Origin of the sequence: Citrobacter sp. Cpa228 (assembly GCF_030333085.1) — a bacterium.
Lineage (GTDB): Bacteria > Pseudomonadota > Gammaproteobacteria > Enterobacterales > Enterobacteriaceae > Citrobacter > Citrobacter pasteurii.
On sequence record NZ_JAOWGQ010000056.1, the window covers coordinates 230,686 to 285,027 of the forward strand.

The 54,342-nt window shown below is 50.0% G+C and carries 68 protein-coding genes and 2 pseudogenes (2 of these 70 cut by a window edge); 18 read left to right on the forward strand and 52 right to left on the reverse strand.

Annotation, left to right across the window (positions count from 1 at the left end; all coding sequences use genetic code 11):
• The 15 genes and pseudogenes from OGX91_RS22930 to OGX91_RS23000 all read right to left on the reverse strand — a co-directional run.
• Window positions 1-44: pseudogene (locus OGX91_RS22930) on the reverse strand (phage tail assembly protein T); its annotated part reaches 274 nt to the left of the window's first position; the annotation flags it as partial.
• A complete protein-coding gene (gpG, locus tag OGX91_RS22935; protein ID WP_286627394.1) occupies window positions 41-472 on the reverse strand; it encodes a phage tail assembly chaperone G in 432 nt (143 codons plus the stop codon). The gene gpG and the pseudogene OGX91_RS22930, both read right to left, overlap by 4 nt.
• A gap of 10 nt (window positions 473-482) precedes the next feature.
• The gene (locus tag OGX91_RS22940) at window positions 483-1,226 is read right to left on the reverse strand and encodes a phage tail protein (RefSeq protein WP_286627395.1); all 744 of its coding nucleotides are present in this window, start codon (window positions 1,224-1,226) and stop codon (window positions 483-485) included.
• Between the two features lie 7 nt (window positions 1,227-1,233).
• Entirely contained in the window at window positions 1,234-1,632 is a 399-nt protein-coding gene (locus OGX91_RS22945; protein ID WP_286627396.1) for a phage minor tail U family protein, read from the reverse strand.
• A complete protein-coding gene (locus OGX91_RS22950; protein WP_155021181.1) occupies window positions 1,629-2,213 on the reverse strand; it encodes a phage tail protein in 585 nt (194 codons plus the stop codon). The genes OGX91_RS22945 and OGX91_RS22950 overlap by 4 nt, the downstream gene beginning before the upstream one ends.
• A 9-nt stretch (window positions 2,214-2,222) precedes the next feature.
• Window positions 2,223-2,576, reverse strand: coding sequence for a head-tail joining protein (locus OGX91_RS22955; RefSeq protein WP_286627397.1), 354 nt, complete (start codon window positions 2,574-2,576; stop codon window positions 2,223-2,225).
• Window positions 2,577-2,587: 11 nt separating this feature from the next.
• Window positions 2,588-2,992, reverse strand: coding sequence for a DNA-packaging protein FI (gene gpFI, locus OGX91_RS22960; RefSeq protein ID WP_286627398.1), 405 nt, complete (start codon window positions 2,990-2,992; stop codon window positions 2,588-2,590).
• A 45-nt stretch (window positions 2,993-3,037) separates the two neighbouring features.
• Complete coding sequence (locus tag OGX91_RS22965) at window positions 3,038-4,063, reverse strand: major capsid protein (RefSeq protein WP_200048608.1); 1,026 nt, start codon at window positions 4,061-4,063, stop codon at window positions 3,038-3,040.
• A 67-nt stretch (window positions 4,064-4,130) separates the two neighbouring features.
• Entirely contained in the window at window positions 4,131-4,463 is a 333-nt protein-coding gene (locus OGX91_RS22970) for a head decoration protein (RefSeq protein ID WP_155021185.1), read from the reverse strand.
• A gap of 9 nt (window positions 4,464-4,472) precedes the next feature.
• Window positions 4,473-5,801, reverse strand: coding sequence for a S49 family peptidase (locus tag OGX91_RS22975; RefSeq protein WP_286627399.1), 1,329 nt, complete (start codon window positions 5,799-5,801; stop codon window positions 4,473-4,475).
• On the reverse strand, window positions 5,782-7,374 hold the full coding sequence (locus tag OGX91_RS22980) for a phage portal protein (RefSeq protein WP_286627400.1): 1,593 nt from the start codon (window positions 7,372-7,374) through the stop codon (window positions 5,782-5,784). Before OGX91_RS22980 ends, OGX91_RS22975 begins: the two co-directional genes overlap by 20 nt.
• On the reverse strand, window positions 7,371-7,577 hold the full coding sequence (locus OGX91_RS22985; RefSeq protein WP_003034782.1) for a phage head-tail joining protein: 207 nt from the start codon (window positions 7,575-7,577) through the stop codon (window positions 7,371-7,373). The genes OGX91_RS22980 and OGX91_RS22985 overlap by 4 nt, the downstream gene beginning before the upstream one ends.
• On the reverse strand, window positions 7,577-9,499 hold the full coding sequence (locus OGX91_RS22990) for a phage terminase large subunit family protein (protein ID WP_286627401.1): 1,923 nt from the start codon (window positions 9,497-9,499) through the stop codon (window positions 7,577-7,579). Before OGX91_RS22990 ends, OGX91_RS22985 begins: the two co-directional genes overlap by 1 nt.
• On the reverse strand, window positions 9,474-10,019 hold the full coding sequence (locus tag OGX91_RS22995; protein WP_000453624.1) for a terminase small subunit: 546 nt from the start codon (window positions 10,017-10,019) through the stop codon (window positions 9,474-9,476). Before OGX91_RS22995 ends, OGX91_RS22990 begins: the two co-directional genes overlap by 26 nt.
• Before the next feature lie 247 nt (window positions 10,020-10,266).
• Entirely contained in the window at window positions 10,267-10,626 is a 360-nt protein-coding gene (locus OGX91_RS23000; protein WP_286627402.1) for a hypothetical protein, read from the reverse strand.
• Between the two features lie 244 nt (window positions 10,627-10,870).
• On the opposite strand from OGX91_RS23000, the gene OGX91_RS23005 reads away from it, so the two are divergent.
• Window positions 10,871-11,305 carry a hypothetical protein gene (locus tag OGX91_RS23005; protein ID WP_286627404.1) on the forward strand — a complete coding sequence of 145 codons (435 nt, stop codon included), beginning with the start codon at window positions 10,871-10,873 and terminating at the stop codon, window positions 11,303-11,305.
• Window positions 11,306-11,347: 42 nt separating this feature from the next.
• On the opposite strand, the gene OGX91_RS23010 is transcribed toward OGX91_RS23005, so the two are convergent.
• The 10 genes from OGX91_RS23010 to OGX91_RS23055 all read right to left on the reverse strand — a co-directional run bounded on the left by OGX91_RS23010 (window position 11,348) and on the right by OGX91_RS23055 (window position 16,501).
• Complete coding sequence (locus tag OGX91_RS23010; RefSeq protein WP_286627405.1) at window positions 11,348-11,641, reverse strand: hypothetical protein; 294 nt, start codon at window positions 11,639-11,641, stop codon at window positions 11,348-11,350.
• A 30-nt stretch (window positions 11,642-11,671) separates the two neighbouring features.
• On the reverse strand, window positions 11,672-12,190 hold the full coding sequence (locus tag OGX91_RS23015) for a DUF2514 domain-containing protein (RefSeq protein ID WP_286627437.1): 519 nt from the start codon (window positions 12,188-12,190) through the stop codon (window positions 11,672-11,674).
• 100 nt (window positions 12,191-12,290) lie between these two features.
• Window positions 12,291-12,830: a lysozyme gene (locus OGX91_RS23020; RefSeq protein ID WP_286627406.1), complete on the reverse strand. Its 540-nt coding sequence runs from the start codon at window positions 12,828-12,830 to the stop codon at window positions 12,291-12,293.
• 2 nt (window positions 12,831-12,832) lie between these two features.
• Entirely contained in the window at window positions 12,833-13,147 is a 315-nt protein-coding gene (locus tag OGX91_RS23025) for a hypothetical protein (protein WP_124021129.1), read from the reverse strand.
• A 383-nt stretch (window positions 13,148-13,530) separates the two neighbouring features.
• Window positions 13,531-14,136, reverse strand: a complete 606-nt coding sequence (locus tag OGX91_RS23030; protein ID WP_286627407.1) for a hypothetical protein — start codon at window positions 14,134-14,136, stop codon at window positions 13,531-13,533.
• The gene (locus tag OGX91_RS23035; protein WP_286627408.1) at window positions 14,133-14,492 is read right to left on the reverse strand and encodes a RusA family crossover junction endodeoxyribonuclease; all 360 of its coding nucleotides are present in this window, start codon (window positions 14,490-14,492) and stop codon (window positions 14,133-14,135) included. The genes OGX91_RS23030 and OGX91_RS23035 overlap by 4 nt, the downstream gene beginning before the upstream one ends.
• Window positions 14,485-14,793, reverse strand: a complete 309-nt coding sequence (locus tag OGX91_RS23040) for a Ref family recombination enhancement nuclease (protein WP_286627409.1) — start codon at window positions 14,791-14,793, stop codon at window positions 14,485-14,487. Before OGX91_RS23040 ends, OGX91_RS23035 begins: the two co-directional genes overlap by 8 nt.
• A gap of 145 nt (window positions 14,794-14,938) precedes the next feature.
• On the reverse strand, window positions 14,939-15,121 hold the full coding sequence (locus tag OGX91_RS23045) for a hypothetical protein (RefSeq protein WP_286627410.1): 183 nt from the start codon (window positions 15,119-15,121) through the stop codon (window positions 14,939-14,941).
• 124 nt (window positions 15,122-15,245) lie between these two features.
• On the reverse strand, window positions 15,246-15,482 hold the full coding sequence (locus OGX91_RS23050; RefSeq protein ID WP_046671203.1) for a DinI family protein: 237 nt from the start codon (window positions 15,480-15,482) through the stop codon (window positions 15,246-15,248).
• Between the two features lie 323 nt (window positions 15,483-15,805).
• Window positions 15,806-16,501, reverse strand: a complete 696-nt coding sequence (locus OGX91_RS23055) for a DJ-1/PfpI family protein (protein ID WP_137346184.1) — start codon at window positions 16,499-16,501, stop codon at window positions 15,806-15,808.
• 432 nt (window positions 16,502-16,933) lie between these two features.
• Here OGX91_RS23055 and OGX91_RS23060 point away from each other — a divergent pair, with 432 nt between their 5' ends.
• On the forward strand, window positions 16,934-17,719 hold the full coding sequence (locus tag OGX91_RS23060; RefSeq protein ID WP_123924672.1) for a hypothetical protein: 786 nt from the start codon (window positions 16,934-16,936) through the stop codon (window positions 17,717-17,719).
• Between the two features lie 729 nt (window positions 17,720-18,448).
• On the opposite strand, the gene OGX91_RS23065 is transcribed toward OGX91_RS23060, so the two are convergent.
• The 12 genes and pseudogenes from OGX91_RS23065 to OGX91_RS23115 form a co-directional block, all read right to left on the reverse strand.
• Window positions 18,449-18,853 (reverse strand): hypothetical protein, encoded by a 405-nt coding sequence (locus tag OGX91_RS23065; RefSeq protein WP_286627411.1) that lies wholly within the window; start codon window positions 18,851-18,853, stop codon window positions 18,449-18,451.
• A gap of 245 nt (window positions 18,854-19,098) precedes the next feature.
• A complete protein-coding gene (locus tag OGX91_RS23070; protein ID WP_286627412.1) occupies window positions 19,099-19,260 on the reverse strand; it encodes a hypothetical protein in 162 nt (53 codons plus the stop codon).
• 158 nt (window positions 19,261-19,418) lie between these two features.
• Entirely contained in the window at window positions 19,419-21,653 is a 2,235-nt protein-coding gene (locus OGX91_RS23075; RefSeq protein ID WP_286627413.1) for a S8 family serine peptidase, read from the reverse strand.
• Window positions 21,654-21,657: 4 nt separating this feature from the next.
• A complete protein-coding gene (locus OGX91_RS23080) occupies window positions 21,658-22,764 on the reverse strand; it encodes an AAA family ATPase (protein WP_286627414.1) in 1,107 nt (368 codons plus the stop codon).
• A gap of 201 nt (window positions 22,765-22,965) precedes the next feature.
• Window positions 22,966-23,149, reverse strand: a pseudogene (locus OGX91_RS24255) (hypothetical protein); the annotation flags it as partial.
• Window positions 23,146-23,370, reverse strand: coding sequence for a hypothetical protein (locus tag OGX91_RS23085; protein ID WP_286627415.1), 225 nt, complete (start codon window positions 23,368-23,370; stop codon window positions 23,146-23,148). The gene OGX91_RS23085 and the pseudogene OGX91_RS24255, both read right to left, overlap by 4 nt.
• Complete coding sequence (locus OGX91_RS23090; RefSeq protein WP_286627416.1) at window positions 23,367-24,029, reverse strand: hypothetical protein; 663 nt, start codon at window positions 24,027-24,029, stop codon at window positions 23,367-23,369. Before OGX91_RS23090 ends, OGX91_RS23085 begins: the two co-directional genes overlap by 4 nt.
• A gap of 13 nt (window positions 24,030-24,042) precedes the next feature.
• A complete protein-coding gene (locus OGX91_RS23095) occupies window positions 24,043-24,498 on the reverse strand; it encodes a replication protein P (protein WP_199963312.1) in 456 nt (151 codons plus the stop codon).
• The gene (locus tag OGX91_RS23100) at window positions 24,482-25,516 is read right to left on the reverse strand and encodes a DnaT-like ssDNA-binding domain-containing protein (RefSeq protein ID WP_286627417.1); all 1,035 of its coding nucleotides are present in this window, start codon (window positions 25,514-25,516) and stop codon (window positions 24,482-24,484) included. The genes OGX91_RS23095 and OGX91_RS23100 overlap by 17 nt, the downstream gene beginning before the upstream one ends.
• On the reverse strand, window positions 25,513-25,755 hold the full coding sequence (locus OGX91_RS23105) for a DUF4222 domain-containing protein (RefSeq protein ID WP_137346196.1): 243 nt from the start codon (window positions 25,753-25,755) through the stop codon (window positions 25,513-25,515). Before OGX91_RS23105 ends, OGX91_RS23100 begins: the two co-directional genes overlap by 4 nt.
• 12 nt (window positions 25,756-25,767) lie before the next feature.
• Entirely contained in the window at window positions 25,768-26,244 is a 477-nt protein-coding gene (locus tag OGX91_RS23110; protein WP_137346197.1) for a toxin YdaT family protein, read from the reverse strand.
• Window positions 26,244-26,483, reverse strand: coding sequence for a Cro/CI family transcriptional regulator (locus OGX91_RS23115; protein WP_137346198.1), 240 nt, complete (start codon window positions 26,481-26,483; stop codon window positions 26,244-26,246). The genes OGX91_RS23110 and OGX91_RS23115 overlap by 1 nt, the downstream gene beginning before the upstream one ends.
• Window positions 26,484-26,561: 78 nt before the next feature.
• Here OGX91_RS23115 and OGX91_RS23120 point away from each other — a divergent pair, with 78 nt between their 5' ends.
• Window positions 26,562-26,969, forward strand: a complete 408-nt coding sequence (locus OGX91_RS23120) for a helix-turn-helix domain-containing protein (RefSeq protein ID WP_137346199.1) — start codon at window positions 26,562-26,564, stop codon at window positions 26,967-26,969.
• Between the two features lie 281 nt (window positions 26,970-27,250).
• Here the strand turns inward: OGX91_RS23120 and OGX91_RS23125 are convergent, their stop codons facing one another.
• Window positions 27,251-27,514, reverse strand: coding sequence for a hypothetical protein (locus OGX91_RS23125; RefSeq protein ID WP_071891820.1), 264 nt, complete (start codon window positions 27,512-27,514; stop codon window positions 27,251-27,253).
• 722 nt (window positions 27,515-28,236) lie between these two features.
• On the opposite strand from OGX91_RS23125, the gene OGX91_RS23130 reads away from it, so the two are divergent.
• The 7 genes from OGX91_RS23130 to OGX91_RS23160 all read left to right on the forward strand — a co-directional run bounded on the left by OGX91_RS23130 (window position 28,237) and on the right by OGX91_RS23160 (window position 32,626).
• Window positions 28,237-28,431, forward strand: coding sequence for a hypothetical protein (locus OGX91_RS23130; RefSeq protein WP_137346200.1), 195 nt, complete (start codon window positions 28,237-28,239; stop codon window positions 28,429-28,431).
• A complete protein-coding gene (locus tag OGX91_RS23135) occupies window positions 28,424-28,609 on the forward strand; it encodes a hypothetical protein (protein WP_044711810.1) in 186 nt (61 codons plus the stop codon). The genes OGX91_RS23130 and OGX91_RS23135 overlap by 8 nt, the downstream gene beginning before the upstream one ends.
• 333 nt (window positions 28,610-28,942) lie before the next feature.
• Window positions 28,943-30,733, forward strand: a complete 1,791-nt coding sequence (locus OGX91_RS23140; RefSeq protein WP_286627418.1) for a RecE-related exodeoxyribonuclease — start codon at window positions 28,943-28,945, stop codon at window positions 30,731-30,733.
• Window positions 30,730-31,032: a DUF7740 domain-containing protein gene (locus tag OGX91_RS23145; RefSeq protein ID WP_046671218.1), complete on the forward strand. Its 303-nt coding sequence runs from the start codon at window positions 30,730-30,732 to the stop codon at window positions 31,030-31,032. Before OGX91_RS23140 ends, OGX91_RS23145 begins: the two co-directional genes overlap by 4 nt.
• A complete protein-coding gene (locus OGX91_RS23150; RefSeq protein ID WP_286627419.1) occupies window positions 31,010-31,252 on the forward strand; it encodes a DUF4060 family protein in 243 nt (80 codons plus the stop codon). Before OGX91_RS23145 ends, OGX91_RS23150 begins: the two co-directional genes overlap by 23 nt.
• Before the next feature lie 56 nt (window positions 31,253-31,308).
• Entirely contained in the window at window positions 31,309-31,569 is a 261-nt protein-coding gene (locus tag OGX91_RS23155) for an excisionase (RefSeq protein ID WP_080953256.1), read from the forward strand.
• Window positions 31,547-32,626, forward strand: coding sequence for a tyrosine-type recombinase/integrase (locus OGX91_RS23160; protein WP_286627420.1), 1,080 nt, complete (start codon window positions 31,547-31,549; stop codon window positions 32,624-32,626). Before OGX91_RS23155 ends, OGX91_RS23160 begins: the two co-directional genes overlap by 23 nt.
• A 391-nt stretch (window positions 32,627-33,017) precedes the next feature.
• Here OGX91_RS23160 and OGX91_RS23165 read toward each other — a convergent pair whose 3' ends face one another.
• From OGX91_RS23165 to yobA, 3 genes are read right to left on the reverse strand one after another with little or no spacing between them, the layout of a single operon-like run.
• Entirely contained in the window at window positions 33,018-33,356 is a 339-nt protein-coding gene (locus tag OGX91_RS23165; protein ID WP_040232386.1) for a YebY family protein, read from the reverse strand.
• Window positions 33,357-33,372: 16 nt separating this feature from the next.
• Entirely contained in the window at window positions 33,373-34,245 is an 873-nt protein-coding gene (copD, locus tag OGX91_RS23170) for a copper homeostasis membrane protein CopD (protein ID WP_149692489.1), read from the reverse strand.
• A 3-nt stretch (window positions 34,246-34,248) separates the two neighbouring features.
• The gene (gene yobA / locus OGX91_RS23175) at window positions 34,249-34,623 is read right to left on the reverse strand and encodes a CopC domain-containing protein YobA (protein ID WP_286627421.1); all 375 of its coding nucleotides are present in this window, start codon (window positions 34,621-34,623) and stop codon (window positions 34,249-34,251) included.
• A gap of 142 nt (window positions 34,624-34,765) precedes the next feature.
• On the opposite strand from yobA, the gene OGX91_RS23180 reads away from it, so the two are divergent.
• The 3 genes from OGX91_RS23180 (at window position 34,766) to exoX (ending at window position 36,445) form a co-directional block, all read left to right on the forward strand.
• Window positions 34,766-34,996 (forward strand): DNA polymerase III subunit theta, encoded by a 231-nt coding sequence (locus OGX91_RS23180; RefSeq protein WP_005120732.1) that lies wholly within the window; start codon window positions 34,766-34,768, stop codon window positions 34,994-34,996.
• A 106-nt stretch (window positions 34,997-35,102) separates the two neighbouring features.
• Entirely contained in the window at window positions 35,103-35,759 is a 657-nt protein-coding gene (locus OGX91_RS23185) for a carbon-nitrogen hydrolase family protein (RefSeq protein WP_005120730.1), read from the forward strand.
• A gap of 23 nt (window positions 35,760-35,782) precedes the next feature.
• The gene (gene exoX, locus OGX91_RS23190) at window positions 35,783-36,445 is read left to right on the forward strand and encodes an exodeoxyribonuclease X (protein WP_005120729.1); all 663 of its coding nucleotides are present in this window, start codon (window positions 35,783-35,785) and stop codon (window positions 36,443-36,445) included.
• Here exoX and ptrB read toward each other — a convergent pair.
• From ptrB to yebG, 4 genes are all read right to left on the reverse strand, one after another.
• Window positions 36,427-38,502, reverse strand: a complete 2,076-nt coding sequence (ptrB, locus tag OGX91_RS23195) for an oligopeptidase B (RefSeq protein WP_188092848.1) — start codon at window positions 38,500-38,502, stop codon at window positions 36,427-36,429. The two genes, exoX and ptrB, sit on opposite strands and share 19 nt — an antisense overlap.
• A gap of 86 nt (window positions 38,503-38,588) precedes the next feature.
• On the reverse strand, window positions 38,589-39,248 hold the full coding sequence (locus OGX91_RS23200; protein ID WP_005120724.1) for a tellurite resistance TerB family protein: 660 nt from the start codon (window positions 39,246-39,248) through the stop codon (window positions 38,589-38,591).
• Between the two features lie 91 nt (window positions 39,249-39,339).
• The gene (gene yebF, locus OGX91_RS23205) at window positions 39,340-39,696 is read right to left on the reverse strand and encodes a protein YebF (protein WP_149692486.1); all 357 of its coding nucleotides are present in this window, start codon (window positions 39,694-39,696) and stop codon (window positions 39,340-39,342) included.
• A gap of 120 nt (window positions 39,697-39,816) precedes the next feature.
• Window positions 39,817-40,107, reverse strand: coding sequence for a DNA damage-inducible protein YebG (gene yebG, locus OGX91_RS23210; RefSeq protein WP_040232394.1), 291 nt, complete (start codon window positions 40,105-40,107; stop codon window positions 39,817-39,819).
• 132 nt (window positions 40,108-40,239) lie between these two features.
• Between yebG and purT the strand changes: the two genes are divergently transcribed.
• Window positions 40,240-41,418, forward strand: coding sequence for a formate-dependent phosphoribosylglycinamide formyltransferase (purT, locus tag OGX91_RS23215; RefSeq protein WP_286627422.1), 1,179 nt, complete (start codon window positions 40,240-40,242; stop codon window positions 41,416-41,418).
• Window positions 41,419-41,520: 102 nt separating this feature from the next.
• Here purT and kdgA read toward each other — a convergent pair whose 3' ends face one another.
• The 3 genes from kdgA to zwf all read right to left on the reverse strand — a co-directional run bounded on the left by kdgA (window position 41,521) and on the right by zwf (window position 45,717).
• Window positions 41,521-42,162, reverse strand: a complete 642-nt coding sequence (gene kdgA / locus OGX91_RS23220) for a bifunctional 4-hydroxy-2-oxoglutarate aldolase/2-dehydro-3-deoxy-phosphogluconate aldolase (RefSeq protein ID WP_005120716.1) — start codon at window positions 42,160-42,162, stop codon at window positions 41,521-41,523.
• A 34-nt stretch (window positions 42,163-42,196) separates the two neighbouring features.
• Window positions 42,197-44,008, reverse strand: a complete 1,812-nt coding sequence (gene edd, locus OGX91_RS23225) for a phosphogluconate dehydratase (protein WP_005120714.1) — start codon at window positions 44,006-44,008, stop codon at window positions 42,197-42,199.
• Window positions 44,009-44,241: 233 nt separating this feature from the next.
• On the reverse strand, window positions 44,242-45,717 hold the full coding sequence (zwf, locus tag OGX91_RS23230) for a glucose-6-phosphate dehydrogenase (RefSeq protein WP_137381576.1): 1,476 nt from the start codon (window positions 45,715-45,717) through the stop codon (window positions 44,242-44,244).
• 535 nt (window positions 45,718-46,252) lie between these two features.
• Between zwf and OGX91_RS23235 the strand changes: the two genes are divergently transcribed.
• Together OGX91_RS23235 and pyk are read left to right on the forward strand one after the other, a co-directional pair.
• The gene (locus OGX91_RS23235) at window positions 46,253-47,122 is read left to right on the forward strand and encodes a MurR/RpiR family transcriptional regulator (protein ID WP_005120711.1); all 870 of its coding nucleotides are present in this window, start codon (window positions 46,253-46,255) and stop codon (window positions 47,120-47,122) included.
• 119 nt (window positions 47,123-47,241) lie between these two features.
• Entirely contained in the window at window positions 47,242-48,684 is a 1,443-nt protein-coding gene (gene pyk, locus OGX91_RS23240) for a pyruvate kinase (RefSeq protein ID WP_005120709.1), read from the forward strand.
• A gap of 86 nt (window positions 48,685-48,770) precedes the next feature.
• On the opposite strand, the gene lpxM is transcribed toward pyk, so the two are convergent.
• The 3 genes from lpxM to znuA all read right to left on the reverse strand — a co-directional run bounded on the left by lpxM (window position 48,771) and on the right by znuA (window position 52,143).
• Window positions 48,771-49,742: a lauroyl-Kdo(2)-lipid IV(A) myristoyltransferase gene (gene lpxM, locus OGX91_RS23245; RefSeq protein ID WP_286627425.1), complete on the reverse strand. Its 972-nt coding sequence runs from the start codon at window positions 49,740-49,742 to the stop codon at window positions 48,771-48,773.
• A 121-nt stretch (window positions 49,743-49,863) separates the two neighbouring features.
• The gene (gene mepM / locus OGX91_RS23250; RefSeq protein ID WP_005120706.1) at window positions 49,864-51,183 is read right to left on the reverse strand and encodes a murein DD-endopeptidase MepM; all 1,320 of its coding nucleotides are present in this window, start codon (window positions 51,181-51,183) and stop codon (window positions 49,864-49,866) included.
• Window positions 51,184-51,198: 15 nt separating this feature from the next.
• Window positions 51,199-52,143: a zinc ABC transporter substrate-binding protein ZnuA gene (gene znuA, locus OGX91_RS23255; RefSeq protein WP_005120703.1), complete on the reverse strand. Its 945-nt coding sequence runs from the start codon at window positions 52,141-52,143 to the stop codon at window positions 51,199-51,201.
• Between the two features lie 78 nt (window positions 52,144-52,221).
• On the opposite strand from znuA, the gene znuC reads away from it, so the two are divergent.
• Both znuC and znuB read left to right on the forward strand, forming a co-directional pair.
• Window positions 52,222-52,977 (forward strand): zinc ABC transporter ATP-binding protein ZnuC, encoded by a 756-nt coding sequence (znuC, locus tag OGX91_RS23260; RefSeq protein ID WP_040232396.1) that lies wholly within the window; start codon window positions 52,222-52,224, stop codon window positions 52,975-52,977.
• Window positions 52,974-53,759, forward strand: a complete 786-nt coding sequence (znuB, locus tag OGX91_RS23265) for a zinc ABC transporter permease subunit ZnuB (RefSeq protein ID WP_286627426.1) — start codon at window positions 52,974-52,976, stop codon at window positions 53,757-53,759. Before znuC ends, znuB begins: the two co-directional genes overlap by 4 nt.
• Window positions 53,760-53,850: 91 nt before the next feature.
• Here the strand turns inward: znuB and ruvB are convergent, their stop codons facing one another.
• Window positions 53,851-54,342, reverse strand: partial view of a Holliday junction branch migration DNA helicase RuvB gene (ruvB, locus tag OGX91_RS23270; RefSeq protein ID WP_005120696.1) — the end only. The gene runs 519 nt beyond the window's last position; only the last 492 of its 1,011 coding nucleotides appear in the window; its start codon lies off the right edge, out of view; it ends in the stop codon at window positions 53,851-53,853.

The following is a 54,342-nucleotide window of genomic DNA, read 5'->3' on the forward strand; positions in this document are numbered from 1 at the left end:
TCGGGTCGCCCGAACTCGCGCGCCAGATTCAGGACAAATTTCAGCTCGCTGGCAAGGGCTTTTCCGCCGTAACGCCTTCTGTACCTTCAGCCTCTGATGGGGCATCCGGATCGACAGAGTTGTCATCCTCAACCGGAACAAGCATGCCGGAGAGCAACTTAACGTGCATTTCAGCCTTGCCGATCGCTTCTGGCGGCCAGCCTTTGAGAACCTGCTGGTAAAGTGCGTCTTCGTCAGGACCTGCGGGATCGTTATGCCAGAGAGAAAGTGCGATCACGCGCGCACCGCAGCGGATGTTTGAACCCACCAGGCGGGCAGTCATTTCCTGATCGCTGATGATGTCGCTTGCATGACCGAGTGTCTTTTCTTCCGCTGCCAGAAATTCAAGGTACTCAATACGCTGAAGCGCTGACAGCTCATTCAGCGTGGTGGATTCACCAAGATAGTTAAATGGTTCTTTTTTGAGGAACATAGCCCCCTCCTCAGGAAACGTTGACAGTGACTTTGCAGACTGCAACAAAATTGCCGTCGCTGGTCATAACAATAATGTCAGCGGTGCCGGCCGCCACACCCGTTACGGTGATCATGCTGCCGCTTACAGATACGGTCGCTTTGGTCCCATCAGATGTGGCAACCCGGAACGAAGGATCCGATGCACTGGCTGGATTAACCGTCACATTAAGCGTGGTGGTCGCCGCAACAACGACGCTTGCCGTGGATTTATCCAGCGTGACGCCTGTAACCGCAATGGGCGCAGAACCACTTTCTTCAGCCAGTTCTGGCTTGCCGGTATTGGTGATTTTCGCTGTGCGGGTAATAACCTCTTTTGCCGGGATAGCTTTACCCAGGCTGCTACACCAGCCGCGGAAAACGTCGACGGTACCATTCGGATATTTAATCTTGTACGCCCGGACGGAACCATCGTTAAACCAGGTGACCAGTTCTTTCTGTCCCTGCTCTCCCGGCTTCCAGGCAAGCGTAAGTGATGTATCACCTGCCGATTTTGCGCCCTGAGCGGTCGCGTTCCAGTCGGCGTCCTCATCATCAAGGTAGGTGTCGTCATACGATTCGGCGGTCATTTCACCCGGCGTCAGCTCTTTAATTTTCGCCAGGCGGTTCCAGTCGATATCCGAGAGTGGATTTGCGAAAGCGTTACCCGTTCCGGTGTACAGCCAGAGTGTGGTACCGGCGCCTTTTACGGGAGCCAGAGGATTTGGTGTTGGCATAGTGGCCTCACATTTCGTAAGTGATTGAATATTTCATATCGGCGGAACTCCACAGCCCCATGGCATCATCGCGCTGGTAATCAAACCCCTGCGGAACCATGACAGTGACCAGTGCGTCCAGGCCGGGAACGTCAGCGAGAGCGGGATAGATATGGCTTTCCATCCATTCATCCAGCTCCGAATCCGGCACCTGCGAGGGAAGAAACACTTCAATATGCAGCGTCGCCGCCCACATATCGGCATCCAGCTCCTCTCCGGTGCATTCGGCATCAGTCAGATAAACTGCTACGGCAGGAAAGTCGTTTTCTTCGATAGCTGCCGGACGACCGTCAAAAAAAACGGCACCTATTTCGATTTTTTCCTCAAGAACATTAATGATGTTCTGGCGAATCAGAGTGTGTTTCATCGCGTCAGGTGTAGCCTCAGTTGTTGTTTCAGGGCGTAGCCAAGCTGTTTCGGCATTTCCTCTTCAAGCATGCGTTTCTTTTCTGCTTCAAAGGCAGTGGTGAGCGGCGCGGCCAGAGGAATTTTGACTACATCGATGGGGTAACGGCTTTTGCCTGCAATACGTTTCATGACATGCCAGCGACCGTTGGCCAGACGCTGAAGAAAGGCATCACGAAACACATAACGACCAATTTTCAGCACGCTGCTTTTACGCACGAGAGGGCCTCTGCGATTGGTCGCCCTGACCTGTGCAGCGCCAAGTTTGATCGCCGGCAGGTTGCCCCGGTTGACCTTGATCCGCGCAGCAGAGTGCCCGGTTGCAGAAGCTTTATTGACTCTCACCCTCTGCCTGACCAGTTTTAATGGGATACCCGTAATGTGGTTATCGCCGGCTACCGTTTCCTTTGCCACCCTTCGGGTGGCAACCGATACGCCGTTGGCCGCAACACGGTTTACGGCCCACGCGCTGGCATTGGGAACCATATTTCTATCCAGACTGTCGAGGTTAGCAATCGCCTGTTCAAGGCCTTTAATCGACATAAATGCTCCTTAACGACGCCGCGTTCCGTTTGGAGGAGAACCACTTCCCAGCCAGACATAGCAGGAGCCACAGTCATCCGGACCTACACGATCCACCCAAAAATCCCGTCCGTTTACCGTCAGGGTATCCAGACGTTCCAGCTGGCCGACATCTGTCGTTTTCACAAATAAAGAAGGTCTGGAGCCCTCAATCCGGATACCGGCTTCGGCATATCCAATATTTTCTGGATCATCGAATACGCCGTTGAGCGTCACGCCGGATAATGCACCGGAAGTCACCTTCGCTTCAGCGCCCATTACCCCGCGAATAACGCCATCCGCCTGCGACATCGCTTCATCAAAGAGATTATCGAAATCAGCCACATGGCCCCCTGCTAGTGCTCGCGGACCAGTCCGAGTGCAACCAGGCTGTCCGCATCCGCTTTTGTCACGCGGATCACGGTCCCCGCCTCCACAATAGATACCCGTTCATCGCGGGTTGCGTGCAGCGCCTCAATGTGCAGCGTGGCCAGCGTTTCGACGGCCATCAGCGCGTCATCTGTTCTACCGCTTAACACAGTATCCACTGGCGGCATGGGTTCTACGGTGCCGGGTGATGCACTACCATCACTCACGCCACCATTTTCAACACTATGAGTATCCGTGCCGTCATTCAGCTCTTCCTCCAGCTCTGCAATGCGCATAGAGAGCTCCTGAATGGTGCCACTGGTATTCACTTCCCGACCAAGCTGCACGCCAAGCTCATTAAGCCGCGCAATCAACTTTTCTTTTTCTGTCATAAGAACAACTCCGGAACAGGGCCCCGCAGGGCCACAGAATGGACATCAGGCGAGTTTGACAGACACGAACGCATCCGGGTCAGCCAGCAGCATCAGTGGTGCAGACTGAATCATGGTGAACTCACGCGCCGGATCGCCTGTCTGTACCCAGTTTTTCGGATAGCGCGCGGAGGCGTTAATGCCTTCACGCTGGGCATCAACATCCTGAATACAGCCGTAGGTGCGCAAACCGCGCGCCTGGGTATTACCCAGTACCATGCTCAAATCCGGCAGGTAGTTCTTTTTGGTGTCATCTTCAATGTATTGCCCGGAATAGACGACAATGGCCACATCACCATACATTCCCTTATAGGAGACCGCTTCACCCAGATCCTTCAGCGCCGTTTCCAGTTCAGAGTTAGAACCCCGGCGGGTGTCGAGCTTCTCTTTTACCGCTTTGAATGAACGGAATAACGCCCAGCCCTTCGGATCAAAGACGATGATATTGACCACGCCGCTGGCGTTCAGCGCATAGGTTTCAATATCGTCAGTGGGGTCATAAGTTTCTTTGTCGCGGGTGCTCCATGCCGCAGCACCTGCCTGGATGATGTTGTTTCCGGCACTGCGTCCCATATCCACTTCAACCGGCTCAAACGCTTCGCCGGTCATGGTGTATTTACCGTTGAGGACAGCAGCCACCGCCTGCTTCTCCTCCACCTGGGCAATCGCCAGCTCTTCATCCTTCATGTTCTGCAGGATAATGCGACGGCGGCGGTAGGCCGGGTCAGCCAGATTTTGAGGGTCTTCATCCGGCAGGCGGCGCAGCGTCATCTGCGGGTTTACCTCGTGCTTGGGCTTGACGTAACCCGGCGTAAACTCTGACGTTGCGCCGCCACGTGAGCGGATAACCTTGCCGGAAATAACAGGCGAGACGTACAGCGCCATGTTGACCATGCCCGGGATTTGCGACAGATACACCTTCTCGGTGCTGAAGGGATAGCTTTCGCGGAAGAAGATGCGCAGGAAAAGCGGATCGAATTTGAATTTCTTCTCATTGACCGCCAGCAGTTGGGCCGTTGTGTAAATTGACATAGTTGTTTCCCGTAAAAAAAGCCGCGATGGCGGCTTCTGTGGATGATGGTTACTGTTAAGTCAGGTGTCAGACGATGCTGATGGCTGTACCCGTGAACGCATTGCGTTTGATGTGTTCATCCGTCACCGTATCCGGCCAGAGGACATCTTCAATACGGAAAGAGCCGGACTTATAGAATGCCAGCTCTGTGTTGCTCTGGTCGGCTGATACCGCCAGAACGCCACAGGCAGATCCCGCATGCTGGCCATCCCAGACGGTCAGCTTGCCGGAAGTGGCATCCAGCATCAGGGGCGTCATCGCCGGTACTGCTTTCGTCAGTTCACCCGGTGCATAACCGGTATGCGCCGGATCACTGTTCCCGAAGGGCTGGTTGTGCGTAAATTGTTCAGTGTTAGACATGTTGACCTCTTAAACAGGCGTATTTAACAAATCGTCACCCGCTTCAGCAGAAGCGCTACCTGCCGTTACGGTGCCGGGTGCGGTTTCCATCAGACGATCCAGCGCGGTATCCGTACGCGCCAGAGCACTCTGAGGAGCTGCAGCAAGGATGCGCTGGGCACTTTCCACCGTCATCCCCGGCGTTTCTGCCAGCGCGCGCGCCTGTGATTCACGCCCTTTCGCCTCTTCGCAGTTCAGGATCCCCATAATGCGACCATTTTCGGCTGCGACCGCTGCTGCCACCTGGCTGCTGATATCAACAGTTGCGTCAGCTGCAGGGTCAGTAACGACCACAGCAGGCGCGTCAACGGTCTGGTCAGCAGTAGCTGCTGGTTGAGTGGTATCTGCGGATGCAGTAGTACCTTTCATGCTTCCTCCTCGGGAAATCATCGTTCGTTTGTTAATTGCATCGCGCATAACGTTCAGCGCATCCATGTTGTTGACCAGTTGCTCTGCCAGGCCGTTCTCCACGGACTCCTGGCCTGAAAACACAGCCGCTTCAGTATCAAGAACGGCCTGAACCGACATGCCGGTATAACCCGCTACCTTTTCAGCGAACATCTGCCGGGTGGCGTCAATACGCGCCTGAAAATCTGCGCGTACCTCTTTCGGTAATTTCTCGTAGGGGTTCCCATCCACCTTGTGATCGCCGCTGTAAATCAACGTGACCTCGACACCGCTGGTTTTAAGGGCGGCGCCGTAATTGCTGTGGGCCATCATGACCCCGATAGATCCTGTTCTGGCCGTTTGCGTCACAAGCCGGCGTGATGCCGCACTGGCTATCAGCTGCCCAGCGCTGCAGTTCATATCGTTGGCTAACGCCCAGATGGGTTTGATATCCCGCATACGGGCGATGATGTCGGCACAATCAAAGGCACCCGCCACCATTCCACCGGGCGTATCCATATCCAGAAGAATGCCGTTAACGCCCGGATCGCTGATTGCCTGCTGGAGGCGGGCGATGATGCCGTTGTATCCCGTCATCCCTGAGTACGGCTGGAGTGAGCGGGTTTTACTGACCAGCGTCCCGGAAACAGGCAGCACCGCGATACCATTAGTGACCTGGTAGCTTCGCGCCGGCTTTGGCCCCATTTCCTCATCATCACCAAAGAGCGCCAGCGGTTCAGTCATCTGCTCTGCGCCAGGCGTAACGCCCGACACGGTGTCGGTCAGACGGGTGATACCTAACTGACCAGCGAGCGCGCAAAAGAAAACCCGCGCATAGGCGGGTTCAAGTAAAAGCGGCTCATTGAAAGCCATACTGGCAATGTGCGGGAGATTACGCAGCTCGGGCGTCATCGTTCCCCTCCTCATTCGTTTTTTTCAGTCCAGACTCAAAGGCCGAAGCCGCCCACGCTGGTGGTTTAAGTCCCGCAGCGCGGCGCTCCATCGTTTCGCGAACCTGCTGGGCAAAGATTTCCTGATAGTCTTCCCCGCGTTTGGCGCATTCCTTCTCATAGGTGCTCAGCCCCGCCTCAATGAGCATGACGGCCTCCTGCACCTCTTTCAGACCGTCAATGGCCATTCTCCCGGAGCCGATCCAGTCAGCATTTCCCCAGGCGCTTCTCGCCTCCTGAAAACTGAACCGGGCTTTAGACGGTAATGTCACCACGCGGCGAACAATGGCCTCTTCCAGCCAGCATAAAAACATCTGACAGGCCTGGCGGGAGGCAACAAATTTGCGGCGCCCCATAAAGTACGCCCAGGACTCGTTAGCACTGGCGCGTGCGGTGGAATAACTCATCTGCGAATAGTTGCGTGAGAGTTGCTCATACGACACCCCCAGACCCGCTGCAATGTAGCGCAGCAGAGATTGTTCAAATGTCGAATAGCCGTTGTCAGTGTCCTGCGCTGACTGAAGATTCAGGGAGTCGCCCGGCATCAGGTGTGGCACCTTCGCGCCGCCAAGACGAACCGGTGCCGCGGTATAGTAGGAAGCCATTTCCCCCAGCCAGCCGGTCATCTTGCTTTGCTGCTCCTTACTGTCAGAACCGAGAATAAAGTCCATTGCGGTTTGCGTATCCAGCCCACTTTCTATCGTGGCGGCATACATCGCCTTAACAATCGCGCTCTGGAGCTGCGTATTCTGCAGTGTATCGAGCATTTTCATTTGCTCCATGACGCTGTAAAACACGTTGGCGCCGCGAGTCTGCCCATCCTCCAGGGGTTCAAATACGTGGATAAAGGACGGTCGCCCGCCAGGCAGTTCACGCGGGATGTAGGTCCACTTCTGCGCCATCCACCCCGGATAGCCATCCTCGCTGACGTAATATCCCAGCGCGGCGCCACTGTCATTTATTCGGACACCCGCCCGACAGTTTCGTGTGTCTCCTGCGTTATTGGGGTTGCTGATGCGTTTTGGGCTCACCATCTTGAACTGCGTACGGAAAAGACGCGTGGAATCACTGTCCCAGGTGGCCTGTGCGCATAGCTCACCGTTAAACGCATGCATGGATACACCCTCACGGATCATCATGGTGAATGTACGCTTACGCTCCGCATCAATGCAGCAGCAATCGTCCTCCGCAAACTCTTTCCAGGCCGCCTCAACTTCACGGGAGAACGCCCGGGCCTCTTCCTCTCCAATGCCCAGAAAACGCCAGCTGGGCCGATAACTGAGCCGGAAAAATGACCCGACAATGTGGTCCTGATGGAGCTGTACCGCGTTTGCCGCATAGCCGTTATTGCGGACCAGATCGTCAGCGCGTGCGTTACCACGGGAAAAATTAGGCAATAACGCAGCATCTGCGCTTTCACTCGGTGGATTCCAGGCGCGGAGCTGACCGCCAAAACCACCAGCACCGCCGTGATATCCGGCATAATCCCGCAGAGCGGTTTTACCGTCCGGTCCTAACAAAGCAGGTGTTTTCATGCGTAAAATCCTGCCGGTCCCCGGCGTCGTGGAGTGGTACCAACCTGTGATTCAAGTTCGGCAATGTATTTTTTCAGGTCACTGACAGAAGTCGCGGTGAACTCAACCCGCCGGCCGTCTTTTTGCACCGTTGCCACCCGCTTTCCCATCATGAGATCGTGCAACGCAGCGCGGGCGGCATCCAGATCAGTCTGTGTCGCCATTATTCATCTCCAGATAATGCCCTGGCATAATCAGCCAGGGTTTTGTTATTGGTCCGGCTCCCCTCTTCCTCAAGCAGGCTCGCGAGCAGTGAATCAAGATTCAGTTGCCATCGCGAAATACTGATCCGCAGGGCCGCCAGCGCATACACGAAGCAGTCCAGCGCCTCATTTCGTCGTTTTTTGCTGTCCCAGACAATTTTCTTACGTCCGTCCACCCATTTTTCAACCTGCTCCTCAGCAGTAAGCTGCTGTGCCTCGGCCAGATCGTAAATTTCGGGGTTATTGGGAAAATGCACGGCACCGGCAAGAGCCTCACTCCCTTCCGGCTGAAGTGTGAAGCGGTTATAAATCTGCTCTTTTGCGGTATCAGTCCCCACTTCAGTCAGATAAACACCGTTCTTGTTGCGCTTTCGCGGCATATTCGCCACTGGCTTACCATAAACCGAAGCCCCTTTAATCGGGATCACACGGAACAGACCATGCTTTTTAGAGCGGTTGTAGACAATGGTGGGGTCAATACCGCCAATATCCCAGCAGATACGGGATACCGACATTTCTATGCCATTCTTTCGGAAGTAGGTTCTGTTAATCGCCTCATCCACCCTGACGAGGGTCGCTTCATCATCATGACGGCCCATAATAATCTGCCGGTCAATCAGCCAGCTTTCCTCACCGGGTCCCCATCCCCAGACGCGCATTTCATAACGATCCAACTGGGAATCGATCCCGGCAGTCAGATAAGCGACACGTTCCGGTACGGATGCCCCGAAGAACTCTTTGCGTTCCGCCATAAGCTCCGCGTCAGGGCGTTCACCAATTTTAGGTTCCCATGTTTCGCCCAGCGTCGTGTTCACGAAGGTTTTACGCTTTCCGGTATCCCCTTTCGTTTTTATCCAGTCTTTGACTATCTGCACCCAGGTGGTAAACGGGCTGTATGCCGTCCAGATGTGAAACGTCACGCTGTCAGGCGGGTCGATTTCGGTGCCTGTTGATGAAAACCAGGATAAACCATCACGCGTCCAGATCCCGGTGGTGTCGCAGATGTAACGAGCTTCACTGAAATCCAGCTCCTGCTGCTTAATGACGCAGGCATTATGTTCACACAGGTAAAAGACGCTGGAGGGTTCGCCCGGCGTCCATTTGAACCCGAACGGGGTCTCTTTGTCGCCAAACTTAAGGTACTGCTCTTCACAACAGTGCGGACAGGCAACATGAAAACGCATGAAATGCCCGGACTCGCTGGCAGCACGCTCAATCTGGCAGGTTCCTTTAGTTTTCGGCGTTGAGCCACGAATAGATTTGGGCCAGACAGAGCCCTCAATACGTTTGTCACCCAGGAACGTCGGGGAACCCTCTTTCTCAATATCTTCATCGAATGCCGCCAGTTCATCGTAACCGGCGACATCGACCGATTTCTCACGATAGTTTTTCGCCGCTTTACCACCCAGACACCAGAACCCACGCCCGTTGGAGAAGCGTTTCATACTGAGCGTATTGTCCCGGTGCTTTTTGCCATACCAGGGGGCCAGCGCCAGAAGTGACGGAATATCGCGGATCGTCGGCTCAACATGCGACTTCATGAAGTTTTCGGCGTCACCATCAGTGGGCAGCCAGATAAGGGAATTTCGCTGCTTGTGCTGAATAAAATACGCATAAACACCCAACAACATTTTTGAATAGCCAACACGGGCAGACTTAACAACGTTAACTTCACGTATGTAATCGTTACCCATCGCATTCATAATCGCGCGCTGAAACGGCAAAGTTTCCCAGCGCCCTTCCTGGTAGGCCGACTCTTTGGGGAGATAGTAATTATCGTCTGCCCATTCAACCGCCGTTTGCGGCTCAGGCCGGTACAGCGAAAGTAGCCCCGCGCGCGCAGAGTGCTGCAGCCCCTTAACCTGACTGTTCGATATATTCACTCAGCAACCCCGGTATTATTTCATCCAGCGCAGCTGCTTTGTTCATGGCCTTAATGATGTCCTTCTTCAGGAAATCAATATGTCGGTTTTCCAGCTCCGGGAAGCGCCGCTGAACCGACAGAGGAACTCCATCAAGAATGCTGGCTACTTCTCCGGCCATCCGCGACAGCACGAACGTGCAGAATGCGGTTTCCACCACCTCAGCGGAATCTTTTGCATTTTTTAGTTCCTGGGCGTCTGCCTGCGCCCGGGTGAGGCGGTGACGCTCATAGTCAATCGTACCTGGCTGGAGGTCGGATTCCGATGCAAGACGAAGGTCTTCCACCTCCTTGCGTAATTTCTCATTCTCAATCGCCGCGTCGCGTGCGGAATACCATTCGATAGCCGCGGAAGATTCATAGAGGACCTCATTACCTTTTCCGCCGCCACGTGCTACAGGCATTCCCTGATCCTGCCAGTTCTGAATGGTTCGCACGCTGACACCAAATATTTCAGAAAGACGCTTTTTGTTGACCTCCATAGCTCACTCCATGCACAAAAACAGAGAAAGGAAACGCCCTCTGGGGATTTAGCCGTTTTTAAGGCTTATCATTTCCTTTCTTTTTAGTGGGTGTTTGCAGTTAAAACAATGTATTAGCGAGAAGAAGAACGGAAACGACTAAAACCAGAAAATTTTCATAAATAGCGAGAATCTGCGAGGTCGCCGCCCCGTAACAGGCCGGAACGCCGGAAAGAACCTACGAATGATAATTATTATCAGTTGCATCCTATCGGTTGAATCTTTGCCAAATAATTCCACCAGCCAGGCATTCATTGTGAATAGCTTTGCGGATTGTTTTAGCCAGTTCATCCATTGCTTTCTGGTCTGCCGCCACCTGCCTTGCAACATCCAGCGCAGCACAGTCAGCAGCATTTTTCAGCATGTTTTCGAGCAGAGATTCGAGATTGGTATCAATGCCGTAATTATTTTTAAACTCAGGGGCTTTAATAGTTACTGTGCTCTGAACCGGCTTATCTCGATTGATACCGATGTTCATGGTGTATGACACAGAAGCTTCACCACCAGCATTATATTGCTCGAATCCCTGTAGGGAAGCTGAAGCATTTTCGAGATCCTGCTCGCTCAAGTCATGTTCTCGGAGCCGGATTTTATCGTCTGTAGTTTCCTGGCGACCCAGTTGCACACCAGCAGGAACTACGGTAGAAGGTTTTGACCCATCGTCTACAACGACCACAAGCGCGCTTAAAATTGTGATCTGGAATGTATATTACCCCATCGATCATTACTTCCATATTTACTCCAATGTTATAACAGAGGTCGCTTGTGTCATAAAAATATGAAACTTTTATTTAAACTACGGAGATACGAAAATGAACTACATTCAGAGCACCTTTGCAAAGAAACTCAAAGAAAACAAACCATTATTACTTAAAAAAAGTAAAAGCATAAAACAAGAAATAATAAACCATAGTAAGCATGATTTATTAGATGGATTCATTAGCATCACGCAGGACGATGATGATAGCCTTGCAATTAGTTTCGCAGATCTTAAGCTTGAAATTACAAGTCAAGATAAATTTGCGTTTAGTGACGACAAACAAGTTGGCCTTCAAACATGTTTTTATCATGAAGATGAATACATTTTTTCAATGAAAATTATGCATACAGGTCACGTTAAATTCGTCAATGAATTTAGCGATGTGTTTCCAGTGCTTGAACATGACGACACGCAAATCCCTCTAATATTGATACATGGTATACTTTCAACAGCACATCAAAAAGGTATTATTCTCCTGATTGATTAATGAGGATGTAGCAGGCACTCAGTGAATGCCTGCTGTAATGCCTTACTCTTCAACCACCGCATCTTCCGGCAACTCAACACAACCAAAGACAGACATACCCAGTGAACGGTCATCCTCCACCGCTACCAGTTGTGATTCAGAAAACCAACGCTCAGTCGCACATTTGTTGGCGGCCTGGTAGTAAATAAAGTACTGGTTCTCACCTGTCACATGCTGGGAGCGGGCCTGTACCTCGCCAAACTCATCACTGATACGCAGGTTCACCAGCTGGCCCAGGCAGAATTTAAAATCTTTTGCCACCGGCAGAATCGAGTCACAGCTTTGTTCTTGTTTCATTCTTCACTCTCTTATCGTTAAAAAGCCCCGCTATTGCGAGGCTATAGGCTTGTTGTTTGACTCTCTCACCGAGTCGTAAATCCGCTCACACGTCATTCCTGCCCTGTAGCTTTCATCAGATCGTTCAGCATAATATCGAGCTTCTTCCGCAAGACTTCCGAGCATGTCGGCGAGCATTGCTGTGTCGGCTCCAGCTGTTTTGCTTCTGACGGTAGCGGCAAGATCTGCGGTGTGCTTTGCGGCGTCCAGGCGGGCGGCAAGTTTTGTTGCTTCGGTGCGCAGTTGGCTAACAGTGGCAGGCAAGCCAGCAGCAGTGGCAGCAGCTTTTGCCGCTTGTTGTTGTGCATCTTTCACAGCCTCTTCACGGGCAATAATACGCCCTTGTTCAATCATGCGGGCAGCGGTCTGCGCGTTCGCTGTTTGCGATGATTCAACGCTGTCACGTTCCGCCCACTTTTTTTCCCACCCGCGACTGCTCCATACACTGCCGGCGATGAATGCGACGGATACCAGAAGCGCGGCGATAATGATCTGAGAGCGAAAACTCATAGCAATATCACTCCCACAAACAAGAACCATCCCCAACCAGTCATACCCTTGCATGCGAGTATTCCGGCGACAATGAAGCAGATTGCAGATGGTAAATATTTCACTGGTCTAACCCCCAGCACGTCAGCGCGCTTTCCTGGTCTCGCCTTTCTACCTGCCCATAGCAGCCATTTTTCTGGCCTTTGGTCAGACGACAATCGCGGCCACCGTCTTTTATCCACCAGCGAATCGCTTCGCATGCGCCTTTACGATCACCAGCATTGATTCGCTTGTAGAACGTGGACGGGAAGCATTTACCTGGACCAATGTTGTAAGGGCAGAAAGAAGCGATACCCGCTTTCTGCGGTTCGGTCAGTGGTACTTTGATATTTCGGTCAACCCACGCAAGCGCCTTATCGCGTTCTATGGCGTTTACCCTGGCGCATTTTTCAGCAGACAACTTCATGCCCTGTACTACCGGCTTACCATCGACCATCGTGGCGCCACGGCAAATCGTCCAAAGTCCGCCGCCGTCGCGATAGGCCGTCAGACTGTTACCTTCTTTCTCATCGAGAAACTGGTCGAGAATCACTGACGCTGGCGCACCGGCAAGCACCAGACCCAGAACGGCGGCGCTTATCTTTGTTTTTATCGAGGCCATAGTTATTTTGCTACCTCACCAGAGATGCGTTTCATTGCCTCTGTCACGACCTCAGCCGCCGCTGGGCGATCACGACTTGGTTTAACGGCTACATCAGCAAGGTACTTAGCTAATAACTGCGTCCTTTTTTTTTCTTCATCAAGCCGTTCACGTTCTTCTTTCCTCTTCGCGTAGTAGGTCTTAATGGTGAAATAAGCCGAGATCAGAGCGCCAAGGATAAATACATAATCTTGCAAACTCAGAACAGAAAAAAAACCAAGCAGGCCTGACCACCAGTACGGCATGTTATGTCCATCGGTTGGGTTCATACGTTGCATATCCGCACCTCCGTGATCGGGGCGCTGTTTGTGATGAAAGGGTCAGGCTTCACGGGCTGGATTTATCAACAAAGCACGCAGTGAGTGATACCCGTGAGCCTGAAATGAAAAAGCCCCGCAGAATTGCGAGGCTTTATATTTTGGAAAGATTAGATCGACGATATGACAGGGGTACTGTGCCGTAGCACGTTCGCGAATACCCCTGTCGTATCGCCGGAAAGCAAAAACCCCGCGCTGGCGGGGTTCTCGTTATATTCAAATTGTTCGCTTTTCGTCGCTGCCATCGTGGCACAGCTCTGCCAAGCATGAATGGATTATCTAACTTTCTGGGTAGTTTTCAACACCAGACACAAAAAACAGCACAAAAAAGCAAAAAAAACACGTTATTCCTCGTTTTCCAAAAGAGCCTTCGCTGACAGGAACACCTTTGCCCTGAAAATCTGTAAACACCACTTCACTCGCTCTCTTGCCTTTTCTTGTGTCAGCCAGGGAGCAATCACCTGCAGTTCCCGGGTTATGTCTGAGATTTTTTTTCGGGTGGTGTAATACTGAAGGCCAACAACATAAACCGGATCGTTAATATCCAGCGCCTGCAGCACGCATTGCTCAACAAAATCGACATCGTCATTATGCAGGGCTTCATCAATTACACTGGCTGGTGGCTGCGGCCAGAGAATGCTATGTGCCCTGTTCATTGCCTGCTGTCCACGGAAACCCTCTTCACGAGCCTGATTCAATGCTGTGGTGAAGCGCTCCAGTGCCTTTTCTGACCAGTTCCGTCCCTTAAGCACATTCCAGCACGCATGGCCTCGCGGCATACGGGGGGCAGTTTTTCCTCCCACACCCTCACCCCATGTAGTGAGCAGGGATTTAATCCATCCGGACTGGATCCCCGTCAGGAGAATGCATTTACCCAGCCAGCTTTTACGCGGCGCAGCTGCTGCTTTTTCAAATGCTGACTGCTGTAATCTGCGTTGGCGTGGCGTCATGCTTTTAGCTCCTCAATAATTATTCTCCCGGTTTCTCCCCATAATTTTGATACCCGTGCATCCCATATATGAGCATCATTTTCGTAAATGGCGTCCATCAGGGCTTTCATCATATTGTCAAAATCAGGTTTAGCCTGGTGTGGTTTACCGTTGAACTCAGCGCGTTTCTTTTTACTCCAGCTCGCTGGCATCGGAAGAATGAAGGTGACATGCGAACCGCTTTCCGGCAGATCAACACCCTGCAGACGAACTTCATCACAGAAAGCCCGGTAACGCAGAACCTCGGGGCGTTTTCTCCATTTATCAGCACGGGTCATTCTGGGCTTACCAACAGGCGTGATTTTATAATCAGGCATGAGTCGATTCCCCCAGTTCGTAGAAAACCTGCACGAGCAATTCGGTTTCAGTACCGAATTTATTTTCCCAGGACTGCCGCCCGGCATGAATGGCCACTCCATGACCGCCGGTACGATGATGGGTATGACAGAGAGGAATTACGTGAAAATTATCTGCACGAACAGACATCCCGGTACCGGAACTACAATGATGGATCTCAGCGGGAGTATCTCCCAGCCCTTCATTGCGGCAGACAATACGATTCAAATCGGCAACGCGAGATAAGTAGAGCTTTTCAGCTTTATTCTTTGATCTGCTCATGCTGCATCACCAGCACAAACAGCGACACAGCTCACGAAGGAACGGTGTGAATGGGGTAATTCAGTTTTATGCGCCATCGCGTTTTCCCGGTTGGCGCAGTGTTACTCAGTGGGCTGTTCAGACCCGTTTTCGAGTATAACCCAACTTATCCTGCATCTGAAACAGGAAGACCAGCTTTCTTTCTGGCCTCTTCCAGTTCCCGCAAAGACGTAACAAATTCATCTTTACGTAAAGCGAATCCCCTCACCACACTCCCCTTCACGAAATAAATCAGAACCGGGCCAGTGTGCTCCGGCAACCCTGGGATTAAATCATCCGGAATTTGCATGAGATGCCCCTTGCAAAGATTCCCACACCTGAATCAACCTGAATTACCTGGCAATAATCGTGCGAGGCGATGCGGAAACTCGATTTAAAAAATGGCAGCAGGAGCTACCAGCTAAGGGGGGGGGTTAGTTAACAAACCACTCGTCTGCACTTTCCCAGGTATCCTGGAGGATTGATTCAATTTTCTTTTTGTCGTCCTTGTCACCGCCAAAAACACTTAACCCATCTGACCCGGCACGGCGGATGGTGAGCCTGCAATTGTCATAGTGATCGTTCAGGCGCTTAAGCAATTCTTTCTCCAGTGCTGGTACCGCGCCTTTAGGAAGTTCTTTCATGCGATCAATGGTTAATTCAACTTTCATAATGGTCTCCATTGCATATACTGTGTTTTTATACAGTATACCTATGCACGAAAATGATCAACGAGTTAAGAGCACAAATTGTTAAATTTCTGTCAGTAGTAAAAAAAGAAAACCCGCCGTAGCGGGTTGAATTAGCACTGTTTTATTCTTTCTGCGGCACAATCCCGTAAGATTCGCCCTCACTAACGCCTCATCAATGATCAACTGTGTGACCATGAGGTAAAGTGTTAACCAACTTTCATTCGCCTTTTTCAATCAGCAAAAGGCTGGTTAGTGCCAGGAGCGGACGTTGATAGTGTGAAGAGAGAATTTCCGCTATGCACTTATTTCTGAAATCTGGCTGCTGCTTTTAAAGTAGCTTGCAGTCTCTTTTCAATTAATGGTGCAGCCTGTTCTTTTACTTTTTTTAACTGCTCTTCAGAAGCTGTGCGGGGGGAGCCACATGTGAAGGGAGGCGCGGGGTCATATTCCATATGCAGCTGAATATTCTGAGCGATATCACTTCCATACATTTCTGACACGACGTTGAGAGCAAAATCTATACCTGAAGTCACGCCTGCGCCGGTTATACGGTTGCGGTCACGAACTACGCGTTCATTTATCGGTTCCGCACCTAATAATGCGAGCTGCTCTAGAGATGCCCAGTGTGTTGTTGCTTTATAACCCTCCAGAAGCCCTGCCGCGCCCAGAACAAGCGACCCAGTACAGACCGAAGTCACCAACTTTGCTTGTTTACTTTGAGTGCGGATAAATGAGAGGACTTCTTCGTCATCCATCAGATTTATTTGACCAGGCCCACCAGGCACACAAATTACATCCAGTTCGGGGCATGTTTCGAATGTGGTTGTGGGCTGTATAGCCATACCACGCTCAGAAACAACCAGATCCAAGCTTTTCCAGATGAGATGAACTTTTGTGTTTGGCGCTCTTACGAATACTTCATAAGGGCCGGTAAGGTCAAGCTGAGTTAGAGACGGAAAAAGGAGCAGCCCAATTGATGTGCATTCAGAATCAGTCATAAAGAAAACCTTCTTATTTGGAGGAATATAATGACTATTCTCTCATGAAAGGCAACTGCATTGTTTGATGGATAGACGTGCGTTTTTTCAACTAACCCACTTCCCCGCTGATTAACACGCAGCAAGTTAGCTATGTCAATGGCGATCTAATTGTGAACATCCGCTCTTCGCTCACAGCGGACCTGACAACCAGTAGATTGCTCCGTTCTGTGCCAGAAGCGGACCTTATGGATGCTGTCATATGAAATACGCTTGTAATCTGACTCCAGACTCACTGATTGTCTCAACGCCAGACAATGTGTGATTGTCCCTACCAAAAGAAGTGGGAGAACATACTACCTGCTAATGTTTGCACACAGAATGCCGTTTTATTTTGCAATGCCCCAATTTCAGGTGGCAAGGATCCGTTTCGGAATGCAAAAGGAAAAATTAATGCACATTAAAATGGGTAATTCTCAAAATCCAATTACGACCTATACCTCCGCCTCATCAACGACGGGGCAAAAAACTGAATCATCGACAACCGCTAAATCGACATCGTTAACTTCCGCCACGCAGACCACCTTTTCAAGCCTGGCGAGCCTGCTCAGCGATGCGGCAACCCGGGCAGAAATACGTGATGCATCCAGCAGTCGCAGCCAGTTGCAAAGCATGGCTGAGTCGCTGTTAACGGTGATTGATGGCCCGGTTTATACCCAGAATAAGGCGAAACACGATCAGGAAATCCCTGATACGCAAAGCACTGAACTTCTGCAACTGGCGAGCAAAGCGACAGATTTTCTCAACGGCAAAACCACCAATCCGTTTGCAGGCATGCAGCGCGAACAGCTCGCGCTGATTGCCTATGATGATGGCAGTGCATTTACCGTCAATGAGCGACGCGCGGCCTTACAAGAGATCGGCAGTCAGGAAGATAAATGGACGCAACAATTTATCAGTAGTGCGCAAAAAGAGATCAGCGCTTCCGGCAGCTACAAAAAATCTTATAGTGCGCTGCTGAGTCACTATCGTGAGCTGCCGGCTATTGAACAAGCGCAATACTCTGAAGGTCTGGAACAACAACTGGTAAGCAAGGTGGCTAAATCCACAAGTGACAGTACCGGCGAAAATACGGTCTTTACCGACGCCTTGCTGACGTTGCAAAAACAGCAAATTTCCTCCATGCGGATGCAAATCTCCTCCCTGAGCCTGTTTTCGCTGGCTGCGAATAAACGTTAATCACCACGGCCAGGACGGCGCGCTGAAGGACCGTGTCAGTTTGTCCAGAGCCAGCGCAGGTTTATTGCCGTTATACTATCTGTTAAAGCTAAGTTCAGATGTCCGCATTGTGCCAGGAGCGGACATCCGGGGCATTTATTATCTTACCTTCGCCAAGATTGCTCTGAGCAGCTCGATAGTTCTCCAGATGTCATCCTGTGTATCTCCATCCCAATCAGGAACAGTGGCCAACTCAGCTTTGAGCTGCTTTATGAGGATATGTGCGTCTGCAATTTCATCCTTTCGACATTTTGATGCAATACGAGGTATCGCAGTCGAAGATAGTTTGGATTGAGGCGGAGGGTTGGTATATTCGGCTGCAATTAATTTTTGTAATTTTCGCATATGATCAATATACCCGGAGGAGTGGTTAGGATAACAAAAGTTATGCTACATGGTAATTATTCCTGAAAAGGAAGCCAAGAAAATAGTTGCCCCATTAATCTTCCGCTTCTCGCTCACTGCGGACCTCGATCTTCGGACTGGTCCGCTCAGCGCCAGGAGCGAATATTGCTTACATCAGACTGTATTAATCAATAGGAATCAGGTCAGGATCATTAATTGATGTCTGGTGTCAGAGTTTCTTATCACTTGGCCTGATTGCCTCAAGCTATAGAGACACTATTGATGTTAATGCATAATACCCTTTTTTGATATGACTCATTCAGATCTGTAAGACAAACTGTACCATTATCCTTTTTTCACTCTGCCCACAATCAGGTCTTTGATGGAAACACCGTCATCTTTTGCTCGATGATATAGTAAATAAAATGTTTCCTCATCAATCCTGATGACGAAAGTGCGTTTGATTATCCTGTCGTAAAGGTATGCGCCTGCTAATATAAGCAAGAAAGTAAGAGAAGCGATTAATAATGCACTAGTTCCTCTATCAATATAGGTAGCAAAGAGAATACCCACAGGAGCAAGGAATAGCATAATATGAACCACTAGAAAAAAAGCTGCAGAGCCAAGCCCACTATTCTTGAACTCATTTCGGGTTTTAATCATTACAGCTTTAGATACAAGAAAAAAAGGGATCAGAACTAACCCGACTCCCATATATTTCAGATAATCCAACGCAGTTAGAGCGATCATTAACTATTCCTGACGGGGACTCGAGATCGTTGAATGCTGGGGTGAAGTTACTATAAAGGAAGCACCGGAAGATGTCTATGGAGGGTGGAGTGAACAACTGCGAACTTCCGCTCCTCTCTCATAGCGGATCAAAATCAAATTCTAAAACGACGTTGCTAAGTGGGAGTCCATAGTGAATGACGGGACGCTCCGGGCAGCGCCATAATAAATCAGCGCCCGCTAGAGGTAGACGTTGTTTCATGGTGCTATGAACGCTCTTGCCAGACAATCCAAGCAACAGCCACTTCCCATGAAATATATCCGTTATTGCCATGTTTCGCCCTGCGAAGATCAACCGTATCACCAAACCTTTCAATGATGAATTTTTCAAATTCTATGCGTTTCTCTTCGTCGTCCGTTAAATCCATGTTCTCCCCAGCAGCATCTTACTAATCGCTCTTATTGCATAAAAAATAGCATATCCGTTAGAGAGTGAAAAACCCGCCGAAGCGGGTTAATGTACCGATGGGATTTTAGTAACCAATTTCCACAAAGCGTTTCCGGATCCTCAACAATCCTCAATCTTTTAGACATGACTATCGAGATCGATATCTTGTTCGATAGTTGCAACTTCAACCTTGTTGTGTAGGCGTTGTTTCATTGAGTTATATATTGACGGATTGTCATTATAACTTTTGAAAGTTAAAACAAATGCCACATCTTGCTCATCTAACTCATGATGTGTCGAGTATCCAAACTGATATAGGTCTCGAGTAAAAATTCTTGCGTATAATCTTATTTTGTCACTATCTACAGCAACACCACTAAAAGTTTTTGCATGATGCCTTACAGGGCTCCATTTTGCTAACTCTAGACGAGAATCGACTTCTTTTTGAGTTGACTCTTTCATTGTCCCAAGGAGATTTTTTGCTTTAGATTCAGCATTTACATGTTGAAGAGCACACTGTAATCTTGTTGAAAAATAGTTATCTCCCGCAAATTCAGATACTAAAGGTTTTAAAATTGCAGTTAATGTTATCTCTCCTTTAATTTTTCCGTCTACAATCATTTCTGGCGGTAAAGGAATATCATTCCAATAATAGGAGCTTCCAGCTTTTAACTTTGAATTCCAAGCCAGGGTTACAGAGCCATCTTCGCATAACCATGGCATTGATTTACTTTTATGCCAAGGGGTACCCCATCCTATTCTTAAGTCGTGCTCAGTACCTTCTGATTTATTTATGAGTAATGCTTTTACTAAATCTGGTGTTGCTTTTTTAATATTTTTAAACGTGTGTGCCGCTATATTTGAAATCAGCGGTGCACTAAAACTAGTCCCGGTAGCAATATCTCCACCAATCATTCTAAGTTTCGAAAACCACGAAAGCTCCGGTTTTTTCATTCCTCCAGGGGCAGGTCCACGTAAACTTTCAGAGCATGCAGAATCGACACCACCAGCTTTATTAGCTTGTCTACCTGATATTGTTAAAGCAGCTTCGCAATCAGCAGGCGGGCAAAGCTTTGAAGAATTATCACTACTAACATTACCTATTGAGATAACTGGCAATATTGAAAACTCACGAGCGATTGTATTAATCTCATGCCCCAAATAGCTTATCTCCTCAATATTATCAGTTGGGCTAACTTCGTTAAAGGATAAATTCCATACTGATGAGATACCTTTTGTTTTTTCAGCAACCTCTCTGAGGTAGTTTACAAACTGTTCTGTTGTTGGCTGAGATAGAGTGCCTTGTTTGTTAATCGCCTGCACACTCACAAATTTACACTCCAACTGCGGAAGTGCCAAGTTATTATTCCAAGCACTTCCCTGACACACAATTGAAGTAACACGATTACCATGTTTTAAATCTGCTGACCTGATGTCCACAAGAGGTTTAATATTAATGACATTTAAAGGTACGTATGATTGGGCGGAGCAGCCACCGTCAATGATAACTACTACAGGAGCACTATCTTTATTAATCATTTTAGGAGATGGCTCAGCCCCATCCCCTGGAGGTAATGATTTTGTCGTAATAGGTTTTACAGGCTCTATCCTATATATCGCACCAGAACAAACTAATCTCTTGAAATCTTGCTTTGATTGTATAACTGTTGTAAATGACAAGTGTCCACTTGCCAAATAGTGACTCAGTTTTTTCGAAAAAGAACGATTTTGATTGTTGTTCTTGTCATTTGAGAAAATATTATCGAAGTTTGATTCACCAAATGTTAAAATACCGTCATCTACTAATAATTCCAATTCTTCAGCAACTGAAACTCGAGCTTTGGAATCATGGAACGGCAATGCCCAAACATTAAATTGTTTGCCTGTGCTAGTATCTTCACCAAAAACTTCTTCTTCATTTTTATTCCTAAGCACCTCATTTTTATCAAACCCTTTTATACTTTTAAGCCTAGATATATCGACTTTAATCTTATCGGTATTCGCGGAGGTTATTCTTTTAATAATATCTGGAATTTTATCTTTGGATGTTTCCACAAGGAAACCATTGTAAGCGGGGGTTACTATTCTTGTCGCTGCGTTGGTTTCAAAGAGGTCATTTGGTGTCCATGATGGTGCCAAGGAGTCATCGAACATTTTAACAAGCAGATGGATTTTACCAGAATGGTCTACTAAATCTTTATCTTTCTGAATAGACCTTAAATTCTCAGATAATATTTTTTGTTGAGAATCCAATCTTGACCATTCGATTCCCCCCGCACTTTTCCCTCCCCCAGTAACAGCTTTTGGGGTCGGTTCAGCCAAGAATGAAAGGATTGGGTTTAATGTTCTTTTTCTGCTATTACCATCTGCCATAGTATTACTCCTTTAAATGGCTAGAAATTGTTTGCCTGCTTAAACTCAGCAGATCTGCAATTTCAGTTTTTGAAAATAATCTTGTTTCTGACAATAAATTTATAAGCTTTTTCTTTTTAACCAATTCCATATCATTGCTGCATGGCATTACTGAATTATTAAAATCACTATCAACTACAGATAAAATAATTGACGGCAGACTTAGTTCCGTATCATTTAGAATAGCTTGTCTTCTTGCAGCTATTGAAATAGTTTCAATATCTGCCCCACTCATTCCTTCCGAAATTGCGGCTAACGCTCTTAACTCCTTACTTTTACCATTATCCTGAAAAAGAAAATGATCCCACAACACCTCCCTCAAGTCTTGTGATGGTAAATCTAAACGTATTTTAAATGGAAAACGTCGCCATATAGCAGGATCAAGTAGTTCAGCATGATTTGTTGCTGCAATCACTACTGAATTATCATCAAGAGAATCTAATCCTTGTATTAATGTGTTAACAACTCTCTTGAGTTCCCCTATCTCATGCTTATCATCCCTCACTTTAGCAACAGCATCTACTTCATCAAGTAAAAGTATACCGTTACGTGACGGTACAAATTCAAATATTTGCCGTAAATTCTTAGCCGTATCACCTAATAAAGAAGAAATAACTGAATCTAATCTTACGACATAAAGAGGCCTGTTAAGCTGAGATGCAATATGCCCCGCAATCAATGTTTTCCCTGTTCCTGGAGGACCAGAAAGTAACAAACCCAGTTTACCTGTTAGACCATTTTCAATTAACTTATCTTGTTGTTTTACACTCTCAATAAAAGTAGTAAAAGTATTTCTTTCACTTTCCCCTAATAAAAGAGGGGTCACCGGCCATTGATGTTCCTCAAGTAGAGGCATTCTAGACTTAGGATCTACTGGCAAGCTATCGCTATATCCGGAACTGCGCAGAGGAACGCCCTTACGACGAAGCACCGATTTTATCTTCTTTGCCCCATCCATATCCTCGACACTGATAGCCCTCGCAATGCGATTACTTACGCTTCGCACTTCAGAATAGTTTGCATCCAGAGATGCCTCAATGAGAGCCACAATATCTTCTACTAACACTTTCATACCTTCTCAGATTGACACATGACAACTAAAATCAAAATTTCGCGCCTAAAACAACTGTAAATGTCATCCATAACGGTTAATGTGTCAAGGATTCTATGATAAATGTTAAGCACACACACTATTTGTACGCATACACTTTTAAAGTGCGTGAAATTTGTTCACATGGACCGGAGACACTCATTTTCGGCATTTAACCCTCTGAAAATATGCCATCGCATTACCCTCCGCCATACGTTCGACCATGCAATCAGCGGTGGTCAGGGTGCATACGCGGATGTAACTGCGATGGTGGTGCTTACCAGTACGAACTATATTTCGAGTCGCAACGACCTTTAAATTCGATAGCCCAGCGACGGATGCAACGTGCGTTAAGTGATTTGCTCATTTCGATGCTCCCCGATTAACTTTTTCGACCAGTTCAATCCACTGTGGCGCCAGCTTTTTTTCTGCCTGCACGCGGCTACCGGCTGGACCATCCAAATTCACGCGGTAATGGTCATACGGACATTTCAATCCACCCCATACCCATCCCATATGGTTTGGCTTTAGCGCGTATTCGGGCATATTTCCGCAGGTCGGACAGCGTGGTAACTCAGACTGTTTCATTGCGCCAACTCCTGCATCAGCGCGCCGTGTTTGCGAATGCTGCGAACGGCTTCACGAAGTTTTTCCAGGTTAGCCAGCTTCGCTTTTGTGCGCCGAATTTCACTTGAGATACCGCGTACCGTTGGGATCAGCAGATCATCAGGACGGCTGACGAAAGCGGGGATTTCCTCAACAATTTCAGTGACAGATTTTTCTGGTACCAGTGGTGTTGATGTTTCCGGTTCCCGTGGTGCAGAGTTTTTGTTTTTCACTGACGCAGTGGCCGGCACCGAATAAACAAACTTGCTGCCTACTTTTTCGCGGATGATCCGCCCTTTTGTCATGTGGTGAGTCAGCATTGGCGCCACACGTTTTGACTCAATACCTGCCAGTGTTGCCAGCTCAAGGGATGTCTGTGGCCCATGTTCCGCCAGTAATGCGATGACGTCGCTGACTGATACACTTACCGGCGCTTTGCTGAAAGAACTGATCGCTTTTGGCTGTGATTTAACTTCCCCGGTGGCAACTTCCCAGTACCCGTTAGCCTGAACAACCTCGTTACGCTCTTCGTGCTCACGCAGCATCCCGATCACTGCCGCCGGCTCAATTTTCATGCGCGCCGCAATTTCACGGGCAGTCGCTTTTTCCATCGCTTTCAGTACGTCTAAAATGGTTTCCATAAAATTCTCCAGGTTAAATTAAGCCAGCCGCTTTACGGCGTTTGTATTCTTCAAGCAGCTGCTGTGCGGGTGTCGGTCCTGCCGGATGGCGCGGCGCCGCAATCTGTTTTCTTACCGGGGGGATCTTCCCGCCCTCTTCTAGATGCTTTTCCCATCTCGCCAACTGGTCTGCCGCCAGCCTTTCCAGTTCTGGTTGGGTCATCTGCCGCTCAACACCGGTGCGGCGCAGTTCAGTGCAAATCTGGTACAGGACCGGGTTACATTTGCGCTCGATGAAATATTCCTCAGTGCTGCTGTAGCGGTACGATTCGTTGCGCCAGCGCTTGTATTCCGCCATTACGTCCGCCGTCTTAAGCCCCAGCCTGCTGCCGCCGCAGTCAGCCACAATGGTCACGAACTCAGCCAGGTCAGGCGGCCATGAGTTGCCCGCAGCGCAGCGCGCCACCAGCGCATTACAGACGCTCGTCATCCGGTCGCTGGTCAAATTCCCAATCTGAGCAATCCATAGGTCCGACGGGGCCGAGCCGTTTTTGGTCTCCCATCGGTTGGAATAGATTTCCATCATGAGCTCCCAAAACGTCCACGCCTTCTCCTCGACCGCGGAGTTGTGCAGCGCGTGCTGCGCGTGCTCGCTGTACAGCTGCGTTTGCTGTGGAGTTTGGATCCAGTCCTGCATGTGAGTTACCTCGCGGTTTAGTGGGTTTGGCCTGTTGCAGGTGGCGGGCAAACTTTTGCTCCCACTGCGTCTGGGTGAAAACTTTCTGCTCAGAAATCCAGTAATCCGTAAAACTGGCCAGTGCGGCTTTCAGCTCTTTTGCTGCAAGGTCGGCAGGGATCGGGAAATTCCAGTACGCAGCACGCTGGCGAAAATCTGCCGATGGCGCCCATTCCGTTGTCATCGGGAATTTTCCAAATGACTGTGCTGCGGGGTATGCGATTCCCGGTTGTCCAGGGTATTCCGGTACCGGGTTGTTGTTAACTGGTTCGACCTCTGACCCTCGCGCGTTATGTGTGGGGTTTAAGTCTTTAGATTCCTCTGGGGGATTCCGTATCCCGTTTTTGGGATCGTTTGACGGAAAAAACGGGATCGTTTCACCGCTTTTAATACACCCGTTTTTGGGTTCGTTTGGTTTAACAGCCCCGTTTTTGGGTTTCTTTAAAGCATCCCGTTTTTGGTAATGTTCCCGTTTTTGGGTTCGTTCTGCGTCTTCGATGCTCTCTTCAATTCCCACTAACTTGTAGACTGGGATTTGCTTTGTACGTCCGCGGCGCTCTCCGGTATCCTGGATAAAACCGTTTTCCACCAAATGCTGCAGGCTGGCCTGGACGGTTTTTTTATCCAGTTCTGTAGCCTCGGCCAGCGCCGCAATTGATGGGTATGTCGTAAAGTCTGCGCCGCACATGTCCGCCATCCAGGTCAGAACTAACTTGGCAGACGATCGACCCGTTTTAGCTTTCTTAGCCCAGCGCATGGCATCAAGACTCATTGCTGCACCTTCTTAAATTTCAAATCAAACTCTCTGCGGCTGGTCTCGCAGATGTCCTGATAGCCTTCGTATCGGTACATAACCCGAAGATGAGAAACTCTCATTACCGTCACCATGCGTCCGCGTTCGTTGCGGTATTTCATCCCCGGAATCAGTTCAGCGCTGCGATCGACTGTCTCCGCCGGTACTTTGTGCTTCATCGCATTTTTCATGCGGTCTACTAATTCCTGGGCAAGCATGGGAGCCTCCTGTTACGCCGCGCGCGGACCAATATGGTTAAACTGGATGCTGACGCCGGGGATGAGATCGGCCAGTGCCTGAATTGCTTCTGCCGTTTCTTTGCGGATTACCTGCATTGGCTTACCAGTCAGCACTGCACTGGTCGCCTCGATGCACTCGCGGTTAGCAATGGCCACCAGGTTATGTAAGTCATGCTGACCAGCCAGCTCTGCATCCATCGCAGCTTTGATTGCTGGCGCCAGCGCAGCTGCCTGGCCACGATAGTTCGGCGTGTCATTTCGAAATGCCCGCTGGATGATCTGCGTGTTGTTGTGCAGGCGGCGCGCATACTCTGACGGGTCCACGATATCTGCCAGGCTATCCAGCAAATCACCGTAGTGATGCGAGGTAATCAGTGGGACAATCTTTTTCCAGCCCCCTTTCCTGCCATCCTTCATCGCCCACTCTTCCAGCTCGATGGCCAGCAATTTAATCTCGTTGATTTTCATCAATCAGATTCCTTCTTGGTCGTGCAGGTATTCTGTTTACCAAGGCGTTTGGCCTGGCGGTAACGGTCATAAACGTCTTTGTCGTAGATGAGTGCGCCATTTGAGGCATCAGCGAGACGCTGAGCACAGCGCTCGGGAACAAGTTCTTTCCACTGGCTGACAGCGGAAGGGTCGATACCAGCAATAGCCGCAATACGGGAGCGGGTTCCAAAGTGTTTAATTGCTGCGGACTTCAACATTCTTATCTCCAATCCTGAGTTTTCTCAATGATAGTCACGCAAGGAAACTCAGGTCAAGAAATATTAAGATAACTAAATATGAGTGAGATGACGTTAGGCCAAAGAATTCGACAGAGACGCAAGCAGATCGGCTTGAGCCAAAACAAGCTGAGTAAAGCTGCAGGGGTTTCTGATTCCTCAATTTCGCTGTGGGAAAGTGACACTACTGCCCCGCGTGGCGAGAACCTGCACAAGCTAGCAGAAATTCTGCAATGCTCGCCTACATGGATCTTATTCGGTGATGAGGATAAATCTCCTGAACCACCTCTGCCGCCAGGAACTCAATCACAGATGACTGAAGAAGAGCTTGAGTTGTTACAACTTTACCGCTCTCTTCCTGAATCGGAGCAGCAGGCTCAGATTCAAAGCCTTCGGGCGCGCGTGGATAATTTCAATCGGTTATTTAACGAGCTGCTCGAAGCAAGGAAACGCACCAACCAATCGTAGTTCAAGCTGCACTTTGATTTAAAAAATAATTTCTCTTCATTTTCATAATGTTGAGATTCTTTTCGCTTCTTTTCATGAGTTTTCTCAATATTTTTATTGACCAATCACAATGAGAAAACTAAATTAACGTCATCAAGTAACCACACGCAGTGATTACTCAGAATCAAAATGTTCCGCTTACCCTGGCGATACAGGGCCAAAAACAAAAAAGCGCCCTACTGGACGCTTTGCTCTTTAATAATCTGGACATTCTGATCATAGGTAGCTGAGTTAACCAATATTCAGGCGGTACATGGCTCTCCAGTAACTCTTTGAACAAACTGACAAAGAACAATTTTTCCTTCTTCAATTGAATCAAAAAGTTCTGAATGATAAACGCCATCAGTTCGCTTACGAAAAAGATACTCAAATTCTGGTTTGACGCTTCTAGATGTCAGGCGTTTCAAAGTATCCATATCGCAGCGGAATTTGAATTGCTTGCCAGACCTTTGAAGCATGTGCACACCCGTGGATGTATTACCTTTATTTCGAATAAGTGAAACCATGGTCGATGTGCCTTTGCAATTGAATTGGCTGATGATTGACCATCTGATCAATCTACCTCGGATGTCCAGATTATCGCATTCCTGACTGTTGGGGAATAGCAGGATCCACCGCGCCTGATGTGGTTAAAAGCAGGCTAAAGCAATAACAAGTAGTCCCCTGTTCTGGCGGCCCGGTGTTTTCCCGTGTATTTCCGGTAACCGCCAGCCTTTTTCAGGGAATATCAGCCGGTCATGGTAAGTATCTCGCAGGATCCTTACCGGGACTGGAAGAGTTACCACTTGGAGACGGTCCTTTTAAATGTCCTGGACAGTGGCGCTTTGGTAGCGATAACAACCACTCCAGTTGATCCTGGGAGTTATCAGGTCAGTGAGATGCCAGCACTCTCGACGGCAGTGACGGCGGGAAGTAGACCGCTGACGGATCGGAAAGACGAGCAAGCCCAGACGATATCTGAGTGGCTTTAAAAACAGATGGGAGTCGGTGGAGTCCCGGCAAATGGGTTTCATGTACCGAATGAACACATGATGACGCGGGGAAAGAACCGTGACAGGAGGGAAGTAGACCCCGCGAACACAACATGCAAGCGCACTCCTTCACTTACCAGTTATGGGTGACAGGTGTGAAACAGGCGGAGTGCGCTTGCAGATGTGATTAATTGCTGTGTGTGCCGCGTGGTCTTTGCCCATCTCCCACGATGGGCACCTTTTTTACCGGAGGGTTTATGAAAAATTCACAGCCAGTTATACCGGACGGGGATCCTGATGTGGAAAGCTCAGTAAGTAATTTTATTTATCAGTTAAGCGTTCCTGCGTTTCGCGACCGCCTTACAGCTGAACTTGAGGCACTGTACGAACAACAGAAGGCAGCTCTCGATCACACGGAATCTTTACTCAGGATGGTGCGTGCCAATGGTTAAATTTACCAGCGAAGATATTGCCCAGCGTACAGCTGAAGCTGAATATAAAAAAGCTGTGGCTGATATAACCGGCGTTCAAAAATATAAAGATGAGGCAGTGCTGGATATGTGTTTCATCAAAGTAATGACCAAAATAGTTAACGACCAGAGGGTTAATATTAGCGAATTTTTACGCTGAACTTTTATTTACCCCCTTCAATAACTTCAAACAATTAAGAGAGTTTTTATTTATGCCTTAACTGGCAGGGCTAACTATATCCATCAATGATGACCCTGTCATAGCCACCCATGCAGGGAGGGTAAGTGACACTTGAGTGCTGTCCGTATTGTAAAAAATGGAGTTCTGATGATTCCATGTATAAATCAACAAAAAGAATTCATAAGAGAGTAGTGACTGCTTATTTCTGTAGCCTTGAGCATGCTATCTCCTACAAACAAATTCATGAACCACGGCGCTGTAATTTAAGCAGAAGCAATGCACGCCATTCACATAAACATTATTGAGGTTATTATGACAACTGGATTAAAAAAATTTGGCGGGAGATTCGAACCGAAAAAAAGTGCACTTGAAAAAGACAGTACACTTCCAGTTTATGTTGCTTTTAAACAAGCGAAAAATAAAACAATTGCAAAGACATTACTGCATGCTGATTTTATACAGTTCGCGCCAGATTATGCTGATGATTATTTCGCCCCCAAGGTCTGGGAAACAGAAGAAGGTATGTTCTGCACTGTTGAGGGACAGTTCTATACCGACCTCTTCACTGGTGAAATTGTCTGGAATGCGGAGAAAGGTGAACCAGAGCGCGTCATAGTTGAGCCAGAGCTTGCTGGCGGTAATGAACAACTCAATGCTGACGCGACAGAAGAAAAAATGAAACCGGTGAAAGAACTGGATGTGCTGGCCCGCTCATACTGCCTCGCGGTGTTTGGCGCCATTGATGAAATCACTCCTTCTCAGTATGGCCAGTTAATCGACATGCTGAATGATGATGAATTTAGCCCTTTACGCGAACAGGCAGAGGGTCTTGCCAAAGAACCCCGCATTCTTGCCATGCTTCCTGAAAAACAGACCGAATGCCTGGCCTGGGTGCGTCAGAGGGCGCGCGACAATGCTAAATGGCCAGACTATAAAAACCTGTTTACCCAATGGGCTGATACCCCGCCCGATAAACGCGAGCCAGCAAAGCGCGATGAGAAAAAACTAAGCATGAGCGAGCTTGCTACCAGGCTGCGCTATCGCACTGCCATGGGCAAATTATCCCGCTCCATGGATTTCGACATCTGCAGCCCTCCAGTTGGCATTGAAATGCGCATCAATACCATGCTGTGCAGTGAAGACGTCGAGATTGATGACTGGTGTGCACCATTTTCACGTACCCCGGGTATTCATGATTATCACCCGGCGTCCATCGTGGCCATCATCAAAACCGCTGATGAAAAACTTCATATTTATCCTGGCGAACTGCGCAAATACATCGATAACAGCATTGCTGGTTTTGACTGTGTTAACCCACCTCAAGTGGTCATGGATATCGCCTGCGGCCGTACGTCTGCCCCGCTTCCACAAAAAAATGATGGAGCAAAATCTGATGATCAAACCGAACAAACTTTACAGAACGAAACTGAAATACCAGCAGACTGCCCGTCTCACGCTGCGGAACTCAACAGGGAACTGGATGCAGCATTTGCCAATAGCGCCTCAAATGAGGGCGAAAAAACGGAAGTGACCGAGCAGGAAGATAACCGACTTCCAATGGATGCCCGAGAAATTGAGATTGCCCACGCGCTGAACGACCTGCTTTCGGGATGTACTGACATTATGGGCAAGGAAGAGGCGGAAGGCGTTGTGGCATGCACCGGTCACATTATCGCTGACGTTCTTCCTCTGCTGATCATCGATATCTCCACCACTGAATTTTGCCTGTCCCCTAATTTCAACGATGACGAAATTCACGATGTCGCCACGACAATTCTTGATGGCTGGTCTGATGATGCTGCCTTGCGTCAGAAAATCGCCCTCGATGCGATCGTGGAATATCGCCGCCCGGAACCGCCAAAAGCCGTGGTGCTGAATCCCCCCGTTGTTACCACTAAGCCGAAAAAGGAACCCGAGCCGGTACAGGCCAATGAATCGGCGTTCCTTGTGTCAGAACCCGCCCTAACCTACCGCCAGCAACTGACGCTTGCAGCCCTGCAGGGGATGTGTGCAAACCCGGCATACCGAGGCGATTTTGACGAATTGCCGCACATGGCTGCAGCGCTTGCCGCCGGGGTGATAAGTGCGGAGGAAGGCCAGTGAGCATAGCCAAAGAAGCGATCGCCGTTAGCCGATTCAGTGAGTTTCCGGACACGCTTGTTACTCTCGAGTTATGTCGCGTTTTTGCCCAGAGAGAAAAACGCCGCGTCGGCGAATCATTGCGGGCATGTGCCCGCATATTGCAGAAAAAGGCTCAACATGAACGCTTGCGTGAAACTCTGGAAACGATGGGCAAAAGCCAGTTCCCGGAAACACAAATAGCCCGCATCCGCGATTGTATCCGCCGGATGGAAACGGTCCTTGATCGGAGTATGCCGCGTGCGCCTGATAAATCGCAGTAAAAATGATCCTGTTTTCGGACAAGCATGTTCAACTGCCTTAAAGGCGCATGTTGAAAAGTTCGGTGAACATGGCAAGCAATACACTCAGACCATGTACACCGTACTTATTAACGGAAAAAAAGTAACTGTCGAGGTTATCACCCGCCGACGCAGTTATGTAGCAACTGCAATGACCAGTGTTCGACACCTGCGAAGGCTTCCCGGCATTGCTGATTTTTGACAATCAACCTGCGCTGGCTGTTGCGTGTATCGTAATGGCTGGCTATCGAGGTGAAAGTGAAACTTGTATCACTCGAGCGCTGGGCGGAACTCAGATATGAGGTACCGCCACCAATAGGAACGCTAAGGAAATGGGCGCGAAACGGGAATATATACCCGGCACCAGAAAAGGAAGGCACCCAGTATCGCGTCAGGCCGGATGCGGTTTTTATCCGACCAAATAAATATTGTAAAACGATCAACACAAACCAAAGCAGACACCCGTTAAAAGGGCGATTAGTGGAGAGGATTATCGATGGCGAGGCCGGACAAGTATGACGCTAATTTGCCTAAGAATCTGACCTATCGCAAAGCCAGGAAGTCATATTCCTGGCGCAATCCTGTCGACGGCAAAGAGATATCTCTGGGTAAGATATCCCGCAGGGAAGCGATCGCCCAGGCTATCGAAGCAAATCACTACATCGATAAAAATTACACTCCAATCGCCCTGCTCGAACAACTGAAAGGTACTAAGGAATACACCATGGCCAACTGGCTAGATCGGTACGAAATTATTCTGCAGCGACGCAAGCTGGCGACCAATACTTACAAAGTTCGCGCCGGGCAGTTGGCGACCATTAGAGAATACTTTGGAGTAATGATACTGGCCAGCATCACCACTCGCGATGTGGCTGAGTTTATTGAGCGCTGGACGGAGTGCGGCAAAACAACGATGGCAGGAACCATGAGATCGGTACTGTCTGATGTTTTCCGTGAAGCCGTAGTGGAAGGGCGTGTTGATTCCAATCCAGTGGATCCCACTCGGGCACCGAAAATTAAAGTGCTGCGCGAGCGTCTGGAATATGAAATGTTTATGGCCGTTCGCGCTGGCGCAGAGCGCATGCCTGCATGGTTTGGTCTGGCGATGGATCTCGCCCTGGTCACCGGTCAGCGACGTGAGGACGTCGCCCGGATGCGCTTCAGTGACATTAAAGATGACCGGCTGTACATCGAACAACAAAAAACCGGGTCTTGCCTGGCTATCCCACTTTCACTGACGTTGAAAGCATCCGGCCTGAGGCTGTCGACCGTCATCGATCGCTGCCGGCTTGTCAGTCGATGCGATTTCTTTATAAGCCCCGGGATCAGAAAAAACAGCGAAGACGGAAGCATAAACCTGGATAGTCTGACAAAAGGTTTTGTGAAAGCGAGAAATTTTTCTGGTTTAAAGTTTTCAGAAAATCCACCTTCATTTCATGAAATTCGGAGTCTGGCGGGAAGGATGTATGAGAAGGAATTCGGGAAGGATTTTGCGCAAAAGCTACTTGGGCACAAGTCAGAAAAAATGACTGAGAAGTATCTTGATACGAGAAAAAAAGAGTATGTGCTGATCTAGCTTTTCTTCGTAAATGAATTGTGAATGTTAAAAATGGTGTGGTATAACGAATAAAGACCGAATATTTGAATTCGGACAAATTTCGGACATTTTCGGACATGGAGTCCTAAGTAACTGAAATTAAAGCCCGATAAAAAGAGACCGAATACGATTCCTGTATTCGGTCCAGGGAAATGGCTCTTGGGAGAGAGCCGTGCGCTAAAAGTTGGCATTAATGCAGGCTAAGTTACCCTGCCATTTAAGAATAGATGACAGCGCCAGGTTTTCCAGTCCGCGACTAAAGTGGTCTGAAAAAAAGGGGGATTGTCACTCGCTGCAATGTAAAAACCGCAAGTTCTCCTGTGAGATCCTTGCGGTTTTTTATTGGAAATCAGAGCGCTACATCTGACAATTAACAGAGTTTTTCTGCACGCTCGATAAACGGAGCAAGGCTCATTTTTTCGCCAGGTTTAGCTGGATCGTCAATCTGGATAATATCGATCGGTTTTGCCGTGGTTTTACCGCTCTCAACCTGCTGCCTGGCAACATCATTCAGCGGGTATTGCACCAGCGTGCTGGGGTTGATGACATACAGCGCGTTGCCCGGACGGCAGGTCAGCATCACCTCTTCACGATTAAACGCCCATTTATCTTTGCCAACCTCAAAACGACTGACGGTAATAACCTGCGGCGCAGCCAGTGCCGCTCCCGAACTTGCCAGTAGCAATAAAGAGATAATGATTTTTTTCATACGTTTTGCCAGTCCATCAGAACGGTTCGAGGGTTGCAAACAGGCTGACAATTGCCAGCACAACAGCGCCTATCCCCCATTCCAGCTTCGTCATCCAAATAAAATAGAGGGTCATGCAGCGGTTATCCTGCTGCATACGTGGAACAAGAACATACCGATTCGCCAGCGCAATCGCCACCATTAGCATGACCAGGCCACATTTTAACAGCAGCAGTCTCCCATAAGCCGCATGCCAGGGAACAGAAAAACCGACAATAAACAGCGCATTCATAATGCCGGTAAGCACCACGCCAATCACAAAAAAATGCCCATAGCGGGAGAAGCGCATCATGGTACTGATGGCTTGATCGCGCCAGCGTCCTTGCGCCATTCTCATACAGTAGAGCACCGGCAGCAAGCCGCCAAACCAGGCTGCAGCGCATATCAGATGCAGCGCATGGTTAATCTGATGGAATGTGCCAGTTACGCCATCGTGCAATGTCGCATGCCCAACGCCCGCCAGCAGAATAAACTGCGCAATCGTCAGCATTAGCAGTCGTCGCGGCATACTGCGCGGTACGATAATAGTCACCGCCAGTGTGACCAGCGCAAGGATAATTTGCCACAGCCAGACGCCCCCGAATTGTGTTTGCAGGACAGCTCCCCAAACGGTGATGGAGAGGACATCCTGCCAACCCGCGCCCATTAATCCCCCCTGAACCGCCAGCATCAGCATCGCGCTGATAAAGCTCCACGCCGCGGCGTGGCGTTGCAGATGCAAGAAACGACGCATCATCAAACGACGGAGCGAAACAGGAGCCAGCCATGCGCCATAGAGCGCACAGCCAAACACCAGCATCAGCGTGGTAAAATGGATAAAACGCAGTGCAACCCAGGTAAACGCCAGCATTGGTTATTTCACACTAAAGCTATATTGTCCTTTCGTCTTGTGGCCATCCACTGACACAACGTGCCAATCGACCGTGTATTTTCCTGTTTCCAGTGACTGAACGAGCGGAATAATCAGTTGCGTTTTATCCTGCTCATTACGCGTTGCCTTGCCCGTTTTGATCTGCTCTTTGTTTGGACCTGTCAGCGTTGCACCGCTAAATCCCGGTTCCACGCCTTCAGAGAAATTCAGCGTCAACGCCTGAGGAGATGTCATTACCTCAGCATTAGCCGCCGGATTTTGTTTTGTCAGGTGAGCATGCGCCAGGGCGGCGGGCGTTGCCAGCACGCTGGCGAGTACGATGAGAGCGCTGCGAAGCATAGGTGCAGATGAAGCCATATCAACTATTCCTTTTTGTTATGTCTAATCTATAGAGAATAACCTTCTACAATGATCGAGTCGAGAATCATCATTTCAGGCTTGCCATTAATGCGCACTCTTAGTAACTTTTGCGCGCCAATGGAGAGATGAGGAAAAACGTATGAATATTAATCTGGCCAAACTTGAGCAAGCCGAAATGGATAAAGTTAACGTCGATCTGGCTGCAGCAGGCGTCGCATTTAAAGAGCGCTACAACATGCCTGTCGTTGCTGAAGTTGTCGAGCGTGAACAGCCTGCACATTTACGCGACTGGTTCCGTGAACGCCTGATCGCGCACCGTTTAGCTTCCGTTTCCCTGTCACGTTTACCTTACGAGCCTAAAGTTAAATAAACCTTATATTAAGTTACAATTCCTTACATGATGCCTGCTACAGTATAAGTACATTCTTAATCTACTATTTAAGGATGGTTGTAGACACTATGAAAAGGAAATCATTATGTCACACTGGAAAATTGCAGCAGCGCAGTACGAACCACTTCAACGTTCATTAAGCGAACACGTCGCCCATCATTTGCAGTTCATTCAGGCTGCGGCTAAATGCCAATGCGAATTGTTGGTTTTTCCATCATTGTCCCTGTTGGGATGTGTGGACGAAGACGACACTCTCCCAGCCCCGCCCGATGAAGAGTTATTGCAACCTCTCGCCCACGCCGCGGCCACGTATCGTATGACCATCATTGCCGGGTTGTCGGTAGAGCATCGCGATCGCTTTGTGAAGGGAATAGCGCTTTTCTCTCCCTGGATGACCTCGCCGTTAATGTTTCATCAAAGCCATGGCGCCTGTATCGCCAGGCAACAAAATGCCATCAGCGTTGTCGACAGTCAGCCGGAAGGTATTGATATCGACCCGACATTTTCGCTGTTCACAACCTGTCAGTCCGTCAGCGAACCAGAATTGCTCTCTTCCGCTTCGCGCCTGCAAAGTTTTTCACATAAATTCGCCATTGCGGTGCTGATGGCCAATGCACGTGGCAGCAGCGCATTGTGGGATGAACGTGGTCGGTTAATTGTACGCGCCGACAGCGGTTCGTTACTGTTAACCGGACAACGCACGCCACGGGGTTGGCAAGGTGATATCATTCCATTACGCTAGTCGTTTTTGGTCTGGAGCCCGGCATGTTGCGCATAATAGATACAGAAACCTGTGGTCTGCAGGGAGGCATTGTTGAGATTGCGTCTGTCGATGTCGTTGACGGAACGATCGTCAATCCCATGAGCCATCTGGTGCGTCCTGACCGTCCCATCAGTCCACAAGCCATGGCTATCCATCACATCACTGAAGCGATGGTAGCGGATAAACCATGGATTGAAGATGTCATCCCGCACTATTACGGCAGCAAGTGGTACGTGGCGCATAACGCCAGTTTTGATCGGCGTGTGTTACCCGAAATGCCGGGGGAATGGATTTGCACCATGAAGCTTTCCCGCCGCCTGTGGCCGGGGATCAAATACAGCAATATGGCGCTCTATAAATCCCGCAAGCTGAGCGTCCAGACGCCGTCAGGTCTGCACCACCACCGCGCGCTTTATGACTGCTACATCACGGCGGCACTGCTGATCGACATTATGAAGACGTCCGGCTGGACCCCGGAGCAAATGGCCGATGTCACCGGTCGTCCTGCGTTGCTAACCACATTTACCTTCGGAAAATACCGCGGGAAACCGGTATCTGAAGTCGCTGAACGCGATCCGGGCTATCTGCGCTGGCTGTTTAATAACCTTGATAATATGAGCCCGGAATTGCGCCTAACGCTGAAACACTATCTGGATAACGCCTGAGTTGCCGCCTGACCGGGCAGTGTTCCCTGCGCAAGACCAATTAAAAAAGCGAACTCGAGGGCCACACCTTCATAGGATTTATAGCGCCCGGATTTACCGCCGTGCCCGGAGTCCATATCCGTACACAATAGCAGCAGATGATCGTCTGTTTTCATTTCACGCAGTTTCGCCACCCACTTCGCCGGTTCCCAGTATTGCACCTGGGAATCGTGTAACCCTGTGGTAACCAACAGATGCGGATAATCCTGTGCGGTGACGTTATCGTAGGGGCTGTAGCTTTTCATGTAGGTGTAATACTCTTTGTCCTGCGGATTGCCCCACTCTTCAAACTCACCAGTTGTCAGTGGAATTGACTCATCCAGCATGGTGGTCACCACATCGACAAACGGCACCTGGGCAATAACGCCGTGAAAAAGTGTCGGACGTTCGTTGATGGCAACCCCCATCAGCATCCCTCCGGCGCTTCCTCCCATCCCATAACACAATGAAGGTGAGCCGTAACCCAGTTTGAGCAGTGCATCGCAGACGTCGAGATAGTCATTGAAGGTATTTTTCTTGCACAGAAATTTCCCATCTTCATACCATTGCTGCCCCAATTCACCGCCACCGCGCACGTGGGCTATCGCGTACACAAAGCCGCGATCCAATAAGCTTAAGCGGCTGCTGCTGAAATCAGCGTCCATGCTTGCGCCATATGAGCCATAGCCATACACCAATAATGGATTTTTCCCTTTACGGAAATGCTGCTTATGGTAGACCAGCGAGACAGGCACCTCTGTACCATCGCGCGCGGTTATCCACACGTGTTCACTGCGGTAATTTGCAGCGTCAAAGCCGGGGACTGTAGTCTGCTTAAGTACGCGGCGCTCGCCAGTATCCATATCCAGTTCAAACAGCGTGTCCGGCGTAGTCATGGAGGAGTAGCCATAGCGCAGGCGCGATGTCTCCGGTTCAGGATTATAAGCCAGCCAGGTCACGTAGGCGGGATCGTCAAAGGCAATCCCTATTACTTCGCGCGTTTTGCGATTGATCTGCCGCAGGCTGGTTAACCCCTGTTGTCGTTCTTCCACCACCAGCCAGTCGGTGAATAGCGTAAAACCCTCCAGCATGACACTGTCACGCGCTGGGATTAGCGTCTCCCAGGCGTGTTCGTCCCGAACACGGGTACGATACAGACCGAAGTTTTTACCCTGACGGTTTGAACGCAGATAAAACGCGTGTTGATAGTGATCGAGACTGTATTCATGGTCTTTTCGACGCGCCAAAAAGACCAGCGGCTCGGCATCAGCCAGTTCTGCATCAATGAGCAGAACCTCACTGGTGGTTGCACTCGCAATATGAATAACAACATAGTGCTGTGAGGTGGTTTTATGCAGGCTGACATAAAACATATCATCAGCCTCTTCATACACCAGCTCATCATCGGAGGATGGTGAACCGACAGTATGCCGCCAGACCTGATACGGCAGCAATGTGGTTTCATGCTTGCGGACATAATAGAAAGTCTGGGAGTCGTTTGCCCAGACTAATTCCGGCTCGACGTTTTCAAGTACCTCCGGGTACCAGTTACCCGTTTGTAAGTTGCGAAAACGCACGCCATATTGCCGACGAGACAGATAATCCTCTGCCAGCGCCATAATGGTATTATCCGGTGATATTGCCAGACCACCCAATGTATAGAATTCGCTATGGGCTGCACGCTGGTTTCCATCCAGCAAGGTAACCCATTCATCCCATTCTTCACTGAGGGCAGACTGGCGTTGATAAATGGCATATTCACACCCCGGTTCATAGAGATGGCGATAGCGGTACCCATTTTTCACATACGGTGCAGACACATCCTGAGGGGGTATACGGTCGATAATCTCTTTCAGAACACGATCCTGCAAAGCTTGCTGCGAAGCCATCACCTGGCGGCCGTATGCATTTTCCTGTTGCAGGTAATTCAGTACTTCTGGTTGCGAGCGGGTGTCATCTCGCAACCAGTAATAATTATCAACGCGGGTGTCGCCATGCTGCGTCATGGCGTGGGGAATACGAGGAGCTTTAGGTAGCATGTCATTGTTCTTTTGCTTAAACATTCTATAAGGGTGGCAAAAGTCAGCAATGATGCAAGCGAAACATGCGTCTTAGCAGTAACTATTTAACCCGGCAGGGCCTGTTTTTGTTCCTTAAGATCCTGTTCAATCCCTTCACGAACATCCTGCGGGATCTTTAACGCATCACCCAATGCATTCAGATAACTGCGCTCCATAAAGTGGTCAATATCAATCGCCGCACAGCTCAGGAAGTAGATTTCCAGTGCTTCTTCTTCATTACGGATCCCCTGAGCCAGACGCTGAGGATCGAGTGGTTGTTCAATCGCACGTTCAATCAGAACGCGGCCCTGCTCTTCGACTCCCGCTTCACGAAGTTGGTGTTCAATGGCAGCACGCTCTTTCGCATCGATATGCCCATCGCTTTTCGCCGCAAAGACCAGCGCCAGGATCAGACGCTCAGTTCGCTCATCCAGCGGCGAGCTCTGCGCACCAAATTGTGGTTCGCCCTGATGCGCCGCACGAACCTTATCTTTGTACTTGTTCCATAACACCGTACCGGCAACCGCCCCACCGCCAACCAAAAGCGCGCTGGTGCCGTATTTACTGAGTAATTTTCGTGAGGATTTGTTAGCAACCAGTAATCCTGCCAGACCGCCAAGCGCGCCAGGCACCAGCAGTTTGCTTAGCCCTTGTTCACCGGAAGATGACGCAGATGATGCTTTTTGCCCAAGAAGAGATTGTAGTTGATTCAGCCAGTTAGCCATTTTGCCCCTCAAGTACAGACGAATAATCATCAAAGCGTACCCGAGGGGATGTCAGGAAGTGTTCAGGTCATCAAAAGATGTGCAAATTCAGCTACTGACGCACCTGGTAATCGGCTGTGCCGGCTTTGCAATCAAGCTTTACCTGATAGTGAATGTCGCTGCTTTTGCCGCGCACGGTGAAGGGGACTGTCCACTGCCCGTCTTTACCGACAATATCCTGTGGATTGGCCCATGCTACCGGGTCAAGCTGACCGAGTTTCTTTTGATCGTCGGCCCAGCGCACAATGCGATTCTGCAGGTAATCACGTTTGACGCTAGCCGCAATACCATCAGCGTCCAGACCTTCACAGTTTGGAAACTGAACTGTCTTACTTTCCGTATTCGCCGCAAATACTGATGCGCTGGCAGATAACAACAGCAGGCTCAATAACGCTCTTTTTTTATACATTCTTTTCTCCTTACCTCCCCTTCGACCTTCAGACCGCAGACCTGCGGTGTGAAGGCTGTCAGAGATTGCACAATGATTCAGGGAAAAGCATGGTACAAAATATCAGGAGCGCAAGTCGCTTCAGGCCGCCTGGGTATCATCCTCAGCAGATGCGTCGTTGTCGACTACCTGTGGAGAAGGCAGCTTGCCGTTTTTGAGGATGGCGCTCAGCACCTCTTTTTGCTCAGCCAGCCACAGAGAAAGCGCTTCACGCTGCTCATCTTCCAGCGCTACCGGTGATTGTTCCAGCCATGTGTCGAGCAGGTCGGCTGTATCGAGCATCTTGTCATACGCATCGGCTTCCTTTTTGCTGGTAAACGACATTTTTTCCTCACCTTCCCGAATGACTACGTATTTAACTTCAACCGCCATTTTTGCAGCCTCTTAAATTACCTGTATTTATATACAGCATATTCTTTTTCATCACTGAAATCAACCTGGTAATAAAGACAGACGCAAACGTTTTCGTATATACTGCGCCCAGTTAAAACAGGGGATTAATTTATGACGTTATTAGGCACAGCACTGCGTCCTGCAGCAACGCGTGTGATGTTATTAGGTTCAGGTGAACTGGGTAAAGAAGTGGCGATTGAATGCCAACGCCTGGGTGTGGAAGTCATTGCCGTGGATCGTTACCCCGACGCACCAGCGATGCACGTTGCTCATCGTTCCTACGTCATCAACATGTTGGATGGTGATGCATTACGCCAGGTTGTCGGGCATGAAAAACCGCATTTTATCGTGCCAGAAATTGAAGCCATCGCCACAGATATGCTGGTAAAACTGGAGCAGGAAGGCCTGAACGTAGTGCCTTGCGCCCGCGCGACTCAACTGACCATGAACCGGGAAGGCATCCGTCGCCTCGCCGCCGATGAGTTATCTTTACCGACATCATCTTTCCGCTTCGCCGACAGTGAAATGCGTTTTCGCGAGGCCGTGGACGAAATCGGTTATCCCTGCATCGTAAAACCGGTAATGAGTTCTTCCGGTAAAGGCCAGAGCTTTATCCGCTCCGCCGAACAGCTAACCGAAGCCTGGAACTATGCCCAACAGGGCGGTCGAGCTGGCGCCGGGCGTGTTATCGTCGAAGGCGTGGTGAATTTCGATTTTGAAATCACCCTGCTTACCGTCAGCGCTGTTGATGGTGTGCATTTCTGCGCGCCGGTGGGTCATCGCCAGGAAGACGGCGACTATCGCGAATCCTGGCAGCCGCAGCAGATGAGTGAACTGGCACTGGCGCGCGCGCAGGAGATTGCCCGTAAGGTGGTGCTGGCACTGGGCGGCCACGGGCTGTTTGGGGTCGAACTGTTTGTCTGCGGTGACGAGGTGATTTTCAGCGAAGTATCCCCTCGCCCGCACGACACGGGTATGGTGACGCTGATTTCTCAGGATCTGTCCGAGTTTGCCCTGCACGTGCGTGCATTCCTTGGTCTTCCCGTTGGCGCAATCCGCCAGTATGGGCCGTCAGCGTCAGCGGTGATCCTGCCGCAGCTATGCAGCCAAAACGTTACCTTTGATAATGTGGATGCTGCCGTTGGCGCAGGTTTGCAGATACGTCTGTTTGGTAAACCCGTAATCGACGGTACGCGTCGTTTAGGTGTCGTGCTGGCAACTGCAGAAAGTGTTGAAGAAGCGGTTGATCGCGCGAAAAACGCGGCTTCACAGGTAATCGTGGCAGGTTAAAACCGGCTCCGTAAACCGGATGAGGCAGTATCCTCCCATCCGGCAAAGCCCGATAGTGGCGCTAACGCCTCTTATCGGGCCTTCGGTTTACACGTTGATAGCTTACTGCTTCGCGCCTTCAACCGCTTCGCGAGCCAGTTTGGTGATACGATCGTAATCACCCGCTTCCAGCGCATCCGCCGGAACCAGCCAGGAACCGCCGATGCACAGCACGCTTTTCAGGGCCAGGTAGTCACGGTAGTTCGCCGGAGAGATACCGCCGGTCGGGCAGAAACGAACCTGAGAGAACGGACCCGCGATTGCCTGCAGTGCTTTCGTACCGCCGTTCGCTTCAGCCGGGAAGAATTTGAACTCTTTCAAACCGTAGTCCATACCCAGCATCAGTTCAGAAACGGTGCTGATACCCGGGATCAACGGAATCGTCCCTTCGGTTGCTGCTTTCAACAGCGGCTCGGTCAGACCCGGGCTAATCGCAAACTGAGCACCAGCCGCAGTAACTTCAGCCAGTTGCTGTGGATTCAGCACAGTACCCGCACCAACGATAGCATCCGGTACTTCTTTCGCGATTGCACGAATAGCATCCATCGCACATGCGGTACGTAACGTCACTTCCAGAACGCGCACGCCCCCTGCAACTAACGCTTTTGCCATCGGCACAGCGTGTTCCAGTTTGTTAACCACAATAACCGGTACAACCGGGCCAGTGGTCAGGATTGCTTCTGCACTTGTCTTCCAGTTTTTCATCAGAGTTTTCTCTCGCCTGATTACAAATTAAGTCTTAAAAAGTGATACAGGTTGCGCCCTGCTCCGCACCGGACAGCTTTTCACGCAACGCGCTGAACATTTCACGCCCGGTACCCACGCGCGAAGCGCTAAGGTCAGGAATGTGAGGCTGACGAGAGGCAAGTTCCTCTTCATCAACCAGCAGCGTCAATTCACCTGTCTGTCCATTCACACGAATGATGTCGCCATCGCGCACTTTCGCCAGCAGCCCGCCATCGTAGGCTTCTGGGGTTACATGGATTGCTGAAGGCACTTTACCTGAAGCACCTGAAAGTCGTCCATCGGTAACTAACGCAATTTTGAAACAACGGTCCAATAATACACCAAGTGGCGGCATGAGTTTATGTAATTCTGGCATTCCGTTCGCTTTTGGTCCCTGATGGCGCACAACGACCACACAATCCCGGTCAAGCAGACCCGCATCAAACGCCGGTAACACATCATGTTGACTTTCAAAGACCACTGCAGGTGCTTCAATCACCTGATTTTCAACTGGAACAGCTGAGGTTTTCATTACCGCACGCCCCAGGTTGCCACTCAGTACTTTAGTGCCGCCGTGATGGGAGAATGGCTGGTCAAAGGCGGCAATCACATTGTTGTCCAGCGATTTTTCCGCACCTTCGCGCCAATCCAGTTCGCCATTATTCAGCCACGGCTCCAGGGTGTAACGCGATAAACCGAATCCGGCCACGGTATTCACATCTTCATGTAACAGACCCGCGTTCAGCAGTTCACGCATTAATACAGGCACACCGCCAGCAGCCTGGAAATGGTTAATGTCCGCCGGTCCATTCGGGTACAGACGCGCCATCAGCGGCACGATATCGGACAGATCGGAGAAGTCGTCCCAGTTAATCAGAATACCGGCTGCACGCGCCATAGCCACCAGATGCATGGTATGGTTGGTTGAGCCCCCGGTCGCCAGCAGCGCGACAATCCCGTTCACCACCACTTTTTCATCGATCATTTTACCGATCGGCATCCATTCATTGCCGTTGCCGGTCAGGCGCGTCACCTGACGGGCTGCGGCTGCGGTCAGCGCTTCACGCAGCGGCGCATCAGGGTGCACAAAAGAGGAGCCTGGCAACTGCATGCCCATGAACTCCACTACCATCTGGTTGGTGTTAGCGGTGCCGTAGAACGTACAAGTACCCGGTGCATGATAAGACGCAGCTTCGGATTCGAGCAGTGCCATACGATCCACTTTGCCTTCGGCATACAGTTGACGAATACGCACTTTCTCTTTGTTCGCCAGACCACTCGCCATCGGGCCTGAAGGGATGAAAATTGAAGGCAGATGACCGAAGGAAAGCGCCGCCATGACCAGGCCCGGGACAATCTTGTCACATACACCGAGGAACAGCGCACCATCGAACATATTGTGTGAGAGCCCCACGGCCGCCGACATCGCAATGACTTCACGACTTAGCAGAGAAAGCTCCATGCCGTCCTGACCCTGAGTCACACCGTCGCACATCGCAGGTACACCACCAGCAACCTGGCCCACCGCATTGGCTTCATGTAGTGCTTTGCGAATGATGGCCGGATAGTGTTCATACGGCTGGTGTGCGGAAAGCATGTCGTTGTAGGAGGTAATGATCGCGATATTGTTACGCAACATACTTTTTAGCGAGGCTTTATCCTCCGGCTGACAGGCGGCAAAACCATGCGCCAGATTACCGCACGCCAGTTGTGAACGATGGACGGTAGTCGTTTTAGCCTGTTCGATTCGAGCGAGGTAGGCGGAACGCGTGTCCCGGGAACGTTCGACGATACGTTGTGTTACGCGTAACAAATTCGGATTCATAGAGGCTCCTAAAATTTATCTGTCAGAGCGGTTGGGTAAACAATGTATTCAGCATCGCTAAATATTGCTGAATCGCTTGTTAGCCGTAGCTCAGGGGCAAAATCGTTTCAGGCAGTGTAATAAAAAAAACCTCGCGGGTGAATCCACGCGAGGTTTAAAAGTGCAAAAATTATTCTACAATCTGTGTTAGATCATGTTACCGGTAAAATAACACCTAATGGCTAGATGATCTTTTACTCGAATTCGTTCCAGGAGCGACCGTCACGGGTGATCATGGCCACCGACGCAACCGGTCCCCAGGTTCCTGCCTGATAAGGCTTCGGCGACTCGTTATCCATCGCCCAGGCTTCAGTAATTGAATCCACCCACTTCCAGGCTTCTTCGACCTCATCGCGACGCACAAACAGAGCCTGAATACCGCGCATGGTTTCCAACAGCAGGCGCTCATAGGCATCGGCCAGGTGCGTTTGGTTGAAGGTTTCTGAGTAGCTCAGATCCAGCTTAGTGATTTGCAGATTATGTTTGTGATCCAGACCCGGCACTTTGTTCAGTACCTGAATATCAACCCCTTCATCAGGCTGCAAACGAATAGTCAACTTGTTCTGCGGCAGATCCTGCCAGGATTCTTTAAACAGATTCAGCTCAGGTGTTTTGAAGTAAACCACCACTTCAGAGCACTTGGTTGGTAAACGTTTACCGGTACGCAGGTAGAACGGTACACCCGTCCAGCGCCAGTTATCGATATCGACGCGGATCGCCACAAACGTTTCCGTATTGCTGCTCTTATTCGCGCCCTCTTCTTCCAGGTAACCCGGTACCTTTTTACCCTGGGCAAAACCAGTGGTGTACTGGCCGCGAACCGTTTTTTCACGCACGTTCGAGCGATCGATGCGACGCAGCGATTTCAGTACCTTTACTTTCTCATCGCGAATGCTGTCGGCGCTCAGATCAGCCGGAGGGGACATTGCGATCATGCATAGGATCTGCAGCAGGTGGTTCTGGATCATATCGCGCATTTGACCGGCCTGGTCAAAATAGCCCCAGCGCCCTTCAATACCCACTTCTTCCGCTACGGTAATTTCTACGTGGTCGATAGTGCGATTATCCCAGTTATTCACAAACAGGGAGTTAGCGAAACGCAGCGCCAGCAGGTTCAGAACCGTCTCTTTACCAAGATAGTGATCGATGCGGTAAACCTGGCATTCTTCGAAATACTCACCCACCTGGTCGTTGATTTCACGGGATGTCGCGAGCGAAGTACCCAGCGGTTTTTCCATCACGACACGCGCAGGCTTCGCGTTAAGTTTTGCTTCACCCAAACCTTTGCAGATCGCGCCAAAGGTGCTTGGCGGCATAGCGAAATAGTTAATCGTGGTACGTGATTTTTGATCCAGCATCTCGCCCAGACGGCTAAATGCGGCGGTATCATTGACGTCCAGATTACAAAAATCCAGACGCCCACTGAGGGTTTCCCATAAACTTTCATCAATTTTTTCTTTCATGAAAGTTTCGAGCGCTTCGCGTACAACCTTGGTATAGGCAGCTTTGTCCCAATCAGCACGCCCTACCCCAATGATGCGGGTATCCGGGTTAATCTGACCGGCCTTTTCAAGTTGATACAGGGAAGGCAGCAATTTCCGTCGCGCCAGGTCGCCCTTCGCGCCGAAAATGACCAGGTCACATGCCTGGGCTGTTTGCGTTACCGCCATGTCATTCTCCTCAATTGAGTGCCTGGTGCTTTTGCCAGACACTGGTTGTAATTTTATTACAGTGCACTGTACTGCTTTTACGTGATTCCGTGAACCGTAAACGCTTATCCAGCCGTGCTGTTACCGAAAACAGCGGTTAAACAAGCGTCAGTTACGCTCAAAATGGATAAAAAAGTCGCTTTGTTTCGTACCCATGAAGAAGTATGAAAACCGGACTTCGATCATGTAATGAAAAAAAACAACAACTATTCTCTCCATTTTGCCCCGTTCCTTCACTCCCAGAGGTAGTATCTACGCACAAAATAATTCGTGTTGCAGGAAAGCGGCAAACGAGTGACAAATTCGTCAGGAACGAATTTTTCCAACCGAAGGATGTCCCTCATTTCATCCCGATGGGCTTACTCAAGTAAGCGATTCAGGTGAATTAACGTAGCCCCCTGCGGCTCGAAGTATGACGTGTATAGCAAAATTATGCCCCGATTTCCCCATATTGCTGAAATCGCTTTTGCCCATGACCCATGAGTCTACCTAAATCATGAATATGCTGGAAAAAATCCAGTTAAAACTGGAACATTTGAGCAAGTCAGAACGTAAGGTTGCTGACGTTATTCTTACCTCACCAGACCAGGCAATCCATTCGAGCATTGCTGCGCTGGCGCTGGAAGCCAATGTCAGCGAACCGACCGTTAACCGTTTCTGCCGCAGCATGGATACACGTGGCTTTCCTGATTTTAAACTGCATCTGGCGCAAAGCCTGGCAAATGGTACCCCTTATGTTAATCGCAATGTGGATGAGGATGACAGCGTTGAATCCTACACGGGGAAAATCTTCGAGTCTGCAATGGCGAGCCTTGACCATGTTCGTCAGTCGCTGGATAACGCAGCGGTAAATCGTGCGGTTGATTTACTCACTCAGGCGAAGAAAATTGCCTTTTTTGGGCTCGGTTCCTCCGCCGCGGTGGCGCATGACGCCATGAATAAATTTTTCCGCTTTAACGTTCCAGTTATCTATTCCGACGACATCGTACTGCAACGCATGAGCTGTATGAATTGTAGTGATGACGATGTCATTGTGCTTATTTCACACACCGGAAGAACCAAAAGTCTGGTTGAGCTGGCACAACTGGCAAGAGAAAACGATGCCATGGTGATTGCCCTGACATCTCCTGGTACTCCGCTGGCACGTGAAGCAACGCTGGCAATTACCCTCGATGTACCGGAAGATACTGACATTTATATGCCCATGGTCTCTCGACTTGCTCAACTTACCGTGATAGATGTGCTGGCTACGGGATTTACTTTGCGCCGTGGGGCAAAATTTAGAGATAACTTGAAGCGTGTCAAGGAAGCGCTCAAGGAATCGCGTTTTGATAAAGAATTACTCATCAAGAGTGATGACCGCTAAAAGCAATAACAATGTTCTACCCTTTTATCATCCGGGTCGTTCATTTTACCGTTTATGTTCGAGAACGGCCGGATCAATGTTCACGCAACACCTAGTTGTTTCAGTCAACGGAGTATTACATGTCCAGAAGGCTTCGCAGAACCAAAATCGTTACCACCTTAGGCCCGGCAACTGACCGCGATAACAACCTTGAGAAAATTATCGCCGCTGGGGCGAACGTTGTACGTATGAACTTTTCGCACGGCTCTCCAGAAGATCACAAAATGCGGGCGGATAAAGTCCGTGAGATTGCCGCCAAGCTGGGACGTCATGTAGCTATTTTGGGTGACCTGCAGGGACCTAAAATCCGCGTATCGACCTTTAAAGAAGGTAAAGTATTTCTCAATGTTGGCGACAAATTCCTGTTAGACGCCAACCTCGGTAAAGGTGAAGGCGACAAAGAAAAAGTCGGCATCGATTACAAAGGCTTGCCTGCTGACGTAGTGCCGGGCGATATCCTGCTGCTGGATGATGGTCGCGTACAGCTCAAAGTGCTGGAAGTTCAGGGTATGAAAGTGTTCACCGAAGTCACTGTCGGTGGCCCGCTCTCCAACAACAAAGGCATCAACAAACTTGGCGGTGGCCTTTCTGCTGAAGCGCTGACGGAAAAAGACAAAGCAGACATCATTACTGCAGCGCAAATCAGCGTTGACTATCTGGCGGTTTCCTTCCCTCGCTGTGGCGAAGATCTGAATTATGCCCGCCGCCTGGCACGCGACGCTGGCTGCGATGCAAAAATTGTTGCCAAGGTAGAGCGTGCTGAAGCTGTCTGCGACCAGAATGCGATGGATGACATCATCCTTGCCTCTGACGTGGTAATGGTCGCGCGTGGTGACCTGGGTGTGGAAATTGGTGACCCGGAGCTGGTTGGTATTCAGAAAGCGTTGATCCGTCGCGCACGTCAGCTGAACCGTGCGGTCATTACCGCAACGCAGATGATGGAGTCAATGATCACTAATCCAATGCCGACGCGTGCGGAAGTCATGGACGTGGCAAACGCCGTGCTGGATGGGACTGATGCCGTCATGCTCTCAGCAGAAACAGCCGCAGGTCAGTACCCGGCGGAAACCGTCGCGGCAATGGCTCGCGTATGTCTGGGCGCGGAGAAAATCCCAAGCATCAACGTTTCTAAACACCGTCTCGACGTACAGTTTGATAATGTCGAAGAAGCTATCGCCATGTCAGCGATGTATGCCGCGAACCATCTGAAAGGCGTTACCGCTATCATCGCCATGACCGAGTCCGGTCGTACTGCGCTGATGACATCACGCATCAGTTCTGGCCTGCCAATTTTCGCGATGTCTCGTCATGAGCGTACGCTGAATCTGACCTCTCTGTATCGTGGCGTTACGCCGGTCCACTTTGACAGCGAAACTGACGGTGTAGTGGCTGCCAGCGAAGCGGTCAATCTGCTGCGCGACAAAGGTTACCTGGTGTCAGGCGATCTGGTGATTGTGACCCAGGGTGATGTCATGAGCACCATCGGTTCCACCAACACCACACGTATTCTGACTGTAGAATAACGACGCTGCTGACTGCCTGATATTACTTGCTTATCAAGCGTGCAGGTCGACTGATACAAAAAAGCCTCTCGTTCGAGAGGCTTTTTCTATTTCTTAGGATAAAGATCTTTGCGTTTATACGGTTCAATTTCGCCAGGTTTGCGGGTCTTTAGCAGTTTCAGAATCCAGGTGTATTGTTCAAGATGCGGGGTGACAAAAATCTCCACTTCTTCATTCATCCGCCTGGCAATTGTATGGTCATCTGCCGTCAGAATGTCATCCATGGGTGGGCGTACCTGAATCGTCAGACGATGCGTTTTGCCATCGTACACCGGGAACAGCGGTATTACGCGCGCATGACAAACCTTCATCAGGCGGCCAATCGCCGGTAACGTTGCCTTATAGGTCGCGAAGAAATCGACAAACTCGCTGTGCTCCGGGCCGTGATCCTGATCCGGTAAGTAATATCCCCAGTATCCCTGCCGTACCGACTGAATAAAAGGTTTAATACCGTCGTTACGAGCATGTAAACGACCGCCAAAACGTCGACGTACCGTATTCCAGACATAGTCAAATACCGGATTGCCCTGGTTATGGAACATCGCTGCCATTTTCTGGCCCTGAGAGGCCATCAGCATTGCCGGAATATCAACCCCCCAGCCGTGAGGGACGAGAAAAATCACCTTTTCCTCATTACGTCGCATCTCATCGATAATTTCCAGGCCCTGCCAGTCAACGCGGTGCTGGATTTTCTCCGGGCCACGCATGGCTAATTCTGCCATCATAACCATCGCCTGAGGCGCAGTCGCAAACATCTCATCAACGATGGCCTCACGCTCGGCTTCGCTGCGCTCAGGAAAACAGAGGGATAAATTGATAAGCGCTCTACGACGCGAACTTTTCCCCAGTCGCCCGGCAAGCCGCCCCAGTTTCGCCAGAATGGGATCGCGAAATGACGCAGGCGTTAATGCAATCCCTGCAATCGCTGCCACGCCAAGCCAGGCGCCCCAGTGGCGCGGGTGACGGAATGATTTATGAAACTCAGGGATATACTCAATACTCTTTTTTTTCGTTTCCATGCTCTTCCAGTATCGGGGGCCGCGAAAAAGTAAATCTGTTGATAGTGTAGCGGCGCACCGTGTCCCGTACAAAATAAAAAAAGCCGGCACGCTTAGCGTACCGGCTCTGTCAGTGTATTTATTAATCGAAGCGTAACTGAGGCAGAACCTCTTTCACCTGTGCCAGGTACTCGGTACGATCCGAACCACTCAGCCCTTCCGTACGCGGCAGTTTTGCCGTCAACGGGTTCACTGCCTGCTGGTTGACCCATACTTCGTAGTGCAGGTGCGGGCCAGTAGAACGCCCGGTGTTACCTGACAGCGCAATGCGATCGCCACGTTTCACTTTTTGCCCCGGTTTAACCAGCAGCTTACGCAGGTGCATGTAACGGGTGGTGTAAGTGCGACCGTGACGAACAGCAACATAGTATCCGGCCGCGCCACTCCGTTTCGCGACAACCACTTCACCATCACCGACTGACAGCACCGGCGTACCTTGCGGCATCGCAAAGTCGACACCTTTGTGCGGTGCAACGCGTCCGGTTACCGGATTCAGGCGACGTGGATTGAAGTTTGACGAAATACGGAACTGCTTCGCCGTAGGGAAACGCATAAACCCTTTAGCAAGCCCGGTCCCGTTACGGTCATAGAATTTACCGTCTTCAGCACGGATCGCGTAATAATCCTTGCCTTCAGAGCGCAAACGAACGCCCAGCAACTGGCTTTGCTCGCGTTTACCGTCCAGCATCTCGCGAGACATCAAAACGGAGAACTCATCGCCTTTCTTCAGCTTGCGAAAGTCCATCTGCCATTGCATCGCTTTAATCACTGCGCTGATTTCAGAGCTGGTCAGGCCGGCATCTCTTGCACTGGCGACGAAACTACCGCCCACCGTACCGTTTATTCGGCTGTTGACCCAGTCACCCTGCTGCATTTCGCTGCTCATCTTGAAACCCGTTGTCGTACGATCATAAGTACGGGTTTCACGGCGGGAAACTTCCCAGGTCAGGCGCTGCAAATCACCTTCCGAAGACAGTGTCCAGGAAAGTTGCTGGCCAATTTTCAGATTACGTAAATCTTTATCAGATGCGGCAAGCTGGCTGATATCGCCCATGTCAATGCCGTACTGGTTCAGAATACTGCTCAGCGTATCACCGGTAGAGACAACATACTCATGAACCCCGGCCTCGCCAGAGGTCTTGTCATCGAGTTCATCCTGAGGGATAGCTTCATCTTCCTGAGCGGCTTGATCGATAGGTTCGCTGGCCTCGGGCAACAGTGAACGTATCTCACTTTTTTCCAGCTCAATGGTTTTAACGATGGGCGCAGAGTCGGGATGGTATACATAAGGCCGCCAGACTGCGACGGCCAATGTCAGAACAGTAAGCGACCCCAACATAACACGATGGGGTCGCGGCAAATTATTAAATGCCAGGCTGACAGCGCGAGCTATCTGTTGCACGTATTCACTTCCTCATTAATCTCCTTTCAGGCAGCTCGCATACTGGTTGGCTAATTGGTTCAGAAACGCTGAATAGCTTGTTTTACCCAGTTTGATATTCGTTCCGAGGGGATCCAACGTTCCCATTCGAACGGATGTCCCTCTCGCTACGGCTTCAACGACCGCTGGCCTGAACTGTGGCTCAGCAAAAACGCAGGTTGCTTTTTGCTCAACCAACTGTGTTCTTATTTCATGTAAACGCTGCGCACCAGGTTGAATCTCAGGGTTCACGGTAAAGTGACCAAGCGGTGTTAGCCCGTAGTGTTTTTCGTAATAGCCATAGGCGTCATGAAAAACGAAATACCCTTTCCCCTTGAGCGGTGCGAGCTCGTTACCAACCTGCTTATCGGTTGCGGCTAATTGTGCCTCAAAATCCTTCAGGTTGGCGTCAAGTTTGGCTCGACTTTGCGGCATAAGTTCCACTAATTTATCATGGATTGCAACCGCTGAGGCCCGCGCTATCTCTGGGGAAAGCCAAAGATGCATGTTGTAATCACCATGATGGTGATGCTCGTCACTTTTTTCGCCGTGAGCGTCGTTATGCCCATGATCGTCATCGTCATCGTCAGCGCCTTTCATGAGTAACGGTTTCACGTCATTGAGCTGCGCAATCGTTACCTGTTTTGCGTTAGGAATATTCTTGACTGACTTTTCCATAAACGCCTCCATTTCTGGACCAATCCAAACTACTAAGTCCGCGTTCTGTAAGCGTTTTACGTCTGAAGGACGCAGCGAATAATCGTGTTCGGAGGCCCCGTCAGGCAGCAGAACCTGGGTGTCTGTAACCCCATCTGCAATCGCCGAAGCAATAAAGCCCAACGGCTTAAGTGACGCCACTACAGCAGCATTTGCTGCCTGAGTTGCACTACCCCAAAGAGCAGCGGATAATGCTGCGAAAAGAAGCGTATTTTTATGTAACATAATGCGACCAATCATCGTAACGAATGTGAGAAATGTGATATTATAACATTCTATAACTTCTGCAAGACTAAAATTGATATGACGACTTTGGTTTCACTGGAAAATGTCTCGGTCTCTTATGGTCAACGCCGCGTCCTTTCTGACGTATCGCTTGAACTTCGACCCGGCAAAATTTTAACGCTTCTTGGCCCGAATGGGGCCGGAAAGTCTACGCTGGTGCGCGTTGTATTGGGGCTGGTAGCGGCTGATGAAGGGGTTATCAAGCGCAACGGGCATTTGCGGATTGGCTATGTACCGCAAAAACTCTACCTCGATACAACACTTCCGCTGACGGTGAGTCGCTTTTTGCGCTTACGTCCTGGCACAAAGAAAGCCGACATTCTCCCTGCGCTGAAGCGTGTTCAGGCCGGGCATCTGATGGATGCTCCGATGCAAAAACTGTCCGGCGGGGAAACGCAACGTGTCTTGCTGGCCCGTGCGTTGCTAAATAAACCGCAGCTCCTGGTGCTCGATGAACCGACTCAGGGAGTGGATGTGAATGGTCAGGTTGCACTGTACGATCTTATCGATCAGTTGCGACGTGAGCTGGATTGCGCCGTGCTGATGGTATCCCATGACCTGCATCTGGTCATGGCAAAAACCGACGAAGTCCTGTGTCTGAACCACCACATTTGCTGCTCCGGCACGCCAGAGGTGGTTTCAATGCACCCTGAATTCATTTCTATGTTCGGGCAACGCGGCGCTGAACAACTCGGAATTTACCGTCACAACCATAATCATCGCCACGATTTACAGGGCCGCATTGTTTTACGCCGGGGAAATGGTCACTCATGATTGAATTATTATTACCCGGCTGGTTAGCCGGGATCATGCTGGCCTGCGCTGCTGGCCCGCTTGGCTCGTTTGTGGTCTGGCGTCGGATGTCTTATTTTGGCGATACGCTGGCGCACGCATCACTGCTGGGCGTCGCATTTGGCCTGCTGCTGGATGTAAACCCCTTCTATGCCGTTATCGCCATCACCCTGTTGCTGGCCGCAGGCCTGGTTTGGCTGGAGAAACGCCCGCATCTCGCGATTGATACCCTGCTCGGTATTATGGCGCACAGTGCGCTGTCATTAGGTCTGGTTGTTGTCAGCCTGATGTCGAATATTCGTGTGGATCTCATGGCCTATCTGTTTGGCGATCTGCTCGCCGTCACCCCAGAAGATCTGGTGGCCATTGCCATTGGCGTGGTTATCGTTCTGGCGATTTTGTTCTGGCAGTGGCGTAACCTGCTGTCGATGACTATCAGCCCGGATCTGGCCTTTGTTGATGGCGTCAAGCTGCAACGTGTCAAGCTATTGCTGATGCTGGTCACAGCACTCACTATTGGTGTGGCGATGAAATTCGTCGGGGCACTGATTATCACCTCACTGCTGATAATTCCTGCGGCTACCGCACGTCGTTTCGCCCGTACACCCGAACAGATGGCAGGCGTTGCCGTAGGTGTCGGGATGATAGCGGTTACAGGCGGGCTGACCTTCTCTGCGTTCTATGACACACCGGCCGGGCCATCCGTGGTGCTTTGTGCTGCACTGCTGTTTATCCTCAGTATGATGAAGAAGCAAGCGAGCTGAGTGGTATTTCGCCGGATGGCGGTTTCACCTAATCAGGCCTACATCATACCGTAGGTCTGATTAGCGTAGCACCATCAGGCATTATTGGGGCTTAAGGCATTTCCGGTGGTGTAATGCCAAAGTGGTTCCATGCCCGCACCGTTGCCATACGTCCGCGCGGGGTACGTTGCAGAAAACCTTGCTGAATCAAATACGGTTCCAGCACGTCCTCAATGGTTTCACGTTCTTCGCCGATTGCCGCCGCCAGGTTATCTAACCCGACCGGACCACCAAAGAATTTATCGATCACGGCCAGCAGCAGCTTGCGGTCCATATAATCGAAGCCTTCCGCATCGACATTGAGCATATCCAGTGCCTGGGCGGCGATATCCGCCGAGATGGTGCCGTCATGCTTCACTTCGGCAAAATCGCGTACCCGACGCAATAAACGGTTGGCAATACGCGGCGTACCACGTGCCCGCCGCGCCACTTCCAGCGCCCCTTCGTCACTCATCTCCAGTCCCATAAAGCGGGCACTGCGTCCAACAATATGCTGAAGATCAGCCACCTGATAGAACTCCAGGCGCTGCACAATCCCAAAACG

Bases quoted from the DNA above. Each gene is read 5' to 3' on its own strand.
- OGX91_RS23030 (WP_286627407.1), bottom strand. From the start codon at position 14,136: ATGACGCCACGCCAACGCAGATTACAGCAGTCAGCATTTGAAAAAGCA.
- OGX91_RS22950 (WP_155021181.1), bottom strand. From the start codon at position 2,213: ATGTCGATTAAAGGCCTTGAACAGGCGATTGCTAACCTCGACAGTCTG.
- kdgA (WP_005120716.1), bottom strand. From the start codon at position 42,162: ATGAAAAACTGGAAGACAAGTGCAGAAGCAATCCTGACCACTGGCCCG.
- OGX91_RS23125 (WP_071891820.1), bottom strand. From the start codon at position 27,514: ATGGTTTCACTTATTCGAAATAAAGGTAATACATCCACGGGTGTGCAC.
- OGX91_RS23120 (WP_137346199.1), top strand. From the start codon at position 26,562: ATGAGTGAGATGACGTTAGGCCAAAGAATTCGACAGAGACGCAAGCAG.
- OGX91_RS23135 (WP_044711810.1), top strand. From the start codon at position 28,424: ATGGTTAAATTTACCAGCGAAGATATTGCCCAGCGTACAGCTGAAGCT.
- OGX91_RS23160 (WP_286627420.1), top strand. From the start codon at position 31,547: ATGGCGAGGCCGGACAAGTATGACGCTAATTTGCCTAAGAATCTGACC.
- OGX91_RS23090 (WP_286627416.1), bottom strand. From the start codon at position 24,029: ATGGAAACCATTTTAGACGTACTGAAAGCGATGGAAAAAGCGACTGCC.
- zwf (WP_137381576.1), bottom strand. From the start codon at position 45,717: ATGGCGGTAACGCAAACAGCCCAGGCATGTGACCTGGTCATTTTCGGC.
- OGX91_RS23200 (WP_005120724.1), bottom strand. From the start codon at position 39,248: ATGGCTAACTGGCTGAATCAACTACAATCTCTTCTTGGGCAAAAAGCA.
- OGX91_RS23105 (WP_137346196.1), bottom strand. From the start codon at position 25,755: ATGCTTGCCCAGGAATTAGTAGACCGCATGAAAAATGCGATGAAGCAC.
- OGX91_RS23040 (WP_286627409.1), bottom strand. From the start codon at position 14,793: ATGAGCAGATCAAAGAATAAAGCTGAAAAGCTCTACTTATCTCGCGTT.
- exoX (WP_005120729.1), top strand. From the start codon at position 35,783: ATGTTGCGCATAATAGATACAGAAACCTGTGGTCTGCAGGGAGGCATT.
- znuB (WP_286627426.1), top strand. From the start codon at position 52,974: ATGATTGAATTATTATTACCCGGCTGGTTAGCCGGGATCATGCTGGCC.
- OGX91_RS23050 (WP_046671203.1), bottom strand. From the start codon at position 15,482: ATGAAAGTTGAATTAACCATTGATCGCATGAAAGAACTTCCTAAAGGC.
- OGX91_RS23010 (WP_286627405.1), bottom strand. From the start codon at position 11,641: ATGAAACAAGAACAAAGCTGTGACTCGATTCTGCCGGTGGCAAAAGAT.
- OGX91_RS23080 (WP_286627414.1), bottom strand. From the start codon at position 22,764: ATGAAAGTGTTAGTAGAAGATATTGTGGCTCTCATTGAGGCATCTCTG.
- OGX91_RS23140 (WP_286627418.1), top strand. From the start codon at position 28,943: ATGACAACTGGATTAAAAAAATTTGGCGGGAGATTCGAACCGAAAAAA.
- purT (WP_286627422.1), top strand. From the start codon at position 40,240: ATGACGTTATTAGGCACAGCACTGCGTCCTGCAGCAACGCGTGTGATG.
- OGX91_RS23045 (WP_286627410.1), bottom strand. From the start codon at position 15,121: ATGCAAATTCCGGATGATTTAATCCCAGGGTTGCCGGAGCACACTGGC.
- OGX91_RS23015 (WP_286627437.1), bottom strand. From the start codon at position 12,190: ATGAGTTTTCGCTCTCAGATCATTATCGCCGCGCTTCTGGTATCCGTC.
- OGX91_RS23005 (WP_286627404.1), top strand. From the start codon at position 10,871: ATGAACTACATTCAGAGCACCTTTGCAAAGAAACTCAAAGAAAACAAA.
- yobA (WP_286627421.1), bottom strand. From the start codon at position 34,623: ATGGCTTCATCTGCACCTATGCTTCGCAGCGCTCTCATCGTACTCGCC.
- gpG (WP_286627394.1), bottom strand. From the start codon at position 472: ATGTTCCTCAAAAAAGAACCATTTAACTATCTTGGTGAATCCACCACG.
- lpxM (WP_286627425.1), bottom strand. From the start codon at position 49,742: ATGGAAACGAAAAAAAAGAGTATTGAGTATATCCCTGAGTTTCATAAA.
- OGX91_RS23035 (WP_286627408.1), bottom strand. From the start codon at position 14,492: ATGCCTGATTATAAAATCACGCCTGTTGGTAAGCCCAGAATGACCCGT.
- OGX91_RS23025 (WP_124021129.1), bottom strand. From the start codon at position 13,147: ATGCAACGTATGAACCCAACCGATGGACATAACATGCCGTACTGGTGG.
- ptrB (WP_188092848.1), bottom strand. From the start codon at position 38,502: ATGCTACCTAAAGCTCCTCGTATTCCCCACGCCATGACGCAGCATGGC.
- OGX91_RS22980 (WP_286627400.1), bottom strand. From the start codon at position 7,374: ATGAAAACACCTGCTTTGTTAGGACCGGACGGTAAAACCGCTCTGCGG.
- edd (WP_005120714.1), bottom strand. From the start codon at position 44,008: ATGAATCCGAATTTGTTACGCGTAACACAACGTATCGTCGAACGTTCC.
- znuA (WP_005120703.1), bottom strand. From the start codon at position 52,143: ATGTTACATAAAAATACGCTTCTTTTCGCAGCATTATCCGCTGCTCTT.
- OGX91_RS22965 (WP_200048608.1), bottom strand. From the start codon at position 4,063: ATGTCAATTTACACAACGGCCCAACTGCTGGCGGTCAATGAGAAGAAA.
- OGX91_RS23110 (WP_137346197.1), bottom strand. From the start codon at position 26,244: ATGAAAATCAACGAGATTAAATTGCTGGCCATCGAGCTGGAAGAGTGG.
- OGX91_RS23060 (WP_123924672.1), top strand. From the start codon at position 16,934: ATGCACATTAAAATGGGTAATTCTCAAAATCCAATTACGACCTATACC.
- OGX91_RS22985 (WP_003034782.1), bottom strand. From the start codon at position 7,577: ATGGCGACACAGACTGATCTGGATGCCGCCCGCGCTGCGTTGCACGAT.
- copD (WP_149692489.1), bottom strand. From the start codon at position 34,245: ATGCTGGCGTTTACCTGGGTTGCACTGCGTTTTATCCATTTTACCACG.
- OGX91_RS23180 (WP_005120732.1), top strand. From the start codon at position 34,766: ATGAATATTAATCTGGCCAAACTTGAGCAAGCCGAAATGGATAAAGTT.
- OGX91_RS22945 (WP_286627396.1), bottom strand. From the start codon at position 1,632: ATGAAACACACTCTGATTCGCCAGAACATCATTAATGTTCTTGAGGAA.
- OGX91_RS23115 (WP_137346198.1), bottom strand. From the start codon at position 26,483: ATGTTGAAGTCCGCAGCAATTAAACACTTTGGAACCCGCTCCCGTATT.
- OGX91_RS23055 (WP_137346184.1), bottom strand. From the start codon at position 16,501: ATGACTGATTCTGAATGCACATCAATTGGGCTGCTCCTTTTTCCGTCT.
- OGX91_RS22940 (WP_286627395.1), bottom strand. From the start codon at position 1,226: ATGCCAACACCAAATCCTCTGGCTCCCGTAAAAGGCGCCGGTACCACA.
- OGX91_RS22975 (WP_286627399.1), bottom strand. From the start codon at position 5,801: ATGACGCCCGAGCTGCGTAATCTCCCGCACATTGCCAGTATGGCTTTC.
- OGX91_RS23020 (WP_286627406.1), bottom strand. From the start codon at position 12,830: ATGGCCTCGATAAAAACAAAGATAAGCGCCGCCGTTCTGGGTCTGGTG.
- OGX91_RS23100 (WP_286627417.1), bottom strand. From the start codon at position 25,516: ATGAGTCTTGATGCCATGCGCTGGGCTAAGAAAGCTAAAACGGGTCGA.
- OGX91_RS23235 (WP_005120711.1), top strand. From the start codon at position 46,253: ATGAATATGCTGGAAAAAATCCAGTTAAAACTGGAACATTTGAGCAAG.
- yebG (WP_040232394.1), bottom strand. From the start codon at position 40,107: ATGGCGGTTGAAGTTAAATACGTAGTCATTCGGGAAGGTGAGGAAAAA.
- OGX91_RS23085 (WP_286627415.1), bottom strand. From the start codon at position 23,370: ATGAAACAGTCTGAGTTACCACGCTGTCCGACCTGCGGAAATATGCCC.
- OGX91_RS23070 (WP_286627412.1), bottom strand. From the start codon at position 19,260: ATGGATTTAACGGACGACGAAGAGAAACGCATAGAATTTGAAAAATTC.
- OGX91_RS23065 (WP_286627411.1), bottom strand. From the start codon at position 18,853: ATGATCGCTCTAACTGCGTTGGATTATCTGAAATATATGGGAGTCGGG.
- OGX91_RS23185 (WP_005120730.1), top strand. From the start codon at position 35,103: ATGTCACACTGGAAAATTGCAGCAGCGCAGTACGAACCACTTCAACGT.
- OGX91_RS22970 (WP_155021185.1), bottom strand. From the start codon at position 4,463: ATGTCTAACACTGAACAATTTACGCACAACCAGCCCTTCGGGAACAGT.
- yebF (WP_149692486.1), bottom strand. From the start codon at position 39,696: ATGTATAAAAAAAGAGCGTTATTGAGCCTGCTGTTGTTATCTGCCAGC.
- znuC (WP_040232396.1), top strand. From the start codon at position 52,222: ATGACGACTTTGGTTTCACTGGAAAATGTCTCGGTCTCTTATGGTCAA.
- pyk (WP_005120709.1), top strand. From the start codon at position 47,242: ATGTCCAGAAGGCTTCGCAGAACCAAAATCGTTACCACCTTAGGCCCG.
- OGX91_RS23130 (WP_137346200.1), top strand. From the start codon at position 28,237: ATGAAAAATTCACAGCCAGTTATACCGGACGGGGATCCTGATGTGGAA.
- gpFI (WP_286627398.1), bottom strand. From the start codon at position 2,992: ATGACAGAAAAAGAAAAGTTGATTGCGCGGCTTAATGAGCTTGGCGTG.
- OGX91_RS22995 (WP_000453624.1), bottom strand. From the start codon at position 10,019: ATGGAGGTCAACAAAAAGCGTCTTTCTGAAATATTTGGTGTCAGCGTG.
- OGX91_RS23095 (WP_199963312.1), bottom strand. From the start codon at position 24,498: ATGACGAGCGTCTGTAATGCGCTGGTGGCGCGCTGCGCTGCGGGCAAC.
- OGX91_RS23075 (WP_286627413.1), bottom strand. From the start codon at position 21,653: ATGGCAGATGGTAATAGCAGAAAAAGAACATTAAACCCAATCCTTTCA.
- OGX91_RS23165 (WP_040232386.1), bottom strand. From the start codon at position 33,356: ATGAAAAAAATCATTATCTCTTTATTGCTACTGGCAAGTTCGGGAGCG.